This is a genomic window from Cuneatibacter caecimuris, from assembly GCF_004216775.1.
Lineage (GTDB): Bacteria > Bacillota > Clostridia > Lachnospirales > Lachnospiraceae > Cuneatibacter > Cuneatibacter caecimuris.
Map to the genome: position 1 here is coordinate 1 of NZ_SGXF01000009.1, position 56,558 is coordinate 56,558.

Consider the following 56,558-nt stretch of genomic DNA (forward strand, 5'->3'; position numbering starts at 1 on the left):
GTCTGTGCACGTCAACTATTGAAACCGCCGTGTACCGAACGGTATGCACGGTGGTGTGAGAGGACGGGAGTTAATCACTCCCTCCTACTCGATTGCCGCTGAAGCGACCGCGCTCCGGTGCGGGAGTCCGGCGGGCCGGACTCTTTATTATTGCATAGGAAACTGCGTTCCCTATGCAATAAAACCCTCCGGGGGATCGCACTGCGGCGTAAGAAATTTCATCGCTAAAGCGATACTTTTTCATTCTGATGGAGGTGAGACAATGAAGGGATACCCTATTTTCAAAGCAGAACCTGTGCCGCGCTGCAAAAACCTGAGGTCTGGTGGTCAGTGAACACGGACGGCGCTGTTATTCATTGGTATCGGGACGGCCTTGCAGTGGCGGAATTGGCCTGCGGTGAAATTATGAAAATGACTCTTGGCGAGTCGTATTAAGGAGGATTTGAGATGAAAAGACTTACGAGTATGCTTCTTGTGCTGTGCATGGTATTTGCATGGATGCCCATGGCAGCGTTTGCGGCAGGATCAGGGACGAATCCAACAGAAATCTGGGTAAACGGAGTGGATATCCTGCGGGATAGTGACAAAACGCTGGAATGCGGCGGCGGTACGGCGGATTATGAGGAGAGCAGCAATACGCTCATACTTAATAGTGCGGCAATCACTGCCCGCGAAGGACGCGAGGGCGCGGGGATTTATGCCAATGGCGATTTAAAGATTGTGCTCCATGGAAGCAGCTTCATTGACAGCAGTGTTGTCAGCGAGAGCGGCGAGGCTGTCTCTGTGGGCGTCAAGGCGGACGGGGCTTTGAACATTTCGGGAAGCGGCAGTCTGCATGTTGATACAGAATTTGCGGCGTTTGTTTCCGAAAGAGATATGACGTTCGCAGGCGGCGTCATTACAGCAAGTTCTGCGTTGTCTAACGCATTTTATGCAAGGGCATCGCTGGGAATTTCCGGCGGGGATATCACAGCAGTTTCAAACAACTATCCGGCGCTTTGGGCGGATACAAATCTGACTATTACTGGCGGTAAGGTGAATGCTGCTTCTTCCGGCAGCAACGGAATGGGAGCCGGAGGAAGTCTATCCATCGGCGGCGCCGCCGATGTAACGGCGGAAGGGTTTTATCCCGGCCTGTTCGCAAACGACGGTATTTCCATCAGCGGCGGAAAAGTGGATGCAACGGGTACAGACGATTCCGGAATATTCACAAATGAAACGCTTTCAATCAGTGGAACGTCGAACGTAACCGCGATGGGAGGCCGATATTGCGGGCTGCAGGCCGGCGGTGCTATCACAATTTCGGGGGGAAAAGTAAATGCGGCTTCGCCCAATGACAGCGCAATCTACACACCGGACAGCATCACGGTCACAGGCTCACCGGAAATCACGGCAGAAGGATATTTGCGGGCGCTGCAAACGGCCGATTTGGATATTTCCGGCGGTACCATCAACGCCACCTCCATGGGTGAATCTGCAATTACGGCTACTGAAAAACTTTCAATCACCGGCAACGCGAATGTGATTGCCAACGGTAAGGTATGCGCGCTTCTTGCAGCGAATGTGATGATCCTTTCTGCAAAAAATATCGAAGCCTATTCCGAAACCAATTATGCCGTATCCAATGTGACGAAAGATAAGGATATCATAATAGGCGGAAAGCTGATGGCGGAGAGCCAAAATGTATATGCCATTCGTTCCTTTGGCGGTATTATAACCGACAGCAACGCGGATATTTCCGCCAAAGGCGGTTGGGGCGGTATTCAGGCGGACGGTGACATTACGTTTAACGGCAGTAAAATTGAAGCGGCCGGCAAAGATGACGATGGTGTTTATTCCACAGGAGTAATCTCAATAAACGGCGGCTCCGTTCACGCAAAGGGAGGGGCGGGATATGCGGCGATTCGTGCAAAGTCCGTCCAAACGGCGGGAGAAGCGGCAGCGTCAAAGATCGAACTGAGCAATTTGGTTGAGAAAAATGGCGGCAAAGTTGCGTTTATGGACTGGTTTGTCTCTGACACGAAAGCCAAAAGTTTTACTACCTTTATCGGCAAAGATGATACCACGCTCAATACAAGCATGTCAAACGCGCTGCGTGAGATCTGGCTTGCCGCGCCCTATACCGTCACCTTTGATGTAAACGGCGGGGATGGAGATCATTTCACCGAAAAGGTTTATCCGAATAACAAGGTGACGAAACCGGCCGATCCGACGAAAAGCGGCGGTTACATTTTCAGCGGCTGGTTTAACGGAGATACTGCCTTTGATTTCACCGCCACAACCATTTCAGAGGATATGACCCTTACAGCGAACTGGCATGCTCATACCTACGGAGAAGGCTGGAAATCAGACGCCACAAACCATTGGCACGAATGTACTGCGGACGACGGGGCAAAAAATGACGTGGCAGCCCATGAAGCGGGCGGCTGGATGATTGACAAAGAGGCCACCGAGACTGAAAAAGGACGCCAGCACAGAGAATGCACTGTTTGCCAGTATGTTATGGAAACTGAAGAAATCCCGGTTATTCCACCGCAGCATACGCATACCCCTTCTGCTGAATGGACAGCGGATGCCAATCATCACTGGCAGGAGTGTTCTTGCGGCGAACACATAAATGCCGCGGCACACAACTACGGTGAGTGGACGGAAATTAAATCGGCTACTGAAACAGAAAAAGGCAGCAAGGAAAGAATCTGCTCCGCCTGCGGTTACAAAGAAATTGCCGATATTCCAGCAGCCGAAAAGCCGGATTCGCCGCAAACTGGCGGCAGCAGTAATATGTCCCTTTGGGCTGCTCTTTTGCTTGTATCTGGCGGTGCATTTACCGGAACTGTTGCAATAGGAAAAAAGAAACGCCGCTTTGAAGAGGAAAAGTAAATGCAGCATAGTATAAATAGTATAAAAAGAAAGCAATATATCGCACTGGCGCTCATCTCGATATTGCTTAGTTTCACCTTAACGGCGTGCGGTTCTGAGGATACAGATCATAACGATTCCACGAAACCCGCACTGTACACAGGGACTGAGTATTATCTTCATGGCAACGAGGAAGCCGGATTTTTGAAATTCAACGAAGACGAAACCGTGGATATTGAGATCATGCACGGCACGATGTATCTGTACGCAGGTACGGCAAGCGGTGAATACGCGGAAGAAGACGGAGTTGTTGAAATTAAGTGCAATTTTGAATGGTTCGGCGACATGAAACTGGAAATCATAGACGACTATGCGTTGGTCATGCACTTTGAAGAGGATGTTCTGATTGCAGCTGATTTCTACTTTATCCGTTCAGGACGAACAGGTGCGGATTACGGAATAGACGGTGACGGAGAACCTATTGACTCTCGGACAGACGATAACAGTCAATCCTCATTTTTAGACCAGCCGATGACCGCGCAGCGTGCCGGGGAGATTTACGCCGCTTTTGCGGAGGTTTATGCTTCCTATGGAGAGTATTTGGATTTTTACGATGAAGAGGCTACGGTAAAATGGGAATCTTATGATGCAGGTGCGCGCGCCTTGATGTATCAGCAATTTTCGGAGATCGCACAGAAACTTGGATTAAGTACGAAGCGCAATGAATCTGAGTGGATTGAGGATATGGATTATTACACCAGCGGCAATCTGTTTTACCGCGGGCTTTTATCCCTGGATGCCGATAATGATAACCATTTTCCCTATCTGCAAAGTGTATATAATTATCAAAAAGGTTTAGAAAGCGGAAAATATGAACCCCTTGACGAAAGAATACTTGCCGCGGCGGATAATTTGACAATTGAATATTATACCGGCTCCTATCTTTTGTGCACCGGCGGTGACCACAACATACAGCAAATGACCTACGATTGGACGGTGGAGGAAGATTCTTTCAATGCAAGCGGTTCTATTACGGCGGTTAAAACAGATGATATATTTAAGGATGAATCGGTATCGTATTACATAAGCGGCGAGAACGGTGTGTTTAACAATGCTGAATTTGGTTCTGCCGATTTCCTCCCCATTTTTAAGGGTATCGGAGCAATAGACGAAAACGGCGCGTTCCTTACGCAACAGATTAACATCTGCGCCGTAAACGTGTTTGATGCCGGAACTCTCTTCGTTTTATCTGAGGAAGATCTTGGAATCATCACCATCGCTGTAGTGGAATATGATAAATCGAAAGGCCAATATGTCTGGGATGGACAGACCTACACATCCCGCAGCAGATGCTGTTTTAACAAAGAGAACGAGTTTTATTATGCAGATATAGAGGGCGACGGCATTTGGCGCTTGGGCGAAGCTAATGCGGGAGGTAAATGAATATGGCAACAATGAATGGAAATGTAGAGGAACTGAAGGCGCAGGGTTATAAACCCTGCCCAGGCTGCGGCGCGTATTATAACCCGGCAGACCCAAAAGTGAAGGACTGGCATTGCAGCAACTGCGGCACGGACTTAAATCTGTCTCCGGAGGAAGCGGCGGTTCGCCTGAACGATGCGGAGCTTGCGGGTCAGCTTTCGGCATTAAACCAAAAGGCAAACACCATGAAAATCCTCGCCATTGTCTGTGTTATCGGCATTTTTGTGCTTTGGCTCGTCCATCCTCTGCTTGGTGCTGCGATGTTTATTCCCGCCGCCGTGTTTGCCGTTCTGTCCGGCAAAGCAGGCAGCAAGGCCAAATCCCTTTTAGCGAACAACATCACGCGGGATATTCTGGCAGAGGTGTTTGACCAGTGCATTTATGCCGCCGGTTACCGCCTGCCGGACGAGGTGCTGCGAGAGGCTGCTTTGATTCCGAATTGGGACATAGCCACCGGTTCAGACTTGATTTCCGCGAAGTACAGGGGGCACGCCATCAATTTCAGCGACATAGAACTGTCAGAGGAAGTGGAACGCGAAGACTCCAACGGGAATACCTCCACCTCTTACAAAACCAAGTTCAAAGGCCAATGGATGATCCTCGAACTGGGGCGCGAAGTTCCCGCCAAACTTCGGCTCAGGGAAAACATCGAGCGCACCGGCAAAGTTTCAAGAAAGCTCTTTGGCGAACGCATAGAGAATAAAGACGATGTGAAAACCGAAAACGAAGCGTTTAACAAGCGCTTTCAGATTCTCACGGAGGATGAGCACAGCGCCTTCTACATTCTGACGCCGCATTTTATGGAGTTTATCATGAGTGCGGATGATGCCGCAGACACCCGCACCTATTTGAGCTTCATTGAAAACCGCGTACACATCGCCTGCTATACGGGCAGGGACTCCTTTGAGCTGCAAAAAAACGACGGCGCTAATCTCAACGCGGTTCGGGCACGCATGAAAAGTGAGCTCAGGTACATTACGAGCATTGCGGACGAACTGCTAAAAAACGAGTATTTGTTCGGGCGTACCGGCGAAAGAGGATTATCATGAGTTATGAAACTTATTACGGTTATTAAAAACAGGAGGGTACTGGTATGATTTTGGTAATTCTTATCATTATCGCGGTGGTCATTCTTATTTCGATATTTTGGTGGATCGGCACAAGCAACAATTTCAAACGGACGGACATTAAAATTTCTGAATCTCTGTCCGGTATAGAGGTTGCGCTAACCAAGCGTTACGATATGCTGACAAAGCTGTTGGACGTGGCAAAAGGTTACAAGCAGCACGAAACAGAACTGTTCTCCCAGGTTATCAAACTGCGCAAGGGTATGAGCGTGGGCGAGTTGAATCAGGCGGCCGCCAGGATGGACGATCTGTCTTCAAGCCTGAATGTGGTGGCGGAGGCTTATCCGGAACTGCGCTCCTCTGATGTATTCAGAGAGCTTCAGGAGGGTATTCGCGACGCGGAAGAGCATTTGCAGGCGGCAAGACGGTTATACAACTCCAATGTGGCGGCTTTTAACACGGCCACAAGGGTATTTCCGTCCAGCATTGTGGCAAAATCGCAAAACGCCGCGGAGCGTGAATTCTTTGTTACAGAGAAAACCAAGGGCGGCGATGTTGCTATGAAGTTTTAAACGGGAGGATGGAGGATTCCCGCGTATTTGGAGAATGGCTGCCGGAAGTGTCATTGGGCTGGATAGATATCGAACACTATCTGACTACTGAACGTGGCGTTTAATGGCTTCAAAACTTTCCGGGCTGATCACATGCTCGATCCGGCAGGCGTCTTCAGCCGCAATTTTTTCATCTACGCCCAGTTTCATGAGCCAGGAGGAAAGAAGCGTATGGCGTTCATAGATAGTTTCTGCAATTTTTCTGCCTTCCTCCGTAAGGGTGATATGCCCGTCTTCATCCACCTGGATATGTCCGCTCTGGCGCAGATTTTTCATGGCAACGCTTACGCTGGGCTTGGAGAAATTCAGTTCGGTGGCGATATCAATGGAGCGGACCTGAGACTTTCGCTGGCCCAGAATCAGAATTGTTTCCAGATAATTTTCAGCAGATTCCTGTATTTTCAAGGATGCGCCTCCTTCATAATCACAAATATTTACTATACACAATATGACATCATTATAGCATAAAAAAAATTTAAGGACAAGGGAATATCTGGCAATGTGACGGAATTAGGATTTTCCGTCTTCAGTGATTGACAATGAAGTTAGAATGTGCTAACCTTAAATAAAAGTTAGAATAAGCTAACTAAAAGCGAAGGAGTGATGATGATGCCGTTAGCAATGGCAGAAACAGGAAGAGAAAACACGATTCTGCGCGTGGGCGGAAAAGAAGAGACCAGGAGGTTTCTGGAAAATCTGGGATTTGTGACGGGTTCCCGGGTGACGGTAGTATCCGAAATTAACGGGAATGTAATTGTGAGTGTAAAGAATTCCAGAGTGGCGATCAGCAGGGAAATGGCAAATAAAATAATGGTCTGAAAAGATTGGACCGGGAGGAGAGAACACCATGCAGACATTGAAGAATGTGGCCTGCGGCCGCATTGCAAGAGTTGTGAAATTACACGGGGAAGGGGCGGTGAAACGTCGGATCATGGACATGGGAATCACCAAAGGTGTGGAAGTTTATGTGCGCAAGGTAGCGCCATTTGGAGATCCGGTGGAGGTCACTGTGAGGGGGTATGAATTGTCCCTGCGCAAGGCAGATGCAGAAATGATTGAAGTGGAATGAGAGAAAAAACATTGAAAGAAAATAAGCGGAGCGCTGCTCTGCATATTTTAAAAGAATATGTTAGCTGTGGCTAACTTCCTGGTGGCTGCATCAGAAGAGGAGGGAAAATATGTCAATCAAAATTGCACTTGCCGGAAATCCCAACAGCGGCAAGACTACTTTATTTAATGCACTGACCGGCTCTAATCAATTTGTCGGCAACTGGCCCGGCGTTACTGTAGAAAAAAAGGAAGGGAAGCTGAAAAACCACAAAGATGTGGTGCTGATGGACCTCCCGGGAATCTACTCGCTGTCACCCTACACGCTGGAGGAAGTGGTGGCGCGTAATTATCTTATAACAGAACGGCCTGACGCCATCCTCAATATAGTGGATGGGACGAACATTGAAAGAAACCTGTATCTATCCACCCAGCTGATGGAGCTGGGCATCCCTGTGGTCATGGCAGTGAACATGATGGATGTGGTGAAGAAAAACGGGGACCAGATCAATATTCAGAAATTATCCCAGAGCCTTGGCTGTGAAGTGGTGGAAATTTCAGCCCTGAAAGGCACGGGAATTCAGGAAGCAGCAAAAAAAGCAGTGGAAACGGCTCAAAAGAAAAAGAGGCAGGATTCCGTACATACCTTCCGGAAAGAAGTAGAAGAAGTCCTGGGGCAGATCATGGACCTGCTGGACAGCAGTATCCCAGAGGAACAGAAAAGGTTTTTTGCTGTGAAGCTGTTTGAGCGGGATGATAAGATTATATCCCAGATGAAGCACATTCCCGATGTGGAATCCCTGATCAAAAAATGTGAGGAAACCTTGGATGATGATGCTGAGAGCATCATAACCAATGAACGGTATAACTACATTTCTTCAATTATCAAATCCTGCTATCAGAAGAAATCCAGAGGCAGGCTGAGCGCATCTGACAAAATAGACCAGGTTGTGACAAACCGTTTCCTGGCGCTGCCGATTTTTGCAGTAGTGATGTTTATCGTATATTATATCTCAGTAAGCACCATAGGCACCTGGGCAACAGACTGGGCCAATGACGGAGTGTTCGGTGACGGATGGCATCTGTTTGGGATCGGTTCCTCCTCTTATGAAGAAAAGGCTGAAGAATATGATGAGATGGCGGCGCAGGTGGATGCATTCCTGGACGCTGCGGATGAAAATGGAATCAGTACGGAAGCAGTAAGAGCAGCGCTGGAATTTGATCCCAAGAGTAATGAGGGCGCAGACATGGCAGAAGCTGCGTCAGTACTTGCTGCTTTTCAGGCAGATGCAAAAAATTTGACTGCGGCAGCGGAGATCAAAGATGAGGATGGGAATGTGGCAAAGACAATTCCTGTGACTGCAGATTCTTTTTTGACTGCGGCAGAAGCTGCAGAGCCAGATCCGGCTGAATTCGGGATATGGGTGCCCGGCATTCCGGTTCTGGCGGAAAAGGGTCTGGATGCGATACACTGTGCAGAATGGCTGAAGAGCCTGATCCTGGACGGCATGATCGCCGGCGTTGGCGCGGTACTCGGCTTTGTGCCTCAGATGCTGGTGCTGTTTATCTTCCTGGCCATTCTGGAAAGCTGCGGATATATGGCGCGTATCGCGTTTATCATGGACCGGATTTTCAGAAAATTCGGGCTGTCCGGGAAATCATTTATCCCCATGCTGATTGGCAGCGGATGCGGTGTGCCGGCAATCATGGCGTCCAGGACGATTGAGAATGACAGAGACAGAAAAATGACCATCATGACCACCACTTTTGTCCCCTGCGGGGCGAAGCTGCCGATTATTGCACTGATTGCAGGAGCGCTGTTCGGAGGCGCTTGGTGGGTGGCTCCCAGCGCCTATTTTGTGGGAATAGCGGCAATTATTATTTCAGGGATCATTCTGAAAAAAACGAAACTGTTTTCCGGAGATCCGGCCCCCTTCGTGATGGAACTGCCGGCATATCATCTGCCTACAGTGAGCAATGTGCTTCGAAGCATGTGGGAGCGCGGCTGGTCCTTCATAAAAAAAGCAGGAACTGTAATTTTGCTGTCCACCATTTTTGTGTGGTTCACTTCTAAATTTGGATTCACCGAATCTGGTTTCGGCATGGTGGAGGAATACAGCGAAACCAGCATCCTGGCCTACATCGGCAACGGAATCAGCTGGCTGTTCGCACCTCTGGGCTGGGGAGACTGGAAATCGGCCGTTGCTGCAGTGACAGGCCTGGTTGCCAAGGAAAATGTAGTGGGTACCTTTGGTATTTTATATGGCTTTGGCGAAGTGGCCGAGGACGGCGCGGAGATCTGGGGCGCCCTGGCCGGCAGCATGACCGGAATTGCTGCATACTCCTTCCTGGTATTCAACCTGCTGTGCGCCCCCTGCTTTGCGGCAATGGGCGCGATTAAACGGGAAATGAACAGCGCGAAGTGGTTTTGGACAGCGATTGGTTATCAGACCATATTCGCATATGTGATTTCCCTGATCGTCTATCAGCTGGGGACCCTGCTGACAGCCGGTACCTTTGGGATCGGTACAGCAGCGGCCATTATCCTGGTACTGATCCTGCTGTTTCTGCTGTTCCGTCCTTACAGGGAAGCAGACAGAAAGAAAGTCAGCGTAAAACATAAAAACAAAGTAAAAGCTTAAAACGGAAGGAGGCAGTTGAAATGGGCTGGATTGCAGCTAATATTGGAACAATTATAGTAGGCTTGATGCTGCTGGCAGTGGTAGGTCTGGTGATCAGGAAAATGCGCCGGGATAAGAAAAACGGGAACTGTTCCGGAGGCTGCTCCGGGTGCAGCGGCTGTTCTGGCAGCTGTAATTATACAGGCAATTCTCTGAATTAAGGCGGGATTATATGATGAAACAGATTTGTATGAATTCCAACGCAGGCGGTATTTGGACGGCGGTTCTGGTTGTGGTACTGGTCGCTGTAGTTGTGATTGGAATCAAAAGCTATTTTAAAAGGCTGTCCTCAGGCTGCTGTGGTTCAGGCAGCGCCCGGATTAAGAAAAAGCGGGCCGCAGACAGGAATCCAGCCCATTATCCCTACCACAAGAAAGTGATGATTGACGGAATGGTCTGCGCGAACTGCGCAACCCGCGTGGAAAATGCCCTGAACAGCCTGGAAGGCGTATGGGCAAACGTAAACTTGAGCGGAGGCTTTGCAGATATACGGATGAAACAGAAAATACAGCCGGAAGAACTGCGCAGGGCTGTGAAAGAGTCCGGATATATTGCTTACAGTATATCGGATGAATAAAGAATGAAAAAGGAACTGCCGCTCCGCGATTGAACTGCGTTCCCATGCAGCAAACCCCTCCGGAAGATGAAACATCACAGGCAGAAAAACCCCAGGTAGGGAATCCTTCGGCAAAGAGGCGGCAGATAAAACGGAGGTGGCTATAGCCGTAAGGCATGGAGCCACCGGAGTTTTATCTGCCGCCTCTTCGCGACTCCCCCGCATTGAGCATATGCTGTGCTTATTCGTAAATAGGATAGCGGTCCGTAAGCCCCTTTACCAGTTCTCTCGCTTCAGCAGCATCATGCTCCGGATTTTTAACCACCAGAGAAATCGCTTCCGCAATGGTTTCCATATCGGCCTCTGTCATGCCGCGGGCGGTGACTGCGGGAGTGCCCAGCCGGATGCCGCTGGTGACAAAAGGAGAGGCCGGATCATTAGGGATTGTGTTCTTATTGCAGGTGATATTGGCGGCGTCCAGAATGTGTTCCGCTTCTTTGCCTGTGATATTCATGTTCAGCAGGTTCACCAGCATCAGATGATTGTCCGTGCCTCCGGAAACCAGCTGGAAGCCGCGATCGGTCAATGCCTGGGCCAATGCCTTGGCATTATTCACCACCTGCTGCTGATACGCTTTAAATTCCGAAGTGAGCGCCTCTTTGAAGCAGACTGCTTTGCCGGCGATGACGTGCATCAGAGGGCCTCCCTGAATGCCCGGAAATATGGCTTTATTAAAATTGTATTTTTTGTTCACAGCTTCGCTGGACAGGATCATGCCGCCCCTGGGGCCCCGAAGAGTTTTATGAGTGGTGGTGGTGGTGACATCGGCGTATGGGATCGGGCTTTCGTGGAGGCCTGCGGCCACCAGGCCGGCGATATGGGCCATATCCACCATCAGCACCGCGCCCACTTCATCAGCGATTTCCCGGAATTTTTTAAAATCAATGGCACGGGCATAAGCGGAAGCGCCGGCGACAATTAATTTGGGCCTGCATTCCAGCGCGATCCTGCGGACCTCGTCATAGTCGATGAATCCGTCGTCATTGACGCCGTAAGGCACGGGACGGAAATATTTGCCTGACATATTCACCGGGCTGCCATGGGTCAGGTGTCCTCCCTGATCCAGATTCATGCCCATAAAGGTATCTCCGGGCTGGAGAACCGCAAAAAACACAGCCATATTGGCCTGGGCCCCGGAGTGGGGCTGAACATTGGCATATTCGCAGCCGAACAGCTCTTTGGCCCGGTCTCTGGCCAGGTTTTCCACGATATCCACATATTCGCAGCCGCCGTAATATCGTTTCCCGGGATAGCCTTCCGCATATTTGTTCGTCAGGATGCTGCCCATGGCGGCCATCACAGCTTTGCTCACAAGATTTTCAGAGGCGATCAGCTCGATGTGGTCCCGCTGCCTTCCCAGCTCCAGCTCAACTGCCTCCGCCACTTCCGGGTCAGCGGCCTTCACTTCTTCAAAAGAGTACATTTTAATCCCTCGCTTCCTGTTTTATTATCAGAATTATAGCACCTGGAAATTATTTCGTCTACGGGAAATTTGCCGAAGCGCAGTGAAAAAGTACAGTGAGGCTTGACAAAAACCTTCAGTAACGGCAAAATAGACAGAGATGTGAGAGAGGTGAAGTTGTGCGGAAGAAAAAAAGAAGGAATATGGGAAAGGACCGCTGGAAAAACAGGCGGGGGCCTGTATGGGGGCTTTTGGGCCTGCTGATATTTTTGACGGCAGGAGGATATACCGCCGGACATTACGGACAAAGCGGGGCCTGGCCCTGGCAAAAAGAGCAGGCGGCAGCGCCGCTTGCCGGCAATGCCGTGACAGCAGTAGAGGTACTGGATGTGGGTCAGGCCAGCAGTATGCTGATCGTCTGCGACGGGAAAGCGGTGCTGATTGATACAGGCGATACGGACAGCGGCAGCACAGTTCTGTCCGCATTAAAAAAATACGGGATCAGCCGGCTGGATCTGCTGATCCTGACCCATGCGCATGCAGATCATATCGGCGGGGCATCCGCAGTGCTGGCACAGGTGCCGGCAGAACAGATCTGGATGCCGGATGTGGAGGCGTCTACCGGAGTCTACAACTATCTTTTGCAGCAGGCGGAGCGCCAGGATATTCCTGTCATACAGCCGGAGCCGGGAACAGTTTGGGGCACGGAGCACGGCCGCCTGGAAGTGCTGGCGCCGGAAAAAGAATGGCTCGGCAGGGAGATCAGGGATGCGGATGAGGCCGGAGATGCATTTGATTATAACGATTCCAGCCTGGGGGTGAGGTTTGACTGCGGGGATTTTTCTTTGCTCTGCTATGGGGACGGAGAGCTGCCCACAGAAAAACAACTGCTGAAGACAGGAAAGGTGACTGCTGATATTGATGTGCTGATTGTAGCCCATCATGGATCGTCCAATGCTTCAGGGAAAGAATTGCTGGAGGCAGTGTCCGGCGGCAGGCCGGGGGATATTGCAGTGATTTCCGCGGGAAAAGGGAATTCCTACGGCCATCCCACAGAAAAGGTGCTGGACAGGCTGGAAGACGCGGGGTTCCGTATTTTGAGAACAGACGAAAACGGCGCGGTGAGCTTTCAGGTGGATGCCGAGGGGGGCTTTGATGTGTGCACAGATTACAAGTAGGGACAGGAGGACGAAGATGAAATTATATTTGATACGGCATGGAGAGACGGACTGGAATAAAATGGGCAGGCTGCAGGGAAGATCTGATGTGCCATTGAATGAGTCGGGCCGGACTGACGCTGTCAGAATCGGAAAAGCTCTGGCAGAGGTGCCATTTGACAGAATTTACAGCAGCCCCCTGAAACGGGCGGTGGAAACTGCGCATTTGATCCGCGGGGAGCGGGACATTCCGCTGGTTACGGATGACAGGCTGATGGAAATGGCCTTCGGATCCTATGAAGGAAATACATTCAGAGACAGCAAAGACCCAGTGATGATCGAAATGATGACTCGCTTTTTTAAGGCCCCCGAGACATATTGCGCGCCGGAGGGGGGAGAAGAATTCGCGCAGGTATGCGAAAGAACAGATGAATTTCTGGATTTTCTGGGACGGACAGAGAAAGAAGACGCCTGTGTGCTGATTGTAGGACACGGCGCTCTGCTCAAGGCTCTTCAGCTGCATCCGCTGGGGCGCAGCATTGCGGAGTTCTGGGGAGGCGGCGTCCAGAAAAACTGTGCTGTAAGCGTGCTGGAAGAAAAAGGCGGACAGTTCACACTGCTGCAGGATGCAGAACAGATGGGAGCAGTCAGATGAGGGGAAAACAGAAAAAAATCGCAGTGCTCAACGATCTTGCCGGATTTGGAAGGTGTTCTCTGACAGTTCAGCTGCCGGTGATCAGCGCGCTGAAGGTGCAGTGCTGTCCGGTACCCACTGCGATACTTTCCAACCATACGGGCTATGAGGATTATTTTTTTGATGATTACACCAGGCATATCTCAGAATATACAGGAAAATGGAAACGTCTCGGGCTGAGTTTTGACGGGATTCTCACCGGCTTTCTTGGTTCGGCCGCGCAGTTTGAAGCAGTGGAGCAGTTCCTTTTGGATTTTGGCGGGAACAGCCTTTTGATCGTGGACCCCGTGATGGGAGATAACGGAAAATGCTATGCCACCTATAATGAAGAAATGTGCAGCCGGATGCGTTCTCTGACAGCCAGAGCTGATTTGATCACGCCCAATCTGACAGAATGCTGCATCCTGACTGACACTCCATATGAATTGGCTGGCATGCCGGGGCAGGTGGAAAAGATGGCGGAAAAACTGCTGGACCGGGGAACCGGCCATGTGACCGTGACAGGGGTGGTCCGGGGCGGAGAGATCTGCAACTATGTGGCAGGCAGGAATACAGAGCCGGTCTGGATCAGAGAAAAACAGCTGGGCGCGGTGCGCTGCGGCACAGGGGATATTTTTTCAGCGGTGCTGTCCGCGGAACTGGTGGCGGGAAAACCGCTGGCGGATTCCGTAAAAAGAGCGGCGCAGTTTGTGCGCCGCTGTCTGGAAGTTTCAGAAGAACTGGAGATCCCTCTTCAGGATGGGTTGGCCTTTGAGGAAGTGCTGGATGAACTGTGAGATTTCAGGCTGCGCCAGATGCCAAGCGCTATGAGGATCAGGCCGGCCCCTGCGATCACCATGCCTATAATCAGATTGTAAATCCAGTCCTGCGCCAACAGATATGTCTGGACAGATTCCCCCAGAATCCAATAAATAAAAAAATTGATTCCGGCAGTAAAGCACCCGGTGAATACTGCGATCATGCCTGCTCTGATCAGCGGATGCACCCGGATATAGCGGAGGCAGATAAAAATCAGCCATGCGGCCGCCGTGCAGACCAGCGTAATGGGGACAGCAACAGACCAGTAATCCGTGCCGTTCGTATAAAAACCGCAGGCAGCGATCAGCGCGAACAGCCATAGGGTATCCCAGATCATCACCAACAGGCTTTTCTGGTTCCTGAGACCCGCGGGCAGCGGGATCTGCCTTGCTGCGAAAGGCAGGCCAGCTACGGATAAGCCTAAAATCACGGATACAGCAGTTAAATAAAACCAGGTTCCATGAGTGTAAACATTGATGGTAAACAACAGCAGGAGCAGACTTGCGGTGAAACCGCACAGAGTCCAGAGTATCTTTTTCCGGGGGACCAGCATGGGAAGCACCGTTATGGATGCGAAAACCATCAGGGATGTCAGCACGATATAAAACCAGTCCAGCCCGTCTCCTGATACGAGATTGCAGATCAGGCAGATGATCAGCGGTATCATCAGGACTCCTGCTGTAATCATTCCTACTGTAGCCGTCCTCCTCTTCTCCATTTTTGCATGATTTCCCAGGACCTCTTTTGTTTCATCCGTCAGCCTGTCTTCGAAACAGGTGTTTTTCAGCCGGGCCAGTTCAGACCGGCAGTCCGGGCAGCTTTTTAAATGGTCTTCCACAAAAACCCTGCTGCCCTCTGAACATACATTGTCCTGATATAGAGGCAGGAGGTCCCGGATCATATCACATCTGTTTTGAGATTCATTATTTTTCATAATCTTCCATCCTTTCCTGAATTTTCAGTCTGGCACGGTGGTATGTCACCCGGGCCCAGCTTTCTGTTTTTTCAAATATCCGTCCTATCTTCGCGAATGACAATTCTCCGAATACCCGCAGTTGGAACACCTCTTTGTAGGGCTCTGGCATATCATGGAGGATCATATGAATCATGAGCGTAGATACTTCATCTGCCAGTCTGTCTTCAAATTGATTTTCGTCGGGGACGTCCTTTAGTTCCTCTGTCCGTGACGCACGTTTCAGGATAGAAAAAGCAGCGTTTTTTGCGATGGCGCACAGCCAGGTGATTTCGCTGGCCTCACCCCGGTATGCGGATCTTGACTGCATCGCCCGTACAAAGGTGTCCTGGGTTACTTCCTCTGCCTGCGCCGCGTCTTTTACGATTGTCATTACGTAAGAATAGACCTGCATATAATAGGCCCGATACAGCCTTTCAAAATCCAACGACATATTCACCTCCTCCCGGCTTTCACAGATTAGACGCCGTGGAACAAATTTCGTTACAAAAAAATTTAAGAATTTTTATTTGACAGCATAAAAAGAAAAGCCCAGCCAAGAACCTGCGGTACCGTTAATTTGGTATTCTTGGCTGGGCTTTTCCCATGGTAATATCCTGGGAACAGGTCTTTTGGACCTGTGGAATTATTTAAATCCTTTTAGATTCTGCATCAGCAGGGGCATGCCGGATATTTCATTCTTCACTGTGGACAGCACCACCAGCGTATGGGTATGGGAAACCCCGTCAATAGATTTCACTGAGTTCAGCACCAGCTCCAGCTGCGCTGTGGAACCGGCTTCCAGCTTCAGCAGGTAATCAAATTCCCCGGTGATGTGGTAACATTCTCTGATATTAGGCATTCCTGTAACCTTGTCCATAAAATTCTGATGGTATTTGGGATGCTCGATGCTTACAGAAATAAAAGCAGACATATCATTGCCTGTTTGTGCGGAATTCAGCACGACGGTGTATTGCTTGATGATGCCGTTGCTCTCCATCTTCCGGATACGCTCTATCACAGCGGAAACGGAAAGATTGATTTGTTCGCTGATAGCCGACGCGTTCTGGCGCGAGTTTGTCTTCAGGCAGTTTAAAATTTTGATGTCAATTGCATCCATAGGGTACCTCCCAGGTTCATCTTCAGCATTTGCTGCTTTCATATAAGATAGTATACTATATACCGGAATTTATGGCAAATGTTTTTTCGAGCGGGTCTGAGGGCTGGCCTGGAATTTGCATTACTGGAATTGAATGGGAGAGGCCAGGTTTTTCAGCAGAGCGACAAGGCTGTATCCTGCTATTCTGCTGGTTCTGGAGAAAATTTTCAGCTCGGCGCGGATTTCTTCGCCTTTCACTTCAATGGTATATTCGTCTCCAATGAAACCGGGAGAGCTGGTGATGGTTACTTCTGTATCTTCGGGGCCGGCGCTTGCCAGTGAAGCAGCCACGGCTACATTCACCCGGTGGGGCAGCAGCTCGATCGCTTTTCTGGCATTCCCGGAGAAAACCTGTTCAGGTTCCCTGGATTCCATCAGCTCCTCACGGAAAACAGGAGTGCCGCGCAGGTATTGAGGCCCGGTGACAGAATGGAAGGAGGCGGAAATATCGCTCATCAGGCGCGCGGTATTCATCACATCAAATCCGCCTATGGCGCCGGAAGCAATATGTACCTTACGGCCGGTTTTCCGCCCTACGTCACAGATGCGCTGAAAGAAGTCCTGATCGGCAAATGCGCCTATGGAAATCACAGCCAGATCTGCCCCTCTTTCAAGAATTGTTTCAGCATATTCCTTCACGGCAGCAACGCCTGCCGCTTCGGATACAATATCCGGTTCTTTTGCCATCAGTTCTTCCAGGGTATCACAGACAGGCGCGCCGGTTTTGTCGGCCAGGGCTTCGGCCGACTTCCGGGTACGGCTGTATACTCCTATGATTTCGTATTCTTCCAGAATTCCGTTTACTGTTGCTTCCGCAACAATGGTGTTCAGTTTACCGCATCCCAGAATGCCTAATTTTTTCTTACTCATAGCAATTCTCCTTTTTTGGTTGGTCAGTTACAGTATACCGGGAGAAAGGCTTTTCCGCAAGAGATTCAGACAGAAAGAAAGGAGACTGCCGCCTCCGCGATATTTCTATCGCTTCAGCGGCAGTCCCCCTTGCCTGTGCAGCTATACGCAGATCAGCAGAAGCCGTTGCCGCCGCAGCAGCACAGCAGCAGGATGATCCAGATCCAGCTGCCGCAGCCATTGTTGTCGCCGCAGCCGCAGCCGTCATTTCCGCCGAAAATGCCATTGTTGCCGCCGCAGCAGCACAGCAGGATCAACACCAGAAACAGGCAGTTATTGCCCCCGTTGCCGCATCCTTCACATCCACATCCGCCACAATTTGTTGCTGCTAAATCGCTCATAAGTTATTCCTCCAGGTTCATTATACAGTTATATCTTATGGGGAAGCGAAGAATGTGTGCATGAATTTGAAATTTTTTTCTTGTGGATTTTTGGGGATGATGCTATAGTATTCATATTAAGAAAGGGGGCAATGCCAATGTTAAAGGAATTAAAAGAACAGGTTTACGAAGCTAATATGGAACTGCCTAAACGGGGACTGGTTACCTATACCTGGGGAAACGTCAGCGGCCTGGATGCAGAAAGAGGGCTGTTTGTCATCAAACCCAGCGGCGTAGATTATGAGGTGCTCAAACCAGAGGATCTGGTGGTGCTGGATCTGGAAGGCAATGTGGTAGAGGGGAAATACAGGCCTTCATCAGATACTCCCACCCATCTGGAACTGTATAAAGCGTTTCCGGAGATCGGCGGAATTGTGCATACACATTCTCCCTGGGCGACTTCCTGGGCCCAGGCCGGAAGGGCAATCCCCTGCTATGGCACCACTCACGCGGATTATTATTATGGAGAAATTCCCTGCGCCAGAAGCCTGACAGCAGCGGAGATCAGCCGGGATTATGAGATGAACACAGGTCTGGTGATTATTGAGACCTTCCGGAAGAAGAACCCGGTATATGTGCCCGGCGTGCTCTGCAAGAACCACGGGCCTTTTACCTGGGGCAAGGATGCGGCAGAAGCAGTGCACAATGCGGTTGTTCTGGAGGAAGTGGCGAAGATGGCCTACCAGGCTGAAATGCTGAACCACCAGATCATGCCGGCGCCCCAGGTCCTGATGGACAAGCATTTTATGCGCAAACATGGAGAAAACGCATACTATGGCCAAAAATAGTTAAAAAAGGTATTGACAACACTTAGTAGCAAATGTATACTATGTAACAACATACATAGTATGAAAATGCTACTAAGTGTTTTTTCATATAAGGAAAAGGCAAAGAGACCAATGGCAGGAAAGGAGAGCCATGGAAGAACTGCGAAACCGGGACGGCCTGACTGAAAAAGAATTTCTGGCCAAGTACCGCCCGGGCAATTATGAACGCCCGTCGGTAACAGTGGATATGCTGGTATTCACAGTAGAAGACGTGAGGCCGCCGGGCAGGTCGGTGCCGGATAAAGTACTGAAGCTTCTTCTCATCAGAAGAAAAAATCATCCGTTCATGAACCAGTGGGCGATCCCGGGAGGATTTGTGAATATTGATGAATCTGTGGACGCGGCTGCGGCGCGGGAACTGAAGGAAGAGACGTCGGTGGAAGACGTATACCTGGAACAGCTGTATACCTGGGGGGAAGTAAACCGAGACCCGAGGATGCGCGTGATTTCCACCTCATATCTGGCGCTGGTTCCCGGAGAGGGCCTGAAGCCCAGAGCGGGGGACGATGCGGCGGAAGCTGTCTGGTTCACGGTTCGCCGGGAACAGCAGGAGGAAACAGAAGGCCTGAAAACCTGGAATCTATTTCTGGAAAGCAGGGATCGTTCTGCAGAAATCCGCTATAGAGTGACGGAACATTTTACGAAAAACGGCGTTTTGATGGCGGAAGAGACCCAGCTGCTGCCGGAAACCCGGGACCGCCTTGCCTTTGACCATGCCAAAATCGTCAATCTGGCGCTGGAACGGCTGAGAAACAAGGTGGAGTATACGCCGATTGCATTTAATCTCCTGCCGGAAGAATTTACGCTGACAGAAGCGCAGAAGGTTTATGAAACTCTTCTGGGGAGGCCGCTGTTTAAAGCGAACTTCAGAAAAAAAATATTGCCCATGGTTGTGGAAACAGAAAAAAAGACGGAGAATGTCCGGCACCGGCCCAGCCAATACTACCGGTTTGATCCGGATTGGAGGAAGAAAAATGAAGGTTTTTGATGAGAATAAAAGAAATCTGACTATGCTGATGGATTTTTATGAGCTGACAATGGCTAACGGCTATTTTGTAAAGGGCTGCGGAAATACTCAGGTGGTTTTTGATATGTTTTACCGGGAGAACCCGGAAAACGGGGGCTTTGTTGTGTGCGCGGGCCTGGAGCAGCTGGTGGAATATATTCAGGAGATGCATTTTACCCAGGCGGATATCGACTATCTGCGGGGGCGCGCAATGTTTGATGAAGGCTTTTTGGAGTATCTGAAAAATTTCGCATTTAAAGGCACCATTGAGGCTGTGGCAGAAGGTACGATTGTCTATCCGGGCACTCCTCTGGTAACAGTTACAGCCCCTCTGATCGACGCCCAGCTGGTAGAAACCATGCTGCTGCTCACGATCAATCACCAGTCCCTGATCGCTACCAAAGCCAATCGGATCTGCCGTGCGGCTGGAAAAGCTGCCATCATGGAATTTGGAGCCCGCAGAGCCCAGGGAGCGGATGCGGCGGTCTACGGAGCGAGGGCGGCTTATATCGGTGGAGCAGGCGCTACAGCGACTACTCTGGCGGATGAGATGTTCGGCGTAAAGGCGGTGGGCACTATGGCTCACTCCTGGGTGCAGTTTTTTGACAGCGAATACGAGGCTTTTAAGGCATATGCAGAGGTCTATCCGGATTCCTGTACGCTGCTGATTGATACTTACGATATTCTGGACAGCGGCGTGGTCAACGCTATCCGTGTGGCGAAAGAGGTTCTGGAGCCTATGGGCAAACGGCTGAAAGGCGTCCGCATTGACAGCGGAGACCTGGCATATTTTTCCAAGCGGCTGCGCCGTATCCTGGACAGCGCGGGCCTTACGGACTGTTCCATTGTGGTGTCCAACAGTGTGGATGAGTATCTGATCAATTCCCTGAACCGTCAGGGCGCGGAGATCGATTCCTACGGCGTGGGGGAGCGTTTGATTACTTCTAAATCAGATCCTGTCTTTGGCGGCGTCTATAAGCTGGCGGCGGTGCAGCAGCCGGACGGGAGCTTTTCGCCCCGTATTAAGATTTCCGAAAACCCTGAGAAAATTACAAATCCCGGAAGAAAGGAACTGTGGAGGATCTATGATCCTCACACCGGGTATGGGACAGCGGATCTGATTACGCTGGCAGGGGAAGCGGTGGAGGATAACGTGCCCTTTGAATTTGTAGACCCTCAAAAACCCTGGAAACAGATGAAGTTTGAGAAGTTCCATGCAGAGAAGCTTCATAAAACGATCTTCAAAGACGGGGAGCTGGTTTATCAGCTGCCAAAACTGGAGGAGATCAGAGAATATGTGCAGTATCAGCTGGCCAATACTGTATGGGAAGAAGAGCAGCGGTTTGAAAATCCCCATCTCCACTATGTGGACCTGTCCAGAAAACTGTATGCGCTGAAGGAAGATCTTTTGAAAAAGGCTCACTAGGAAAAATGACAGAAAGCAGCTGCCTTTTTTCATTGCATAGGAAACTGCGTTCCCTATGCAACAAAACCCTCCGGGGGATCGCACTGCGGCGTAAGGAATTACGTCGCTAAAGCGACACTCCGCAGGCGGAGAATCCCGCCAGCGGGATTCTTTTTCATAAATCTGCGCTGGATAATTTAAGAAATATTTCAAGTCTCCCCGGGAGATCCGTGATATACTTTATACAACAAAACCAACAGGAGGAAGTTGTATGAAAATCAGATGGAAACGGATCAACTGGGGAGTTTTATTTGCCCTTGTTCTGATCGCCGGCCTGGTGATTTATCTCATTGTGGACAATGCCAAATTTAAACAGTCGAAATCAGAGATAATGGAGACTGCGGAGCGTTACCTGCAGGAACAGCCGCTGGCTGAAAAAGAAGGATTAGGAGGCAGCGATGCTTTGGAAGAATTGCTTAATCAGTATTGGGCGGAAATAAAGCTGCCCGGAGGGATCAATGGGCAGGGAAAAGGCGCAGTGCTGGATAAACTGAAGGTACTGAAAGAGCAGGAAGCCACTGCGGGAAGAATTGTGGAAGCGCAGAGCCTGACACAGCGGCCTACTGTGCTGAGAAACAGCCCCTGGACCGCTCAGGTCACAGTAGATGTTATAGAAACTTATGAGGTGGACGGACCTTGCGTGCTGTTCATGTCAGGAGGGTTTACAGCAGTGCCCGGCGGAGAACTAAAAAGCTACGGCTGGGAAGAAGGAAAAACCGTAAAGCTGAAATATCAGAATGAATACACATTAGAGTTTGCCAAAACCGGAGACGGGTGGAAAATCGCATCCCTGGTGGACTGCAGGAGCATAAATATGACTGAGGGGATAAACCCCTACGGCGTTCCCGCTGAGGAAGCGCCGGGAGAGGAGGGGTGAAGGAATGGAAACTGCGATCAGACTGGAGCACGTAAATAAGCATCTGGGGAAAAAACAGGTGCTGAAGGATCTGTCTTTTGAAACATATATCGGAGAGGTTTTCGGATTCCTGGGCCCTAACGGCGCGGGAAAGACGACCACCATTAAATTACTGGTAGGGCTGCTTTCCATGGAGGAAGGAAATATCTCAATCTGCGGGAAAGACATTACAGGAGAATTCGAGACCGCGATGGCATATGTGGGCGGAATTGTGGAGAATCCGGAAATGTACGGTTATATGACCGGCCGTCAGAATCTCTGCCAGTATGCCAGAATGCGGAAAGGAGTGACACAGGAAAGAATTGACGAGGTGGTAAGCCTGGTAGGTCTGTCCAACCGGATTAATGAAAAGGTGTCAAAATATTCCCTGGGCATGCGTCAGAGGCTGGGGCTGGCCCAGTGCATGCTGCATCATCCCAAGGTGCTGATTCTGGACGAACCCACCAATGGGCTGGATCCGGCGGGAATCCGGCAGCTCAGGGATATCCTGAAGCATTTGGCCCATCAGGAAGGAACCTGCGTTTTTGTATCCAGCCATATGATGAGCGAAATGGAGCTGATGTGCGACCGGGTGGGAATCATCGTGGACGGGCGCCTGGCAGAGGTAAAAACCCTGCAGGAAATGATGACAGAACGGCGCGGGGATTCCGTTGTCTACCGTTATCATGCAGAAAATCCCCGGTTATTGATGAACGCTGCAAGACAGATGGAGCTGCAGGCGGAACCTGGGGGAGAAGAGATGGTGGAAGTACAGATCCCTTCCGGGCAGGAGAAGCAGGTCCTTTGGGAGCTGAACAGGACGCTGGCAGAAAATAATATTGTTTTTTACAGCGCCGCGCCGGTGGAATCCAAAAAACTGGAGGATGCCTTTATGGAATTAACTGGAAAGGAGGGGGAACAGATTGTTTAATTTAATAAGAAATGAATCAGAAAAGGTATTTAGAAAGTACAGCACTTATGTGCTGATCGGCCTGATGGCGCTGTTCCTTTTCGGCGTGCAGTGGCTGATTAAGGCGTCTTCCGGCGGGGGGGATTACAGGTGGTACCCTGACGAAGCTTCACTCTCAGAGGAGATTATGTTTTATGAGAGCCAGGGAATGGAGGAGGAAGCCAGGGTCTGGAAGTTTTATAGAGATAACCTGTTAGATTCCCAGGTTCCTGCTGATTCCTGGCGCTTAGAGGCTTTGAGGATCAGCTATGCCGGGGGTGATGAATCGGAAATCCGGGAAACGGAAGCCATGGCCCGCACCGGAAACTGGCAGGGTTACTATCAGAGAATGGTCCGTCAGATCCAGGAAAACAGCGAATACACAGAGCAGGATAAGGAAATGATGTCTTATCCATACCGGTATCTGCTGGAGCATCAGCTGGACCCGGACGACAGACCCTGGCAGTGGGATGTGGCGATGCAGTATCAGTCAAACGTGGGAACAGTGATGGCGCTGCAGAAGCTGGAAGCGTCGGGGAACCTGACAGATTCGGCAGAACTGGAGAAAGCCCGTGCTGATGCAGAAGTTGCGCGCTACAGGCTGGAAAACGATGTGGAATATGTAGCTGTGAAAGGAGAATATGGCTACCGGTATCCCCGAGGCGTTTGGGATGCTGTGGATTCTACTTCATCAATTATCCTGATCCTGTCCAGCGTGTTTCTTCTGATCATTGCCGGAGGCTGCGTTTCCAGAGAATTTTCCTCCGGAACCATTAAGTTCCTTCTGATCAATCCGGTGAAGCGCCAGAAAATATTCTGGAGCAAATATCTGATGATGCTGGCGCTTTCCGCGGTTACACTCATCGCCGGATTCCTGCTGAACCTGGGGGCGGCGGTGCTGATTCAGGGAGGTCAGGGGCTTCAGGCCACTTATCTGTTCTTTGACGGCAGCGCGGTCCGGGAAGGCAGCGTGCTCCTGATCTGTGCGGGGCAATATTTTGCCGGAGCGGTGAGCGCGATTGTGATGATGAGTCTTTCCTTTATGATATCTTCGGTGCTGCGCAGCTCTGCTGTGGCGATTGGCATCAGCATCACCTGTCTTCTTGTGGGGAGCATGGTGGTGGAATTCATGGCAGAGCTTCAGATTGACTGGGGAAGATACCTGATCTTTGCTAATACAGGCCTGGCTGAGATCATGCAGGGGAACTCGAAATTTGCCCACCAGTCGCTGGGCTTCGCTCTGATCGTACTGGCCCTCCATATGGCAGCGTTTTTATGGATCGCCAGGGATGGGTTTGTAAAAAAAGAAGTCTGAGACAGTAAAATAGAACAGTCCGGAGAGGGCGCGGCAGTGCTGCATTTATACGCCTTCTCCGGACTGTTTTTGTCCATGTTTTTAATCCGCGGTATTTGGACTCCGCTTTTCTCGGATGGCTTTATTTTAGGAGGAAACTTCGTTCCCTATAAAACAAACCCCTCCGGGGGGAGGCGCACTACGCGCTAAGGAAATAAGGCCGCTGAAGCGACCGCGCTTCGGCGCGAGAGTCCGGCGAGCCGGACTCTCTGTTATAGGGATAGAGCCGATATGGTGAAATGGGAGTCAGATCATCCTGATATTTTTCCGGAACACGGTAAGGCATGAAATTCAGCTTCATCTGATCTCCTCCCAGCTCAAAATTCCATATGCTTCCATATTTTCCCCTCAGAAGAATTGAGCCGGGAGTGCCGTCCCGGATTTCCGGGATAGAGGGATACACGGTGATCTTCTTCAGGGCCTGGATGACAGCCTGGACTTCTTCCTCCGTCAATTCCCGCTCTTCACCCATGAGAGATATCGTTCCGCTCACCACGCTGTCAGCGCCATACCACTGGAAACGGTAAAATACCAGCATTTTCCATACCAGAGCCAGCAATAAAATGGAGAGGAGGATGCGGATGACCGGAATATTTCGTTTTTTCTTTTCTGGGGGTTGTGTCTGATTCATTGGCGCCTCCTGGTTGCCGGATTTTGCATTACATAAGAATAATTAGTACAGTTTATATATAGTATAAACTTTGTCTGAAATTATTGCAATGCTAAGATAAAATGACTTATTGTGGGATTGATATATGGGAGAGAAACTCTGCATTTCAGGTTGGGTATTGCATTTCCAGCGAGATGTGATATAATTTGATGGTAAAAATCGACTCTAAATATAATAATTCGTGAGGAAAGATTTCAAAACGACCACAAAGCTCTGAGGAGGGCGAATGTATTTTACGGACATTCACTGTCATATGCTGCCGGGAGCAGACGATGGCTCCAAAAGTCGGGAAGAATCCCTTGAGATGCTGAAAATCGCATATCAGGAAGGGATCAGGCGGGTCTGTGTGACTCCACACTATCAGCCTGACCGCTTTGCTGTGGACGAAAATATGCTGCAGGAGCAGTATACCTGGCTGGAGACCATGGCGGGGCGTCTGGACAGTCGGATGGAGATTGTTCTGGGAAATGAAATGTTTTTCGGACAGGACGCCATGGACGAGCTGGAGGAGGGCAGGTGCCGTACTTTAAATAACAGCGGCTATGTGTTGGTGGAATTTCACCCCGGAGTGGAATACCCTTATATCGTCAGCGGGCTGAGCCAGCTGATGAGCAGGGGATATGAGCCTGTGCTAGCCCATGTGGAGCGCTACGAGGCGCTGACAGAAAACAGGAGACGGGTTCGGGAACTCCGGGAACGGGGCGTTGTCATACAGGTGAACGCGGGAACCATAACAGGAATGTTTGGCAGAAGCGCAGAAAAGTTTGCCAGAAAGATATTGAAGGAAAGACTGGCGGATGTGGTGAGCACCGACAGCCACAGCAGCCGGAGACGCGCGCCCAGATTGACGGAATGTTTTGAACTGGTGGCCAGGAAATATGGGGCTGAATATGCGGAATTGCTGTTTGCCGTGAATCCGCAGCGCATACTCGAGAACAAGAAGGTAGGAGATATTTGAAAATGGAAACAACTAACCGCGATGTAGTGGAAATCGACCTGAAAGATTTATTTTTTGCCCTGCTGGATAAGATCTGGATCATTATTCTGGCAGGCATTGTCTGTGCGCTTGCGGCATTTTTATACACCAAGTTTATGGTCACGCCGATGTACCAGTCCACCTCCAGCGTGTATATTCTGAACCGGCAGAATCAGCAGATCACCAGCAGCAGCGACCTGAGCAGCGCCTCCCAGCTGGTAAAGGACTGTAAGGAGCTGATCGTGCGCCGCACTGTGCTGGAACAAGTGATTGAGAAACTGGGACTGAACATGACATATGAACAGCTGGCGGGCAGCGTCAGCGTGGGCAATCCTACAGATACCCGCGTGATTGAGATCACAGTGAAAAATTCCGACCCTGTCAGGGCGCGGGATATTGTTAACCTGATCCGGGAGATTTCTGCAGGTGAAATGGAAAAGATCATGAATCTGGAAAAGGTAGAGCTGGTGGAACCGGGTCATCTTCCTTCCGGACCTTACAGCCCTTCCCTGAAGAAAAATATGATGATTGCAGGACTCCTGGGTGTATTGATCGCCTGCATCATAATTATTATGCTGCATTTGCTGGACGATACCATTAAAAATTCCGATGATGTGGAACGGTATTTGGGGCTGAGTGTTTTGGGCAGTATTCCGGATGCGGAGATTATGGCAGGCGGCAAGAAGAACAAAAATAAAAAGGCAGCGAAATAGGAGGCGCAGGATGCAGACAGTTGAAGTGAACTTATTGAGCGAAGGGAACCACACTCTGAGCGAAGCTTATAAAGCGCTGCGCACGAATGTACAGTTTTGCGGCAGTGATATTAAAACCATTGTGGTGACCAGCTGCGTGCCCAATGAGGGTAAGAGCAACACAGCGCTGGAGCTGTCGGCGGCTTTGGCGGAAACAGGCAAGAAGGTGCTGTTTATTGACGCCGACCTGAGGAAATCCGTGATGGCCCGCAGGCTGCGGGTGGGCAAAGGGGGCAAAGGCCTCAGCCAGCTTCTGTCAGGAATGTGTACCATGGATGAAGCGCTCTGCGCCACATCTGTCAGGAACCTTCATATGATATTTTCCGGCCCTGTGCCCCCGAATCCGGCGGAATTGTTGGGGGGCAAGCTGTTCAGCATGATCCTCAACAAGTGCAGGGACGTTTATGATTATATTATTCTTGATACAGCTCCGCTGGGCAGCGTAATCGATGCCGCGGTGGCCGCCAATTTCTGCGACGGGGCGGTACTGGTTATGGCTTCCAATGAGGTCAGCTACCGCTTTGCCCAGAATGTAAAGGGACAGCTGGAAAAGAGCGACTGCAAAATTCTCGGCGTTGTGATGAATAAAATGAATATGAAGTCAAATAAGTACTATGGCAGGTATTACGGCAGATATTCCGGGAAATACTACGGGCAGTACGGCGACTATGGCAATACGCCTTCTAAATAGAAAGGGAGGCTCAAATGAAACAGAAAGCGATCACAATTATTTTGGCTGCAGCTGCAGCTATCCTGGGCTGTATCGCGGTGATTTATTATTTCAGTTCAGACAGGACAGCTCCCAAAATCAGCTTTTCCGGCGAGATTTCCTATGCGGAAGGGCAGGACTGGAGCGTTCTACTGCAGGGAGTGACCGCGATGGATGATACGGACGGAGATCTGACCGGCAAAATCCAGGTGGAGTCGGTGATTCCTCTTGCCGGAGAGTCCAGAGCTAAAGTCTTTTATATGGTTATGGATTCCTCGGGAAATATCGCAAAATCCGGCAGGACAGTAGCTTACACCGGAGGGATGACTCCCACCGGTGAGGATGAAACGCAGCCGGAAAACACAGAGCCGGAAGGCGGGGAAAGCGAACCAGACGGTGAGAATGAAACAAAGCCTGAGGAAAGCAGACAGCCTTCTGAGACGGCTGAACCTACTGCGGACACTTTACCTACGGAAGCAGGCACCCCTGCGGCGGCTGTTCCCGGGGATCCCGGCGGCCCTGTCCTCAAATTAAAGGGGCACGAGCTTACCATCCCTGCCGGAGGCAAATTCAGTTACCAAAACCTGATCGTATCAATCACAGATGATAAGGATACCGAGGAATATCTATATTCTCAAATCATACTGGACGGAAAATATGATACGGATCAGGCCGGTACATATTCTGTCCGGATCTATGTGGTGGATTCTGACCATAACAGATCCAATACGGAAACCATACAGCTGCATGTGCAGTAGGCTGAATCAGGAGGACGTATCATGTGGTATGCAATGCAGGTCCTCAGCGGAAGAGAGTATATTGTGGAGAAATACTGCAGGGAGCGTTTTGAAGGCAGATCCCTGGGCGAATGTTTTATAGCAAGACGGCGGTGCAAACGGAAATTCCGGGGAGAGTGGAAGGTCCGGGAAGAAAATATGTTTCCCGGATATCTGTTTTTAATTACCGGGCAGATCAGGGAAGTATACCATCAGCTGAAGGCTGTGCCTGAGCTGACCAGGCTGCTGGGTGATTCTGACGGCCCGGTGCCGCTGGATGAGAGAGAGATTGCATTTCTGAAAGAATTCGGCGGTTCAGAACACGTGATTGATATGAATGAAGGCTATATTGCCGGAGAGCGCATAATTGTGACTTCCGGTCCTCTAAAGGGAAAGGAAGGCATGATAGTAAAGCTGGACCGGCACAAGCGGACAGCCAGAATACGTGTGGAATTCTTTGGGGGGAGGCAGGCCGAGGTGGGTATCGGCCTGGAGATTGTGAGAAAAGAGCCGGGATGACCGGCAGAATGAGGGAGGAGCGAATGCTCCGCCCGGAAATGTTCAGAGGGAGAAAATGGAAGAAGAAAAGAATACAAAAGGTACAGAAAACAGAGAATCAGGAAAGAAGAAAGGGCATAAGGCGCTGTGGATCACAATGGCTGTGATTCTGGGCCTGATATTGGTTACGGTTGGCATCGCTTATGCCCTGCTGCACCATTATCACGGGAAGAGCAACTACCAGAAGGATGAAGAGGTCTCTATTGTCGCCACTATTCCCCAGGAAACGCAGGAGGGCGGAAGCAGCGCGGAGAATCAGGAAACACTTCCGGAAGAGGTGGAGTCGAGTATCCAGACAGAAATTAATAAGTTTGATTTTCCGAATGGGGATTATGTGTACAATATTCTTTTGATTGGTTCCGACAGAAGGGATACCAGTTGGTATGGCAATTCAGACGCCATGATTTTAGCGTCTATCAATAAAAAGACCAACAAGGTTTATCTGACCTCCTTTATGCGTGACAGCTATGCCAATATCCCCGGTTTCAAGCCAAATAAATTGAATAATGCATATGCTCACGGGGCCGGTCCGCTGCTGGTTCAGACGATAGAAGAGAATTATAAGATCAATATTGATAATTACGCCAGCGTGGACTTTAACTCTATGGTGGATATTGTGGATCTGGTGGGAGGCGTTACGCTTACCATCAGCGATAAAGAGGCGGAAGCGGCCAACGGCATGGTTGGGCAGATGTGTAATCTCCGGGGCTGGAACGCCAGCGAATATCTTTTCCAGGGCGGCGGCACAGTTCATATGAACGGTATGCAGGCGGTGGCCTATGCCCGGATCCGCTATGTGGGAAATTCCGATTTTGAACGTACAGAACGCCAGAGAAAAGTATTGGAACAGATTTTTATCAGTGCGAAAAAAATGAACCTGGGAGAACTGAACGACCTGGCAAATGAGGTTCTGCCGCTGATCACGCATAATATAACAGAAACGCAGCTGATTTCGCTGCTCACCAGTCTGCCCTCTGTGATAACCTATTCCACTGATATGGACAGGATCCCTTACGATGGGATGTACAGCGTATCCGGCGAGATGCTGGTGCCTGATTTCCCTGCTACAATACAGAGGCTGCAGAACAGGATTTATGCTGCGGAGTAAACCGGGCGGAGTGCATGGCAAAATATCCCATTTTTCGTCATTATTCTCTTGCTTTTCTCTATTAAACAATATATAATAATCAGGAAGTAATTTCTGATAAAGGATCATTAAGGGAGAGGCTGACGGTATGTGGCACAGAAGTACAAAAAAAGATCTGCTGGCTGCCCGGATGCAGCGTTATGAGAATTTTTATGATCATTTTTTTAAAAGCGTTTATCTGCGGTTTTTGAATGAAACAAATGACGCCGCGAGAGCTGAGAAAATGGCTGCAGATATTTTTGTGAAGTTTTACCGGGTGCTGGATGATTTGCCGTCGGAAGCAATTGCAGAAAAGTGGATACAGATGACGGCTGCTGAGCATATGAAAAAAATCAAATAAATGTGCAGACAAGCGGGAGCCGTCGGCTTCTGCTTTTGTCGTTATTGGGCAGATCAGTTTTCAGCCTGCCGCCTTCTGAAACTTGACAGCAGCCACTTTTTGGTAAAAATTGGTTGCAGAAGTTTGTCGGATAAAGTATAATGTTGATGCTTTAGAACGTCAGGGCGGAAAGGCAATTCGTGCATAAAAGGGAGACTGCCATGGGCCGGGAAGATGAGGACCGATATACAGATTACTACAGCCGTTTTTTCAGAAAAATTTATTTCTATTGTTATAAACGCCTGAAGGACTCTGTAGCGGCCGAAGATATGGCTCAGGAAATTTTCGTGAAATTATGGCAGGAAATTGACAAAATTCATGATGCCGGTCATGCGGAAAAATGGCTGAGCAGGGTAACGCGCAACCGGATGGTAAATTATTTCAGAGATAATGGACGTGCCTGTGAGGTTTCGGAGGATCCTAACTATGTTCAGGAAGATCTTCGCAGCGCTTCCGGGAACGATTTGGACGAGTTAATGTCTGATCGGGAAAGTCTGTTGGAAATTGCAGAATATATACAGGGGTTAGATGAGTTGAGCCAGAAAGTTTTCCAATGCTGGGTAGAGAAATCCGGCTGGCGGGAGCTTTCTCTACAAAGCGGCAGGAGCGTACATGCGCTTCATTGCCGTGCAAGCCGTTTGGTGAAAAAGCTGCGTAGGAAGTTTCGGGGGTAACTGTCAGAAAAGGAGAGGGCCGGAATGAAGGACGGGACCGACCGGTTTGAGCAGTACTACGTCAGATTTTTTCGTGAAGTTTATTGCTATTTCCTGACCAGTATACAAAATGAGTTTCAGGCGGAGGAGATGGCTCAGGAAGTATTTGTAAAGCTTTGGGAGAATATCGGGAAAATACAGTCTCCGGAACATGCGGAGAGATGGATATGGCGCGTGACAAAAAATGTATTGATCGATTATTACAGATACAGGGCGAAATATCCCAGGATGGACGATCAGGAGATCGCTGAATGGGGCATTGATCTGCGGGTGCCCGAAGGGGAGATGACGGAAAACCGATGCTTTAATATTCTGTGCCTGGAAAGGATCTGTATCTATCTGCGGAACCTGAACGATCTGGATTTTAAGATATTCTGGTGCTGGCAGCACAAGGAAGGCTGGGAAGATCTTTCAAGAAGCACAGGAAAAAGTGTTCATGCACTGCAGTGCCGCGCCAGCAGGCTGACCAAAAAATTGAGAAAGAAATTTGGCGGCGACAGGGCCTGACCGGCGTCAGGCAAAACAGGAGCTTGGACCTTGACGGATACAGGGAAAATTGATATGATGAAGGGTATAAATTGTACTGCCCGTGCGCAGATGGGAGGAAATCATGACAACAAACGAGAAAGCGCTCATGCTTCATGAACAGTGGAACGGTAAGCTGGAAACCACAGCTAAGGCCCAGGTAAAGACGAGAGAAGACCTGGCCCTGGCATATACGCCCGGAGTGGCAGAACCGTGCAAGGTGATTGCAGCGGATCCGGAGGCTGCATACCGATATACCATTAAAGCCAATACAGTGGCGGTGGTTTCAGACGGCAGCGCGGTGCTGGGCCTGGGTAATATCGGACCGCTGGCGGCTATGCCGGTGATGGAAGGGAAGGCAGTCCTGTTCAGGGAATTCGGCGGAGTGAACGCGTTTCCGATTTGTCTGGATACCCAGGATACTGAGGAGATTATAGAAACAGTGGTGCGGATTGCTCCGGCGTTTGGAGGCATCAACCTGGAGGATATCTCGGCGCCCAGATGTTTTGAAATAGAAGAGAAGCTGAAGGCGCGTCTGGATATTCCGGTGTTCCATGATGACCAGCATGGAACAGCCATTGTAGTGCTGGCGGGAATCATCAATGCGGTGAAGGTGACCGGCAGACGGAAAGAGACAGTGAAGATTGTGGTCAACGGCGCCGGCAGCGCGGGGGTGGCGATTACAAAGCTTCTGCTGACTTACGGGTTTCGTCATGTAACCATGTGCGATAAACCGGGAATTCTGGCAAAAGGCATGGAAGGCCTGAACTGGATGCAGGAAAAAATGATGGAGGTCACTAACCTGGAAGGAAAGCGGGGAACCCTGTCTGACGCGATGAAGGGCGCGGATGTCTTTGTGGGAGTGTCTGCTCCGAATATTGTGACAGGAGAAATGGTTGCCTCCATGAATAAAGACGCAATTTTGTTTGCCATGGCCAATCCGGTGCCGGAGATCATGCCTGACCTGGCAAAGGAAGCCGGGGCGAAGGTAGTTGGTACAGGCCGTTCTGATTTCCCCAATCAGGTGAATAATGTGCTGATTTTCCCCGGGATTTTTAAAGGCGCGCTGGAAGGGCGGGCCCGGGCTATTACCGAAGAAATGAAGCTGGCAGCTGCCTGCGCCATTGCCGGGCTGGTGCCGGAAAGCGAATTGAATGAAGATAATATCTTGCCCGCAGCTTTTGACCCCCGGGTTGCAGAGGCAGTGAGCCGCGCCGTTAAGGAGCATATCTGATTGGAACGGCGCCGGTGGGGGGAGGAACCGTGGCACAGTCTGGATTATGAGCTGAAAATGAGATTTGGCAAAAAGCTGTATAAGCTGTCTTTGAACGGCGGGATGACCTGCCCCAACAGAGACGGGACACTGGACAGCCGCGGCTGTATTTTTTGCAGCGCGGGCGGATCCGGAGAATTTGCAGCAGATGCCGGAAGGGCGGTTTCCGAACAGCTGGCCCAGGGGCGCAGGATGTTGTCGGAGAAAACAGCAAATGGTCCATATATTGCGTACTTTCAGGCATTTACTAATACTTATGGTCCGGCAGGAAATCTGGAAGCGCTGTTTGAAGCTGCGATGGAACCTGAGGATGTATCCGTTCTGTCCATCGCTACCAGGCCTGACTGCCTTCCGGAAGATGTTCTGAATCTGCTGGCAGGGCTGAACCGGGTGAAGCCGGTATGGGTGGAACTGGGACTGCAGACCATTCATGAAAAGACAGCGGAATATATCCGCAGAGGTTATGAGCTGGATTGTTTCGACAGGGCTGTGAAACAGTTGAAGGAGATCGGAATAGAAGTTATCGTCCATGTGATATTGGGACTGCCGGGTGAAGGAAAAAAGGAGATGCTGCAGACCATCGGACATCTGAATGAACTGGGAGTGTCCGGCGTGAAGCTGCAGCTTCTGCATGTTCTGGAGGGGACGGACCTGGCGGAGGAATACAGGAACGGCAGATTGAGGGTTCTTTCAGAAAAAGAATATATTTCGCTGGCGGCAGACTGCCTGGAAGCGCTGTCGCCTGAAATTGTGGTGCACAGGCTGACAGGAGACGGCAGCAGAAAGCTTTTGCTGGCTCCGGAATGGAGCCTGCGGAAAAAATCAGTGCTCAACGGGATCAGACATGAAATGAAGGCACGGGGGAGCTGGCAGGGGTGCAGAAAGGAAGTTTTTTATGGCATCTGAATCGATTACATTATATAAATTGATGGTATTATATATGCTGAAGCGGGTGAATTTTCCGCTGACCAATGCGCAGATGTCCGAGTTTTTCCTGGACAAGGACTATACGGACTATTTTACGTTTCAGGAAGTTCTCAACGATCTTTTGGAAGCCAATCTGATCAGCATGGAGACTGTCCGAAATGCTTCAAGATATGAGATCACCAGAGAGGGAGTGGAGACTCTGGGTTTTTTTGGCAGCAAGCTTTCAGCAGCGGTTACGGCGGACATGGAATCTTTTCTCAAAGAAAATAAGTTTAAGCTGCGCAGTGAGGTGGGAGTGACGGCTGACTACTATAAATCCACCACCCAGGAATATGTGGTGCATTGTGAGGTACGGGAAGGGCGTTCCATGCTGGTAGAGCTGAATCTGGCGGTCCCGGATGAAGAACAGGCCCGGTCCATGTGCGGCAGATGGCAGGGAGCCAGCCAGGAAATCTATGCTTATGTGATGAAAAAGCTGATGGCCTGAAAGGAGCGGAAATGAGCAGGGAATCTTCAGAGGTCCAGGGAAGTATCTACGAACGCCTGAGGGATGAAATTATGTATCTGGAGCTGGAACCAGGACAGGGAATCAGTGAAATTGAAACCGGAAAACGTTTCGATGTTTCCAGAACGCCAATCCGGGACGCGTTTAAGCGCCTGGAGAGTGAGGGGCTGTTGGAGATTAAACCTCATGTGGGAACCTTTGTTTCCCTGATCGATTTGGATGGAATTGCCGACGTGCTTTACATGCGTGAAAAAGTGGAGCTGGCTGTGCTGGAAGAGCTGGCCGGGGCGATTTCCAGAGCCCAGCTGATCCGCCTGGAGCTGATTATGGGAAGGCAGAAAAAGCTGCTGGAACAGCCTGACGCCAGAGTGGCGGCAGAGGAATTTATCCGCAGCGATAACGAATTTCACTGTGAAATATTTAAACTGGCGGGAAAACAGAAAATCTGGAATATCCTGACAGGGACTTCCTACCATTATGAACGTTTCAGGATGTTTGTGAACATCATGGATTCGGAGATTCTGACTAAGCTGTATGAAGAGCATTTGCTGATATTTGATGCGCTGGAACAAGGGAGGGTGGATCTGTTAAAACAGGTTTTTCCGGACCATCTTTATACCGGTATCCGCCGGGGCGCGCAGAAGGTCTATGAGATGCCGCAGTATTTTTATGAAACCCCTGCCGAGCTGTAAAAAACGCTTGCAAAACCGAAAACGCTGTGCTATACTGAAAAAGCTGTTTTAATCGATGGTCGGAAACCATCCAAATATATTGTGCGAGGTGAATAACATGAAAGAAGATATCCAGCCGAAGTACTACCAGGCAAAGGTGGTCTGCAACTGCGGAAATGAATTCGTAACCGGTTCCACCAAACCTGAAATCCACGTGGAAATCTGCTCCAAGTGCCATCCTTTCTATACTGGTCAGCAGAAGGCAGCGGCAGCGCGTGGCCGCATTGAGAAGTTCAATCGTAAGTACGGCAATATTACGAAATAAGCTCACTAAGATAGGGTTGAGGATGTCAAAGTTCTCAACCTGTTTTTAGATTTATGGGATCTTTTCCCGGACGGAGGTGATGGGATGCGCTCATCAGGAATCGGCGGACAGGCTGTGATTGAAGGCATCATGATGAAGAATAAGGAAGATTACGCAGTGGCAGTGAGGAAGCCGGATGGGGAAATCCAGGTGGAAAAGTCCAGCTATGCCGGGATTTCAGGGAAAAGCAAATTTTTCCGCCTTCCTTTTGTGAGAGGGATTTTCAATCTGGCGGATTCCCTGGCGCTGGGAACAAAAACACTGACCTTTTCCGCCGGGTTTTATGAAGAGGAAGAAGGAGAGCCGGGTAAGTTTGAGAAGTTTCTGACCAGAGTGTTTGGGGAAAAGCTGGAAAAGGTGCTGACCGGCGTTACAGTCTTGCTCTCTGTGGTATTTGCTGTAGGGCTGTTTATGCTCCTGCCCGCATGGGCGGCGGACTGGATGAAAACCTGGATGCCGGAATGGGCTGTGGCAGTGCTGGAAGGCCTGCTGCGCATCGGGATTTTTATTGGATACGTGCTGTTGATTTCCAGAATGGAGGATATCCGCCGCACATTCATGTATCATGGGGCGGAACATAAATGTATTAACTGTATTGAACACGGGCTCCCCCTGACTGTGGAGAACGTGATGAAAAGCTCCAAACAGCACAAACGCTGCGGAACCAGTTTTCTGTTGTTTGTGATGGTGATCAGCATCTTCTGCTTTATGATTATCAGAGTAGATACCATGTGGCTGAAGCTGGTGAGCAGGGTTTTGCTGATTCCTGTAATTGCGGGAATTTCTTATGAGTTCCTGCGGCTGGCAGGGAATTCTGAAAATCCGGTGGTGAATGCGCTGAGCAGGCCGGGGCTGTGGCTGCAGAACCTGACCACAAAGGAGCCAGAAGAAAATATGGTTCCGGTGGCCATCGCGGCGGTGGAGGCGGTTTTTGACTGGCGCAGCTGGGAAGAGGAGAATTGCGGACTGAAGCCAGCCGTGATGGAAGCGGCTGTTTCGGGAGAAGAGGCGGCTGAAAAATGAAAAAAAGGCCGGATGATATTCTGAAGGAAACGGCAGCGCGTTTTGCGGCCGCAGGAGTGCCGGAGCCGGAATTAGACGCCTGGTATCTAATGGAAGCCTGCTTTCGTATGGACCGCACTCATTTTCTTTTGGATAAAAGGGTGGAAACCGAGCTGCCTGACCACCAGTGGCAGCGCTTCTGCCGTCTTTCGGACCAACGGGCCAAGCGGGTTCCGCTGCAGCAGCTTTTGGGCAGCCAGCAGTTCATGGGGCTGGATTTTCGGGTCACCGATCAGGTGCTGATTCCCAGGCAGGATACTGAAATCCTGGTGGAACAGGTACTGCAGGATTTCCGGGACAGGCCGAAAGCCCGGCTTCTGGATATGTGCACCGGGAGCGGCTGCATTTTGCTGAGCCTTTTGAAGCTGGGGGATTTTTCCTCCGGGACGGGTGCTGACCTTTCAGAAGAAGCGCTGGCTGTGGCCAGAGAGAACGGGCGCAGGCTGTGTGTGGAAGCAGAGTGGATCAGGAGCGACTTGTTTTCCTGCCTGCCTGAGAAAAAATATGATGTGATTGTTTCAAACCCTCCCTATATATCGGGAGAAGAGCTGGAAACGCTGGAACCGGAAGTCAGGGATTATGAGCCCAGGATGGCGCTTTACGCGCCGGAAAACGGGCTTGCATTTTACCGCAGGCTGGCGGAAGAAAGCAGTGTCTATCTGGCCCCGGGCGGAAACATTTATTTAGAAATCGGAAGCAGCCAGGCTGCAGAGGTGAGCGGCTTTTTGGCGGAATACGGATATAAAGAAATCAGAGTGATACGGGATTTGGCGGGGCTGGACCGTGTAGTCGCGGCCTGCCTGCCCGGAAAGGGAGAAACAGGCCATGTTTGACAGACTGGACGGCATTCTGGAACGGTTCGAAGAGCTGCTCCAGGAATTGAATGAGCCGAATGTGACAGAGAATCAGGCGCGGTTTCGCCGGCTGATGAAAGAGCAGGCAGATCTGTGCCCGGTTGTGGACGCATATAAAAAATATAAAGAAGCCAGGCAGACAGCGGAAGACAGCCTGGCGATGCTGGAAGAAGAGAAGGATGAGGAAATGCGCGACATGCTCAAGGAGGAACTGGGTCAGGCGCGCAGGGAGATCGGAGAGCTGGAGCAGGAACTGAAAATCCTGCTGCTTCCCAAAGATCCCAATGATGATAAGAACGTAATTGTAGAGATACGTGCAGGCGCAGGGGGAGATGAGGCCGCCCTGTTTGCTGCGGAACTGTACCGGATGTACGTGCACTATGCGGAAGGCCGCCGCTGGAAAGTGGAGACCATGAATGTGAATGAGAGCGGGATCGGCGGAATGAAAGAAGTCGTGTTCATGATCACCGGCCAGGGCGCTTTTTCCAGACTGAAGTATGAGAGCGGCGTGCATCGGGTTCAGCGGGTGCCGGAAACAGAGAGCGGGGGCAGGATTCATACTTCCACGGCCACGGTGGCTATCATGCCGGAGGCGGAAGAGGTGGATGTACAGATTGATATGAATGACTGCAAATTCGATGTGTTCCGGGCATCCGGTAACGGCGGCCAGTGTGTAAATACCACGGATTCAGCGGTGAGGCTGACCCACATTCCCACGGGAATCGTCATTTCCTGCCAGGATGAGAAGAGTCAGCTGAAAAATAAGGATAAAGCGCTGAAAGTGCTGCGGGCCAAATTGTATGAGCTGGAGTGCTCCAAAAAACAGAGCGAGGAATCAGAAGCCAGACGCAGCCAGATCGGAACGGGGGACAGGTCTGAAAAGATCCGAACTTATAATTTCCCCCAGGGCCGTGTGACAGAGCACAGGATCAAGCTTACACTGTACAAGATTGACGCAGTGATGGACGGAGATCTGGATGAGATTTTGGACAGCCTGATTGCGGCAGATCAGGCAGCTAAGCTGATGAAGATGCAGGAGGAAGGCGCATGAACCATAAATTGATAAAAAAAATGGCCATACTGGCTTGTATGGCTGCAGCTATGCTTATGATGTTCACAGCCTGCGGCAAGAGCGGAGATGCGAAGGGATTTTCAAATACCGACGGGACATTTTCCATACAGGCGCCGGCTGATTTTATCAGTCAGGATTCAGGCAGCGCGGATGTGATTTCGCTGAAAGCTCCTGAAGGCGCGGATCTGGGGGTGATGGTGCAGCGGATGGCTAAAAATTCAGAGGCTGCCGAAGGAGTGGAGAATCTGGAGGGCCTGACGGAGCTGTATCATCAGAGGATCAGCGGAATGCTGCAGCAGAGTCAGAAGGGGATACAGAAGGAGCCGGTTCCTGATGGAAAAAGCGGGGCGGCGCTGTCCTCTGCTGCTGAAAGTTTTGAAGTGAGCAACGGGATGGGAGAGACAGGAAAGGTTTTCCTGATTTACCTGGAGACACAGGATAATTACTATGTGATATCTGTCAGCGGTATGGACAAGGATTTTGACAGCAGAATTGAAGAAGTGAAACAGGGCGCGGCACAGCTGCGGGAGCAGTGAAGACTGCCGGAAATTGGAAAGGCTTGTCAAAATATATTGAATATGCTATACTAACCTATATTGTGTACCAGAAAATCAGGAGGCAAGTATGAAGGGAATTATTTTGGCCGGCGGGAGCGGCACACGCCTGTATCCGCTGACAAGGGTGACATCCAAACAGCTGCTGCCCATTTATGACAAACCGATGATTTACTATCCGTTATCTGTATTGATGAATGCGGGGATCAGAGAAATCCTGATCATTTCCACACCTGATGACACACCACGTTTCCGGGAACTGCTGGGAGACGGACACCAGTTCGGCATCGAGCTGTCCTATGCTGTTCAGCCCAGCCCCGACGGACTGGCGCAGGCGTTTATTATTGGAGAAGAGTTCATCGGCGGAGACGGCGTCGCGATGATTCTGGGAGACAACATCTTCCACGGCCATGGCCTGAAGAAACGTCTGGAGACCGCGGCAAACCAGCCCCATGGAGCCACAGTGTTCGGCTACTATGTGGACGATCCGGAACGCTTCGGCATTGTGGAGTTCGACCGGCACGGCAAGGCGGTTTCCATTGAGGAGAAGCCTGCTCATCCCAAGTCCAATTACTGCGTGACCGGCCTGTATTTTTACGATAATAAAGTGGTGGAGTATGCCAGGAATCTGAAGCCTTCCGCCAGAGGAGAGCTGGAAATCACAGACCTGAACAGGATTTATCTGGAGGCGGGAGAGCTGAATGTGGAGCTTCTGGGCCAGGGCTTTACCTGGCTGGATACCGGAACCCATGAATCTCTGGTGGACGCCACGAACTTTGTGAAAACTGTGGAAACGCATCAGCACCGCAAGATCGCCTGCCTGGAGGAAATCGCCTATCTGCAGGGATGGATCGGCAGGGAACAGATGGCGGCTACGTATGAAATCTATAAGAAGAACCAGTATGGAGCCTACCTGAAAGATGTGATGGACGGAAAGTATATTGATAAGCTGTTTTGAACCTGAGGTTTCTGTAACAGCGCATAAAGGAGATTCAGAGATGAAAATTTTAGTGACTGGCGGAGCCGGTTTTATCGGCGGCAATTTTGTACACCATATGGTGAATCAATATCCGGAGGATCAGATTGTGAACTTGGACCTGCTGACTTATGCGGGCAATCTGGAGACGCTGAAGCCGGTGGAGAATAAGCCGAATTATAAATTTGTAAAAGGCGATATCGCCGACAGGCCCTTTATTATGGACCTGTTTGAGAAAGAGAAATTTGACATTGTTGTGAACTTCGCCGCGGAGAGCCATGTGGACCGTTCCATCACAGACCCGGGTATTTTTGTGCAGACTAACGTGCTGGGAACCACCACGCTGCTGGACGCATCCAAAGAATACGGGGTAAAGCGGTACCATCAGGTTTCCACTGATGAAGTGTACGGAGACCTGCCTCTGGACAGGCCCGACCTGTTTTTCACAGAAGATACTCCGCTGCACACCTCCAGCCCTTATTCTTCCTCCAAGGCCAGCGCCGACCTGTTTGTGCTGGCGTATTACAGGACGTTCGGGCTGCCGGTGACAATTTCCAGATGTTCCAATAACTATGGCCCGTACCATTTTCCCGAAAAGCTGATCCCCCTGATGATCAGCCGAGCCCTGGCAGATGAAGAGCTGCCTGTATATGGAAACGGCGCCAATGTCAGGGACTGGCTGCATGTTTCTGATCACTGCGAGGCCATTGACCTGATCATCCGTAATGGAAGGGTTGGAGAGGTTTATAATGTGGGCGGACATAATGAACGCACCAATCTGGAAGTGGTGAAGACGATTCTGAAGGCTTTGAACAAGCCGGAAAGCCTGATCAAGTTTGTCAGCGACCGCCCGGGCCACGACAGGCGTTACGCCATTGATCCTACCAAGCTGGAAACAGAGCTGGGCTGGAAGCCGAAGTATACGTTTGATACCGGCATACAGCAGACGATTCAGTGGTATCTGGATAATGAAGACTGGTGGAAGCATATTATCAGCGGCGAGTACGCAAACTATTTTGAGAACATGTACGGAAACCGTTTATAAGACCGGGGTGGGGCTGCTGCAGGAATGCGGCCGCCCCTTTTGATAATTCCGGGGGAAGCCGGAGGGCAGAAGGAGAATAGAATGAGAGTATTGGTGACCGGCGTCAAGGGCCAGCTGGGCTTTGACGTGATGAATGAATGCGCGAAGCGGGGAATAGAAGCAGTGGGTGTGGACGTGGAGGAAATGGACATCACTGATGCATCTGCGGTTGAACGGGTGATCACAGAGTCCCGGGTGGAAGCGGTAATCCACTGTGCTGCATATACTGCAGTAGATGCTGCTGAAGATAATCCGGACGTGTGTATGAAGGTGAACGCGCAGGGGACGGAGAATATTGCCCGGGTATGCGGGGATTTGGATTTGAAGATGATCTATATCAGCACGGACTATGTGTTTGACGGTGAGGGAGAGCGTCCCTGGCAGCCGGATGACCAGCGCCATCCCCTGAATGTATACGGACAGTCCAAATATGAGGGGGAACTGGCGGTCCAAAAATATCTGGAAAAATATTTTATTGTCAGAATTGCCTGGGTGTTCGGCGTAAACGGAAAAAATTTCATCAAGACCATGCTCCGTCTGGGCGAGGAGAGGGGCTGTGTCAGCGTAGTGGATGATCAGATCGGTTCCCCTACTTATACTTACGATCTGGCAGTGCTGCTGGTGGATATGGCGGAGAGCGACAAATACGGTATCTACCATGCGACCAATGAAGGGCTGTGCAGCTGGTATGAGTTCGCCTGCGAGATTTTCCGGCAGGCAGGGATGAGCCAGGTAAAAGTGACGCCGGTTAAAGCCGAAGAGTTCCCGGCAAAAGCCAAACGCCCGTCCAACAGCCGTATGAGTAAAGATAAGCTGGAGGAAAATGGTTTTTCACGCTTGCCTTCCTGGCAGAACGCGTTGGGCCGGTATTTAAAAGAAATCCGCCCGGGTAAATAACCGGGTTGTGCAACTAAAATTATGAAAAAGAGGGAGAGTTGAAAGATGGGTAAGTATTTCGGAACAGACGGCTTCCGCGGGGAAGCAAATGTAACGCTGACAGTAGAGCATGCATATAAGGTAGGGCGCTTTTTGGGCTACTATTTCAGCAAAGACCGGAAAGACCGGGCTCGCATTGTGATCGGAAAAGACACCAGAAGAAGCAGCTATATGTTTGAGTATTCTCTTGTGGCGGGGCTGACCGCATCCGGCGCGGATGTGTACCTTCTGCATGTTACCACCACACCCAGCGTCAGCTATGTGGTGCGCAGTGAAGACTTTGACTGCGGGATCATGATCACTGCCAGCCATAACCCGTTCTATGACAATGGGATCAAGATAATCAGCGGCACGGGCGAAAAGATGAACGGAGAGGTTGAGAATCAGATCGAGAGCTATATCGACGGAGATTTTGGTGAGATTCCCATGGCGACCAGAGATAAGATCGGGCGCACCACGGATTACTCCGCCGGCCGGAACCGTTATATCGGCTATCTGATTTCCCTGGCTACCCGTTCCTTTAAGGGCAAGAAGGTAGGGCTGGATTGTGCTAACGGGAGCGCGTTTGCGATTGCCAAGAGCGTGTTTGACGCCCTGGGCGCGGATACTCATGTGATCAATTGTGATCCGGACGGGCTGAATATCAACACTGACTGCGGTTCCACACATATCGAGCATCTTCAGAAATATGTGGTGGAGAACGGGCTGGATATCGGCTTCGCTTATGACGGGGACGCGGACCGCTGCCAGGCGGTGGATGACAAGGGCCGGATTATTACAGGCGATCTGATCCTCTATGTGTGCGGCGCTTACATGAAAGAACAGGGCCAACTGACAAATAATACAGTGGTGACCACAGTTATGTCCAATCTGGGACTTTATAAAGCGTTTGACGCCATCGGCGTCAATTATGAAAAGACTGCCGTAGGCGATAAATATGTATATGAAAATATGGTTCAGAACGGCCACCGTATCGGCGGCGAGGAATCCGGCCATATCATTTTCAGCAAGTACGCTACCACAGGGGACGGCATTCTGACCTCTCTGAAGCTGATGGAAGTGATGCTGGAGAAGAAGCAGCCTATGAGCAAGCTGGCGGAGCCGGTTCATATTTACCCGCAGCTGCTGAAAAATGTGACTGTGCCGGATAAAAAGGCGGCGCTGGAGGATGCGCGGGTGCAGGCGGCCGTACAGAAAGTAACGGAGGAGCTGGGCGATGAGGGCAGAATTCTGGTACGTCCCAGCGGCACAGAGCCTTATGTGCGCGTCATGGTGGAAGCTGCCACGGATGAGATTTGCAGAGAAAAGGTGGAGCAGGTATCAGAGGTGCTCGCAGCTCTATAACAACAAAATACAGCCGGGAGGAAACAAAAAATGATTGCTGACAGAATGAAACCGCTGGTGGAGAACAATTCCGCCATCCGGATGATGTTTGAAGAAGGAAAAAAGATGGCTGCCGAGTTTGGCAGTGAAAACGTATATGATTTCAGCCTGGGAAATCCCAATGTGCCAGCACCGGAGTGCGTGAAACAGGCCCTGGTGGATATTCTTAACGAAGAAGACCCTGTATTTGTTCATGGTTATATGAGCAACGCCGGGTACGAGGATGTCCGTCAAACCATCGCAGAGTCCCTGAACAGGAGATTCGGCACTTCCTTTGCGGGTAAAAATCTGGTGATGGTATGCGGCGCGGCCAGCGGGCTGAATATCATTCTGAAAACGATCCTGAATCCCGGGGAAGAAGTGGTGGTTTTTGCACCGTATTTCCTGGAATACGGCAATTATGTGCGCAATTTCGACGGAAGGCTTACGGTTATCTCTCCAGACACCGCTACTTTCCAGCCCAACCTGGCTGAATTTGAAGCAAAGATCAGTGAAAAGACAAGAGCAGTTATTGTAAATTCTCCTCATAATCCCACCGGCGTGGTGTATTCTGAGGATACAGTAAAAGAATTGGCTGCTATTATGGACAGAAAGCAGAAAGAATACGGCCATCCCATATTCCTGGTATCCGATGAACCCTACAGGGAACTTGCGTATGACGGGGTGGAAGTGCCTTATCTGACGAAATACTATGCCAATACCTTTGTGGGGTATTCCTACAGCAAATCCCTGTCCCTGCCGGGAGAAAGGATCGGTTATGTGGTGGTGCCTGATGAGATGGAGGACAGCGGGAAGGTGCTGGCCGCACTGGGCATTGCAAACCGGGTGATCGGCTCTGTGAACGCGCCTTCCCTGATGCAGCGTGTGATCGCCCGCTGCGTGGACGCCAGAACAGATGTGGAAGCTTATGACAGAAACAGAAACCTGCTGTACCAGAGCCTCCGCTCCTACGGATTTGAATGTATCAAACCCCAGGGCGCGTTCTATCTGTTTGTAAAGTCTCCTGAAGAGGATGAAAAAGCGTTTTGTGCAAAAGCTAAGGAAAAACATATTCTGATTGTGCCCGGAAGCTCTTTTGCCTGCCCGGGATATGTCAGAATCGCATATTGTGTTTCCTACGAGACAATTCAAAATTCTCTGCCGGCCTTCAGCGCTCTGGCAGAGGACTATGGCCTGAAGCCGGAGGCATGACATGAGAGCATGGGAAAAAAATATCCGGCGGGTGGAGCCATATGTTCCGGGGGAACAGCCGGACAGCCCGAAAATGATAAAGCTGAATACAAATGAAAACCCTTATCCGCCTGCGCCTGGGGTGCAGGCGGCCTGCAGGGATTTTGACGCGGAAAGCCTGCGCCTGTATCCGGACCCGTCCTGCCGGGAACTGGCCCATGAGCTGGCTGCCTGTTATGGGCTTGAGGATGGGCAGATATTTGTGGGAGTCGGTTCTGACGATGTGCTGGCCATGGCGTTTCTGACCTTTTTCAATTCAGACAGGCCGGTGCTGTTTCCTGATATTACGTATTCATTTTATGACGTGTGGGCGGATCTGTTCAGGATACCTTTTGAACGGCCTGCGCTGGATGAGGAGTTCCGGATCAGAAAAGAGGACTATTACAGAGAAAACGGAGGAATCATATTTCCGAATCCCAATGCGCCCACCTCTTTGTTTCTGCCACTGAAAGATGTGGAGGATATCGTGGCGCACAATCAGGATTCTGTGGTTATTATAGATGAAGCCTATGTGGATTTTGCGGAAGAATCAGCGCTTCCATTGCTGAAGAAATATGAAAATCTTCTGGTGGTCCAGACTTTTTCAAAATCCCGTTCCATGGCCGGCATGCGTATTGGCTTTGCCTGCGGTTCCCCCAGGCTGATCCAGGCCATGAAGGACGTGAAGGAATCCTACAATTCCTATACGATGAACCGCACCTCTCTGCGCCTGGGGGTACAGGCAGTCCGGGACAAAGCCTACTTCCGGGAGACTGTTGAGCGTATTATCCGCACCAGAGAAAAAGCAAAAGAGCGGATGGCTTCTTTGGGATTTATTTTTCCGGATTCCCAGGCCAACTTCCTGTTTGTCCACCACCCTGAAAAAGACGCCGGTGAGATTTTCAGCAAACTGAAGGAGCGGGAAATTTATGTGCGCCACTGGGACAGGCCCAGGATCTCAGGCTGGCTGAGAATTACCATTGGAACAGAAGACCAGATGGAGCGGCTTTACGAAGCTCTGGAAGAAATTCTGAAAGAAAAATAATCAGAATACGGCGGCGGAAAGGAAACACGATGAATGTATTGATTCTTTCCTGCAATACAGGGCAGGGGCATAACGCTGCGGGCAGGGCGGTCAAGGAAGAGCTGGAGCGGAGGGGGATTGCCTGCGAAATGCGGGATATGCTGGCGATGAAGCGGGAACGCAGTTCCAGAACCGCTTCGCGGATTTACGTGAGTGTTACCACGAAGGCGCCGAAGGCGTTCGGGTGTATTTATCATGTGGGCGCCTTCATCAGCAATGCCAAAATCCACTCTCCGGTTTACTGGGCCAATGCCCTGTGCGCCAAAAATCTGAAAGAGTATATTGAGAGAAAAGGGTTTGACTGTGTGGTTGCGCCCCATCTGTTTCCGGCTGAAACCATGACCTATCTGCGCAGCCATTATGGACTTCGTATTCCCTGCTTTGCAGTGGCTACCGATTATGCCAGCATTCCTTTCTGGGAAGAAACGCGGATGGACGTATACTTTATTCCTCATTCTGATCTGACAGAGGAATTTTCCGGAAAGGGAATTCCTGTGGAACGGCTGGTGGCTTCCGGCATTCCGGTGTCCCGGCAGTTTCAGGGAGAACGGAAAACAGGAGAGGCCAGAAAGAGGCTGGGGTGTGCGGATGCGGATTATGTGTTCACTCTGATGTCGGGAAGCATGGGATTCGGGCATCTGGCGGATACTGTCCGGGAATTGTTGAAAAAAGGGAGTTCCAAAACCAGAATATACGTGCTGGGCGGGAACAATGAAACGCTGAAAAACCGACTGAGAGGAGATTTTGCAGGGGACGGCCGGGTAGAAATAGTAGATTATACAGAGCAGGCGGCAAGCTATATGGATGCTTGTGATGTGCTGATCACGAAACCCGGCGGCCTGACTACGACAGAGGCTGCGGTGCGGGAAGTGCCGCTGGTGCATTCTGCGCCGATACCAGGGTGTGAGACGGCAAATGTACAGTTTTTTTCCGCAAGAGGAATGTCTGTGGAAGCGAAAGATGAAAAGCAGGCTGCCGCGCTTGCCTGGCAGCTGGCTGAATGTTCAGAGCTGCGCGTGAATATGATGGAAGCGCAGAGAAGGGAAATCCCAAAGAATGGAGCGGCCCGCATCTGCGATTATATTCAGCAGGCGCTGGACGGATGAGAAGACAAAAGGAGGAAAGCCATGAGGGAATGGGTCAGAGAAATGCTGCAGAATAATTATCTGATATTTATAGCGCTGGGCTATCTGGCAGGCGGCGTTCTGTTCAGCTATTATATTCCGAAATGCCTGAAGCATGTGGATGTGACCGACAGCAGTCCGGACCGTAATCCCGGGGCTTTTAACGCGATTAAAGAAACCGGTCCTGTGGTGGGCGGTATCTGTCTGCTATGTGATATTGCAAAGGGCTATCTGGTGATTTCTTATGCAGTGCCCTTTCTGGATATCAGGAATCCCTGGTTCGGCCTGGTGCTGCTGGCGCCAGTGGCAGGGCATGCCTACTCCATCATGCGGCATTTTTCAGGCGGAAAGGCGATTGCAGTCAGCTTTGGCGTCCTGCTGGGATTACTGCCCCTGCAGTGGCATGTGCTGATTCTGGCGGCTTCGTACATAATTTTTTCTTCGATGCGGTCCATAAAACCAAATGAACGCAGGAGCGTGTATGCATTCGGTGTTTTGAATCTCTATGCAGTATGTACCTGGCTGCTGGGGAGAACGCCGGGAGTCTGCCTGGGAATTATCGGAATGACTGTGATCGTGATGCAGAAGAACTGGAAAGACGCCAGGCTGGGAGAATTGCTCCAGCATTATCTGGGAAGAAAATAACTGCAAAACCGGCGGCCGGAAGCATCAATTTGCCTGATGATTCCCGGCCGCTTTTTTCAGCCATTTGCCGCTGTAAATCCGATGCAGGAAGATTATGGCACGGAAGGTCCAGTCCACCATCATAGCCAGCCATACGCCCACTGCTTCAAAATCGAACGCAATGGCGAAAACATAGGCCATACCGATCCGGCAGACCCACATCAGGACGACGGAAACCACCATCGGAAATTTGGCGTCGCCTGCGGCCCGCATGGCGTTTGGAAGGACAAAGGATGCGGGCCAGATCAGGATACAGCCAGCGCCGTGGATGAACATCATGGTTTTCGCTAGCTCCTGGGCTTCGGGCGACAGAGAAAACAGACCAACGATTCCCGGGATAAATAGGATTACCGACAGATTGATCAGTCCCATACTGATATACACCAGTTTCAGGAATTTTTTCACATATCTCGTAGCCTCTTCCAGACATCCTGCTCCGACACATTGCCCGACCACGGTGATGAGAGCCAGGCCCATAGCGGAACCGGTGATGCACTGGAGGCCTGCCACAGAACCGGTGACGGCATTGGCAGCGATGGCAGCGGTTCCAAAAGTGGATACTAGGCTGGAGAGAAGCAGTTTTCCGATTTGGAAAATACTGTTTTCCAGGCCGGCGGGGATACCGATTGCCAGTATCTCCCGGATCATTTTAAAATCCGGTTTCCAGACCAGGCGGCGGCTCAGATGAATCAGAGAATCCTGATTATGTATCACAAGATACATCAGTACGGCGGCTGCCAGACGGGAGGTCAGCGTTGAGACGCCAGCGCCTGCGGAACCCATATGCAGCCCGTAAATCAGCAGCATATTGCCGCAGATATTCAAAAGATTCATGACAAAGGAGATTTTCATGGAAACCTTGGAATTCCCCATGGATCTGCACAGTGCGGCCCCGGCATTGTAAATTCCCAGAAAAGGGAAGGACAGTGCGGTGAGATAGAAATATGTAACAGCGTTGTCCATAACATCCGTTCCGATATTCCCATAGATACCCTGAAGAATATATCGGTTGCCGGCCAATGCCGCCGCAGAGATGATAATTGCCAGGACCGTAACAGAAAGCATGAGCTGGTCCGCGCTCCGGGATGCCCCGGCCTGGTCCCGGCGGCCGATATACTGAGCCGAAATGACCGCCCCGCCGGTAGCCATAGCGGAAAAAACCTGAATCAATAGAATATTGATCGTGTCCACCAGAGAAATTCCTGATACTGCAGCTTCACCTGCGGCCGAAACCATGACGATGTCCGCCATGCCTACTGTAACGCCCAGCAGCTGTTCGATGATCAGCGGAATAATCAGTTTTTTTAAATCTTTGGTAGTGAACATGGATTGCATGATGCTGCCTTTCTTTTTCTTTCACAGAAGAATCTTGCCCTGAGTTTATTTTCTATATATTATATCATTGTGCCGGAGGATGGGTAAAAGAAAAACCAGTCTGATATTGACTATTTCATCTCATTTTTAGAACAATTTTGCATTTTATAATGTTTATGATTTCTTTAGAAAAAAAATCGCGAAAAGTGTTGACAAAGAAGAGCGGCAGTGCTATCTTATCATATAGATATTAGCACTCAATAAGTTCGAGTGCTAATAAAAAAGGAGGCGACGGAGAATGAATCTGGATGACCGCAAGATGAAGATCCTGAAAGCGATTATCCGCACATATCTGGACACAGGGGAGCCGGTGGGTTCCAGGACCATTTCCAAATATGCAGACCTGAATCTCAGCTCCGCCACCATCCGCAACGAAATGGCAGATTTGGAAGAGCTGGGCCTGATTCTTCAGCCTCACACTTCCGCAGGGCGGATCCCTTCAGATAAGGGGTATCGCCTTTATGTGGATCAGATGATGGAGGAGAAGGACAGAGAAATTTCTGATATGAAGGAGCTGATGATCCAGCGGGTGGACCGGGTGGAGGTGCTGCTGAGTCAGATGGCCAGGCTGCTGGCAGCCAACACCAATTATGCCACTATGATTTCAGCCCCCAGATACCGGGGGAGCAAGCTGAAGTTCATTCAGCTTTCCAGGATGGAAGGCGGTAAGCTGCTGACAGTCATCGTGATCGATGGCAATGTGGTGAAAAACACAATCCTGGATATCTGTGAGGAAATCTCCCAGGAAGAGCTGCTGTCCCTGAATGTGCTGCTGAACAGCGCGTTGAACGGGCTTTCCATTGAGCAGATTAATCTGGAAGTGATTACCAGACTAAAAGAGGCCGCAGGTGACCACAGTGGAATAGTAGGGGCCGTGCTGGAAGCAGTGGCCAATGCGATCAGGCTGGATGAGGAACATCCTCAGATTTATACCAGCGGAGCCACGAATATCTTCAAATATCCGGAATTGAGCGACGGCCAGAAAGCCAGTGAACTGTTGGGCGCTTTTGAAGAAAAACAGCAGCTGGCAGAGCTGCTGAACGAAACCCTGCAGCAGGATTCAGAAAATACAGGGATTCAGATCTATATCGGGGAAGAAACTCCGGCGGAAGCCATGAAGGACTGCAGCGTGGTGACTGCAAACTATGATCTGGGCGAGGGTATGCGCGGAACCATCGGTATTGTAGGCCCGAAGCGGATGGACTATGAAAAAGTGGTGGGAACGCTGAAGACAGTTAAAGAACAATTGGATTCCATCTATAAAAAGAACCAATAGAAAGGCAGGTATACCGTGGCAGAAGAAAAGGATATTATAGACGAGATTCTGGAGGATGCGGACGCAAAGCAGGCGGAAGAAGCTGCGGACGCCGCAGGAAAGGATTCTGCGGCAGAGGATGCAGAGGAAGAGGAGACCGTCCAGGCAGAAGAGGATGCAGAAGACGTGCCTGAGAAAAAAGGGATTTTCGGCAGGAAGAAGGATAAGAAAGATAAAAAGGATGAGCAGATCGAAGATCTGACAGACCGTCTGAAGCGGAGTATGGCGGAATTCGACAATTACCGCAAGCGCACGGAGAAGGAAAAGACGGCGATGTATGAAGTGGGAGCCCGCAGCATCATCGAGAAGATCCTTCCGGTTGTGGATAACTTTGAACGCGGGCTGGCAACTGTGCCTGAGGATGAGAAGGCGAATCCCTTTGCCGAAGGCATGGATAAGATATATAAACAGCTGATGAAGACGCTGGAAGACCTGGAAGTGGCGCCCATAGAAGCTGTGGGAAAGGAATTCGACCCCAATCTGCACAATGCGGTGATGCATGTGGAGGATGAAGAGCTGGGCGACAATATCATTGCCGAGGAATTCCAGAAAGGCTATACCTACCGGGGATCTGTGGTGCGCCACAGCATGGTAAAGGTAGCGAATTGAAAAAGAATCCCGCTCGCGGGATTCCCCGCCGGCGGCGTGTCGCTTTAGCGGCGTGATTCCTTACGCCGCAGTGCGCATCCCCCGGAGGGATTGGCTTCATAGGGAACGAAGTTTCCTATGAAACAAGAAATCACCGGCGATGAGCGCCGTGATGATAAATGATACCGTACACAAACACATTCAATATAGTTCAGGAGGACAAAATCATGGGAAAGATCATTGGTATTGACTTGGGTACAACAAATTCCTGCGTAGCGGTTATGGAAGGCGGCAAGCCGGTGGTAATCGCAAATACAGAAGGCGCAAGGACAACACCGTCTGTTGTGGCATTTTCCAAGACTGGTGAACGTCTGGTCGGCGAACCCGCAAAGCGTCAGGCAGTGACCAATGCAGATAAAACAGTTTCATCCATTAAGCGCCATATCGGCAGCGATTATAAGGTGGAAATCGACAGTAAGAAGTATTCTCCCCAGGAGATTTCCGCGATGATCCTTCAGAAGCTGAAGGCGGACGCAGAGGCTTATTTAGGGGAGAAGGTGACAGAGGCTGTGATTACAGTTCCGGCATACTTCAACGACGCACAGCGCCAGGCGACCAAGGACGCGGGCAAGATCGCGGGCCTGGATGTAAAGCGTATTATTAACGAACCTACAGCGGCAGCTCTGGCTTATGGACTGGATAATGAGAAAGAGCAGAAGATCATGGTATATGATCTGGGCGGCGGCACATTTGATGTGTCCATCATTGAAATCGGCGACGGCGTAATCGAAGTGCTTTCCACCAACGGAGATACCCACCTGGGCGGCGATGATTTTGACAGCCGCGTTACCCAGTGGATGGTAGATGAATTCAAGAAAACAGAAGGCGTTGATCTGTCCGGAGACAAGATGGCCATGCAGAGGCTGAAAGAGGCGGCTGAGAAGGCAAAGAAAGAGCTGTCCAGCGCTACGACAACAAATATCAACCTGCCCTTTATCACAGCTACGGCAGAAGGCCCCAAGCATCTGGATATGAATCTGACCAGGGCGAAGTTTGACGAACTGACCAGAGATCTGATCGAGCGTACCGCTATCCCGGTACAGAATGCACTGAGAGATGCAGGAATTACAGCATCTGAACTGGGCAAGGTGCTGCTGGTGGGCGGTTCCACCCGTATGCTTTCCGCGCAGGATAAAGTAAAACAGCTGACAGGCCAGGAGCCTTCCAAGAGCCTGAACCCTGACGAGTGTGTGGCGATCGGCGCGGCTGTCCAGGGCGGCAAGCTGGCAGGCGACGCAGGCGCAGGCGATATCCTGCTGCTGGATGTAACCCCGCTGTCTCTGTCCATTGAGACCATGGGCGGCATCGCTACCAGACTGATTGAAAGAAATACAACCATTCCTACCAAGAAGAGCCAGATCTTCTCCACTGCTGCCGATAACCAGACTGCTGTGGATATCAATGTGGTGCAGGGTGAGAGACAGTTTGCGAGAGATAACAAGAGCCTGGGCCAGTTCCGTCTGGACGGTATTCCGCCTGCAAGGCGCGGTGTTCCTCAGATCGAGGTGACATTTGATATCGACGCAAATGGTATTGTGAATGTTTCCGCAAAAGATCTGGGAACCGGCAAGGAACAGCATATTACCATCACATCCGGCTCAAATATGTCTGATTCAGACATCGAGCGGGCGGTGAAGGAAGCAGCGGAATATGAAGCGCAGGACAAGAAGCGCAAAGAAGCGATTGACGCCCGCAACGAAGCGGATTCCATGGTATTCCAGACCGAAAAGGCAATGGAAGAAGCCGGCGATAAGCTGGATGCTGCGGATAAAGCAGCGGTGGAAGCGGACCTGAACGCGCTGAAAGAACTGATTGGAAAGACCAATCCTGAAAATATGAGCGATGCAGAAGTCGCTGAGATAAAGGAAAAGAAGGAAACCCTGATGAACAGCGCCCAGAAACTGTTCGCTAAGATGTATGAACAGACACAGGGTCAGGCAGGCCCGGGCCCCGACGCAAATGCGGGCGCAGGCGGCAGCTATCAGTCTGATGATGTTGTGGACGGCGATTACAAAGAGGTTTAATATTCAAAGCATAGTTTCTGAATCCGCATACTCCAGGGGCGTGAAAACGCTCCGGGAGTATTGCCATGCTGTTGTAAAAAGAGGCGTCGCGGGAACTTGCTTGAAAGAACAGACAGGAAGGGGTATCCATGGCAGATAAAAGAGATTATTATGAGGTGCTGGGTGTGCCGAAAAATGCCACCGACGCCGATCTGAAAAAAGCATACAGACAGCTGGCGAAGAAGTACCATCCCGATGCAAACCCGGGGGATGCAGTGGCTGCGGAAAAATTTAAAGAGGCCTCAGAAGCCTATAGCGTGCTCAGCGACCCGCAGAAGCGCCAGCAGTATGACCAGTTCGGACATGCGGCCTTTGACGGCGCGGCCGGCGGAGCCGGAGGGTTTGGCGGCTTTGATTTCAGCGGCGCAGATATGGGGGACATATTCGGCGATATATTCGGCGATTTCTTTGGCGGAGGCGGCCGCGGCCGCAGGAACAATGGTCCTATGAAGGGCGCAAACCTGCGGGCCAGTGTGCGGATTACATTTGAAGAAGCTGTTTTTGGCACAGAAAAAGAGCTGGAGCTGAACCTGAAGGACACTTGCGAGCAATGCCACGGCACCGGCGCAAAACCGGGGACTTCTCCGGTGACCTGTACCAAGTGCGGCGGAAAAGGCCAGGTTACTTATACGCAGCAGTCTATTTTTGGTATGGTTCGAAATGTACAGACCTGCCCGGACTGCAATGGTACAGGAACCATCATTAAAGAGAAATGTTCTCATTGTTATGGAACAGGCTATACCCAGGCAAAAAAGAAGATTCAGGTTTCTGTTCCGGCGGGCATCGACAATGGGCAGAGCATCCGCATCCGCGGCAAGGGCGAACCTGGAGTGAACGGAGGAGAAAGGGGAGACCTTTTGGTTGAAGTGATGGTGTCCCAGCATCCGATTTTCAAACGTCAGGAATACAATATCTTCTCCACAGTGCCGATTTCTTTTGCACAGGCGGCTTTGGGCGGTCCTCTGAGAATTCAGACAGTGGACGGAGAAGTGGAATACGATATCAAGCCTGGAACGCAGACAGACACCAAGGTCCGGCTGAAGGGGAAAGGCGTGCCTTCTCTCAGAAACAGGCAGGTCCGGGGTGACCACTATGTGACGCTGGTGGTACAGGTACCGACCAGGATGAACGAAGAGCAGAAGGAGGCGCTCCGCTGCTATGCGGAAGCCATGGGCGAAAAGAGCGCAGAAGAGCCTAAGAAAAAAAGAGGTTTTTTCAAATAAGTAATATGCAGGAAATGTAAGCGGCAGCGTAGCCAGTGTGGCGGCTGCCGCTTTTTATTGCATAGGAAACTGTGTTCCCCATGCAACAAAACCCTCCGGGGTATCGCACTGCGATGTGAGGAATCACGTCGCTAAAGCAACACGCCATAGGCGGGGAATCCCACGAGCGAGATTTTTTCACATAGGAAACAGCATTCCCCCTGCAGCAAAACCCTCCAGAGGAAGAACAGCTTGACAGCCCGAATGTTTTTATTTATAGTAGAGATATTGAAATTTTGGAAAAAGAGGCAGACAGAATAATGACAGATAAAACAAATCAGCATACATTTGTGATCTGCGCTTATCAGGAGAGCGAGTACCTGGAGGAATGTATCAGGTCTTTGAAAAATCAGACAGTGCGCAGCAAAATACTGCTCGCAACTTCCACGCCGAATCCAATGATTGAAGGTCTGGCGGAAAAATATCATATTCCGGTGGCAGTAAATAAAGGGGAGCATGGGATTGTGCAGGACTGGAATTTCGCATACAGCCAGGTCAGTACACCATATGTGACGATCGCGCATCAGGATGATATTTATATGAAAAAGTATGCGGAAACTGTACTGGCCGCAATGGAAAGGTCAAAGCTCCCGCTGATCGCGTTTTGTGATTACTGCGAACTGCGGGATGGGAAATTTGTATTAAAAAATACACTGCTCCGGGTGAAGCGATTAATGCTGTCGCCGCTGCGGCTGAAAGCCTTTCAGAACCGCATCTGGGTCAGGCGCAGAGTCCTCTCTATGGGATCATGCATCTGTTGTCCATCTGTCACATTTGCCAGAGAAAACCTGCCGGAGGTCATATTCACCACAGGTTTCCGCAGCAATGAGGATTGGGAGGCATGGGAAAGAATATCCAGGCGGAAGGGACAATTTGTATACATTCCCCAGGCGCTGATGGCCCATAGAATTCATTCCGGTTCTGAAACTTCCAATATCATTCAGGATAACCAGCGTTCAGAGGAGGACTATCAGATGTTCCGGAAATTCTGGCCCGGTCCTGTAGCGAAACTGATTACAAAAATTTATTCAACCAGTGAAAAGAGCAATGAACTATGAGTAAAAAATCGAATGTACTGATAATTATTCCGGCCTATAATGAAGAAGAAAATATTGTGCGGGTGGTGCGGGGGCTGGAAGAGACCTGCCCGGATTATGATTATGTGGTGGTAAACGACGGGTCCTCAGACCATACTGCCCAGCTCTGCCGGGAAAACGGTTTTAGCCTTCTGGATCTTCCGGTGAACCTGGGGTTGACAGGAGCGATCCAGGCAGGGTTTTTGTATGCCTATCAGCAGGGATATGATGCTGCGCTTCAGTTTGACGCGGATGGGCAGCACCTGGCCCAGTATGTGGACAGCCTGGTGCAGGAACTGGACAAGGGGCTGGATGTGGTGATCGGTTCCCGGTTTGTGACGCAGAAGAAGAACAAGAGCCTGCGGATGCTGGGAAGCAGCATTATTTCAGCCTGCATTTTTCTGGTGTCCCGGGTCAGGATAAAAGACCCCACTTCGGGCATGAGAGTGTTCAGCCGGGCTACTATCGAGAAATTTGTCCATAACTTCAATTTTGGACCGGAACCGGATACGATTTCTTATCTGATCAAGACAGGGGCCAGGGTTTCCGAGGTGCAGGTGGAGATGGCGGAGCGGATTGCGGGAGAGAGCTATCTGAATCCCTGGAAGTCCATGGGATATATGCTGCGAATGGCAATCTCCATTATTTTCATACAGGCATTCCGGAAGTGAAAAAAGAGAGGAAAAACAAATGAGTGTAGTGCTGAGAATCATCTTAATTTTAGGTTCTGTTGCTTTCGCAGGGTATGTGTTGGGTAAGATCAGACATTCCAAGATGCGTATTGAAGATTCCATTTTCTGGATTCTGTTTTCTCTGATTATCTTCTGCTTCGGACTTTTCCCAGGGCTGCCCACGCTCTGCGCCGAGCTCATCGGCATTCAGTCGCCGGTAAACTTCGTATACCTGTTTATTCTGCTGCTGATTATTGTGAAATGCCTGGGACTGAGCCTGAAACTGTCCAAAACAGAAGCGACTTTGTTCCGGCTGGTACAGAAAGAAGCGATAGACGAGGCGGTAAAAGAACAGGAGAAGATGGGGAAAGAACACAAAGAGGATGATATTTAAATTTTTTACAATTTAAAAATAGAGGCGAATACAGTCAAATCATTTTACCGTGGTATTTTTGACTACCTTACTGAAAACGATATTGGATTTGAACAACTGATTCCATTTAAAACTGGAAGTAAACGATATTTACAAAATAAAGACGGTAAACATATCAATGGAAAAGCATTTTTTGCTCCTATAATTTTTGATGGATATTACATTGAAACTCATAAAAGCAAAAATGGAGCTAAGTCTGATATGATTAAATTTCTTAAAGAATTAAATTTAGAAGTAGAATCTTGTTGAATGAGAAAACCTATATTTAAGCCACTTTACGGCGATATCTGTTAACCTTTATCAGGACATATAAGACGTTTGCTCCGACTCCCAGAATAAAAATGATACAAAAAAGCTGCCGCGGGAACGATTGAAAAATCTTCACAAAGCAGCTTTCTTTTTCACCCAATTACGATTTTGCACTTCTGCTTTTGCGCTG

The 56,558-nt window shown here is 50.3% G+C and carries 60 protein-coding genes; 51 read left to right on the top strand and 9 right to left on the bottom strand.

Going from position 1 to position 56,558, the window contains the following annotated elements; genetic code table 11:
- Positions 1-447 precede the first annotated feature (447 nt).
- The 4 genes from EV209_RS14925 to EV209_RS14940 are packed head-to-tail and all read left to right on the top strand — an operon-like array spanning position 448 to position 5,980.
- On the top strand, positions 448-2,880 hold the full coding sequence (locus tag EV209_RS14925; protein ID WP_130436272.1) for an InlB B-repeat-containing protein: 2,433 nt from the start codon (positions 448-450) through the stop codon (positions 2,878-2,880).
- The gene (locus EV209_RS14930) at positions 2,881-4,302 is read left to right on the top strand and encodes a hypothetical protein (protein ID WP_130436273.1); all 1,422 of its coding nucleotides are present in this window, start codon (positions 2,881-2,883) and stop codon (positions 4,300-4,302) included.
- A 2-nt stretch (positions 4,303-4,304) separates the two neighbouring features.
- Positions 4,305-5,390, top strand: a complete 1,086-nt coding sequence (locus EV209_RS14935; RefSeq protein ID WP_165388949.1) for a DUF3137 domain-containing protein — start codon at positions 4,305-4,307, stop codon at positions 5,388-5,390.
- 44 nt (positions 5,391-5,434) lie between these two features.
- Positions 5,435-5,980, top strand: a complete 546-nt coding sequence (locus EV209_RS14940; RefSeq protein WP_130436275.1) for a LemA family protein — start codon at positions 5,435-5,437, stop codon at positions 5,978-5,980.
- Between the two features lie 84 nt (positions 5,981-6,064).
- Here EV209_RS14940 and EV209_RS14945 read toward each other — a convergent pair whose 3' ends face one another.
- Positions 6,065-6,424: a metal-dependent transcriptional regulator gene (locus EV209_RS14945; protein ID WP_130436276.1), complete on the bottom strand. Its 360-nt coding sequence runs from the start codon at positions 6,422-6,424 to the stop codon at positions 6,065-6,067.
- A gap of 201 nt (positions 6,425-6,625) precedes the next feature.
- On the opposite strand from EV209_RS14945, the gene EV209_RS14950 reads away from it, so the two are divergent.
- From EV209_RS14950 to EV209_RS14970, 5 genes are all read left to right on the top strand, one after another.
- Positions 6,626-6,838: a FeoA family protein gene (locus EV209_RS14950; protein ID WP_130436366.1), complete on the top strand. Its 213-nt coding sequence runs from the start codon at positions 6,626-6,628 to the stop codon at positions 6,836-6,838.
- Between the two features lie 28 nt (positions 6,839-6,866).
- Complete coding sequence (locus EV209_RS14955) at positions 6,867-7,088, top strand: FeoA family protein (protein ID WP_130436277.1); 222 nt, start codon at positions 6,867-6,869, stop codon at positions 7,086-7,088.
- A gap of 109 nt (positions 7,089-7,197) precedes the next feature.
- Positions 7,198-9,708, top strand: a complete 2,511-nt coding sequence (gene feoB / locus EV209_RS14960) for a ferrous iron transport protein B (protein WP_130436278.1) — start codon at positions 7,198-7,200, stop codon at positions 9,706-9,708.
- 20 nt (positions 9,709-9,728) lie between these two features.
- Positions 9,729-9,908, top strand: coding sequence for a FeoB-associated Cys-rich membrane protein (locus EV209_RS14965; RefSeq protein WP_130436279.1), 180 nt, complete (start codon positions 9,729-9,731; stop codon positions 9,906-9,908).
- A gap of 11 nt (positions 9,909-9,919) precedes the next feature.
- Positions 9,920-10,324, top strand: a complete 405-nt coding sequence (locus EV209_RS14970; RefSeq protein ID WP_330521425.1) for a heavy-metal-associated domain-containing protein — start codon at positions 9,920-9,922, stop codon at positions 10,322-10,324.
- 220 nt (positions 10,325-10,544) lie between these two features.
- On the opposite strand, the gene glyA is transcribed toward EV209_RS14970, so the two are convergent.
- Complete coding sequence (gene glyA, locus EV209_RS14975; protein WP_130436280.1) at positions 10,545-11,786, bottom strand: serine hydroxymethyltransferase; 1,242 nt, start codon at positions 11,784-11,786, stop codon at positions 10,545-10,547.
- A 182-nt stretch (positions 11,787-11,968) separates the two neighbouring features.
- Between glyA and EV209_RS14980 the strand changes: the two genes are divergently transcribed.
- From EV209_RS14980 to EV209_RS14990, 3 genes are read left to right on the top strand one after another with little or no spacing between them, the layout of a single operon-like run.
- Positions 11,969-12,943 carry a ComEC/Rec2 family competence protein gene (locus tag EV209_RS14980; RefSeq protein ID WP_165388950.1) on the top strand — a complete coding sequence of 325 codons (975 nt, stop codon included), beginning with the start codon at positions 11,969-11,971 and terminating at the stop codon, positions 12,941-12,943.
- A 16-nt stretch (positions 12,944-12,959) separates the two neighbouring features.
- Positions 12,960-13,577, top strand: a complete 618-nt coding sequence (locus tag EV209_RS14985; protein WP_165388951.1) for a histidine phosphatase family protein — start codon at positions 12,960-12,962, stop codon at positions 13,575-13,577.
- Positions 13,574-14,392, top strand: a complete 819-nt coding sequence (locus tag EV209_RS14990) for a pyridoxamine kinase (RefSeq protein WP_130436283.1) — start codon at positions 13,574-13,576, stop codon at positions 14,390-14,392. Before EV209_RS14985 ends, EV209_RS14990 begins: the two co-directional genes overlap by 4 nt.
- Here EV209_RS14990 and EV209_RS14995 read toward each other — a convergent pair.
- The 5 genes from EV209_RS14995 to EV209_RS15015 all read right to left on the bottom strand — a co-directional run bounded on the left by EV209_RS14995 (position 14,350) and on the right by EV209_RS15015 (position 17,775).
- Complete coding sequence (locus EV209_RS14995) at positions 14,350-15,348, bottom strand: zf-HC2 domain-containing protein (protein ID WP_130436284.1); 999 nt, start codon at positions 15,346-15,348, stop codon at positions 14,350-14,352. The genes EV209_RS14990 and EV209_RS14995 overlap by 43 nt on opposite strands.
- Positions 15,338-15,820, bottom strand: coding sequence for an RNA polymerase sigma factor (locus EV209_RS15000; RefSeq protein ID WP_130436285.1), 483 nt, complete (start codon positions 15,818-15,820; stop codon positions 15,338-15,340). The genes EV209_RS14995 and EV209_RS15000 overlap by 11 nt, the downstream gene beginning before the upstream one ends.
- 192 nt (positions 15,821-16,012) lie before the next feature.
- Positions 16,013-16,486, bottom strand: a complete 474-nt coding sequence (locus EV209_RS15005; protein WP_130436286.1) for an Lrp/AsnC family transcriptional regulator — start codon at positions 16,484-16,486, stop codon at positions 16,013-16,015.
- Between the two features lie 120 nt (positions 16,487-16,606).
- A complete protein-coding gene (locus tag EV209_RS15010; RefSeq protein WP_130436287.1) occupies positions 16,607-17,395 on the bottom strand; it encodes an aspartate dehydrogenase domain-containing protein in 789 nt (262 codons plus the stop codon).
- Positions 17,396-17,547: 152 nt separating this feature from the next.
- Positions 17,548-17,775, bottom strand: coding sequence for a chorion class high-cysteine HCB protein 13 (locus EV209_RS15015; protein WP_130436288.1), 228 nt, complete (start codon positions 17,773-17,775; stop codon positions 17,548-17,550).
- Positions 17,776-17,912: 137 nt separating this feature from the next.
- Here EV209_RS15015 and araD point away from each other — a divergent pair, with 137 nt between their 5' ends.
- The 6 genes from araD (at position 17,913) to EV209_RS15045 (ending at position 24,271) form a co-directional block, all read left to right on the top strand.
- Positions 17,913-18,602 (top strand): L-ribulose-5-phosphate 4-epimerase, encoded by a 690-nt coding sequence (gene araD / locus EV209_RS15020; protein ID WP_130436289.1) that lies wholly within the window; start codon positions 17,913-17,915, stop codon positions 18,600-18,602.
- A gap of 130 nt (positions 18,603-18,732) precedes the next feature.
- On the top strand, positions 18,733-19,629 hold the full coding sequence (locus EV209_RS15025) for an NUDIX hydrolase (protein ID WP_130436290.1): 897 nt from the start codon (positions 18,733-18,735) through the stop codon (positions 19,627-19,629).
- On the top strand, positions 19,616-21,073 hold the full coding sequence (locus EV209_RS15030) for a nicotinate phosphoribosyltransferase (RefSeq protein ID WP_130436291.1): 1,458 nt from the start codon (positions 19,616-19,618) through the stop codon (positions 21,071-21,073). Before EV209_RS15025 ends, EV209_RS15030 begins: the two co-directional genes overlap by 14 nt.
- Before the next feature lie 250 nt (positions 21,074-21,323).
- A complete protein-coding gene (locus EV209_RS15035) occupies positions 21,324-21,989 on the top strand; it encodes a hypothetical protein (RefSeq protein ID WP_130436292.1) in 666 nt (221 codons plus the stop codon).
- A 4-nt stretch (positions 21,990-21,993) separates the two neighbouring features.
- Positions 21,994-22,938: an ABC transporter ATP-binding protein gene (locus EV209_RS15040; RefSeq protein WP_130436293.1), complete on the top strand. Its 945-nt coding sequence runs from the start codon at positions 21,994-21,996 to the stop codon at positions 22,936-22,938.
- On the top strand, positions 22,931-24,271 hold the full coding sequence (locus EV209_RS15045) for an ABC transporter permease (protein ID WP_165388952.1): 1,341 nt from the start codon (positions 22,931-22,933) through the stop codon (positions 24,269-24,271). The genes EV209_RS15040 and EV209_RS15045 overlap by 8 nt, the downstream gene beginning before the upstream one ends.
- Positions 24,272-24,449: 178 nt before the next feature.
- Here EV209_RS15045 and EV209_RS15050 read toward each other — a convergent pair whose 3' ends face one another.
- Positions 24,450-24,941: a hypothetical protein gene (locus EV209_RS15050; protein WP_130436295.1), complete on the bottom strand. Its 492-nt coding sequence runs from the start codon at positions 24,939-24,941 to the stop codon at positions 24,450-24,452.
- 265 nt (positions 24,942-25,206) lie between these two features.
- Here EV209_RS15050 and EV209_RS15055 point away from each other — a divergent pair, with 265 nt between their 5' ends.
- From EV209_RS15055 to EV209_RS15180, 26 genes are all read left to right on the top strand, one after another.
- Entirely contained in the window at positions 25,207-25,938 is a 732-nt protein-coding gene (locus tag EV209_RS15055) for a CpsB/CapC family capsule biosynthesis tyrosine phosphatase (protein ID WP_130436296.1), read from the top strand.
- Between the two features lie 2 nt (positions 25,939-25,940).
- Positions 25,941-26,669: a YveK family protein gene (locus tag EV209_RS15060; RefSeq protein WP_130436297.1), complete on the top strand. Its 729-nt coding sequence runs from the start codon at positions 25,941-25,943 to the stop codon at positions 26,667-26,669.
- 10 nt (positions 26,670-26,679) lie between these two features.
- Positions 26,680-27,399: a polysaccharide biosynthesis tyrosine autokinase gene (locus tag EV209_RS15065; RefSeq protein WP_130436298.1), complete on the top strand. Its 720-nt coding sequence runs from the start codon at positions 26,680-26,682 to the stop codon at positions 27,397-27,399.
- Positions 27,400-27,413: 14 nt separating this feature from the next.
- Positions 27,414-28,175: a bacterial Ig-like domain-containing protein gene (locus tag EV209_RS15070; protein ID WP_130436299.1), complete on the top strand. Its 762-nt coding sequence runs from the start codon at positions 27,414-27,416 to the stop codon at positions 28,173-28,175.
- Between the two features lie 21 nt (positions 28,176-28,196).
- Positions 28,197-28,712 (top strand): antiterminator LoaP, encoded by a 516-nt coding sequence (gene loaP / locus EV209_RS15075; RefSeq protein WP_130436300.1) that lies wholly within the window; start codon positions 28,197-28,199, stop codon positions 28,710-28,712.
- A 55-nt stretch (positions 28,713-28,767) separates the two neighbouring features.
- Positions 28,768-29,859: an LCP family protein gene (locus EV209_RS15080; protein ID WP_130436301.1), complete on the top strand. Its 1,092-nt coding sequence runs from the start codon at positions 28,768-28,770 to the stop codon at positions 29,857-29,859.
- 127 nt (positions 29,860-29,986) lie between these two features.
- On the top strand, positions 29,987-30,238 hold the full coding sequence (locus tag EV209_RS15085; RefSeq protein WP_130436302.1) for a hypothetical protein: 252 nt from the start codon (positions 29,987-29,989) through the stop codon (positions 30,236-30,238).
- A 200-nt stretch (positions 30,239-30,438) separates the two neighbouring features.
- Positions 30,439-30,951, top strand: a complete 513-nt coding sequence (locus EV209_RS15090; protein ID WP_130436303.1) for an RNA polymerase sigma factor — start codon at positions 30,439-30,441, stop codon at positions 30,949-30,951.
- Positions 30,952-30,975: 24 nt separating this feature from the next.
- The gene (locus EV209_RS15095; RefSeq protein ID WP_130436304.1) at positions 30,976-31,497 is read left to right on the top strand and encodes an RNA polymerase sigma factor; all 522 of its coding nucleotides are present in this window, start codon (positions 30,976-30,978) and stop codon (positions 31,495-31,497) included.
- 103 nt (positions 31,498-31,600) lie between these two features.
- The gene (locus tag EV209_RS15100) at positions 31,601-32,749 is read left to right on the top strand and encodes an NAD(P)-dependent malic enzyme (RefSeq protein ID WP_130436305.1); all 1,149 of its coding nucleotides are present in this window, start codon (positions 31,601-31,603) and stop codon (positions 32,747-32,749) included.
- The gene (locus EV209_RS15105; protein WP_279387343.1) at positions 32,750-33,694 is read left to right on the top strand and encodes a tRNA modification radical SAM protein MnmL/YtqA; all 945 of its coding nucleotides are present in this window, start codon (positions 32,750-32,752) and stop codon (positions 33,692-33,694) included.
- Positions 33,684-34,202 carry a DUF4364 family protein gene (locus EV209_RS15110; RefSeq protein WP_130436306.1) on the top strand — a complete coding sequence of 173 codons (519 nt, stop codon included), beginning with the start codon at positions 33,684-33,686 and terminating at the stop codon, positions 34,200-34,202. Before EV209_RS15105 ends, EV209_RS15110 begins: the two co-directional genes overlap by 11 nt.
- Positions 34,203-34,213: 11 nt before the next feature.
- Positions 34,214-34,912, top strand: coding sequence for a GntR family transcriptional regulator (locus EV209_RS15115; RefSeq protein ID WP_165388953.1), 699 nt, complete (start codon positions 34,214-34,216; stop codon positions 34,910-34,912).
- A 97-nt stretch (positions 34,913-35,009) separates the two neighbouring features.
- Positions 35,010-35,216 (top strand): 50S ribosomal protein L31, encoded by a 207-nt coding sequence (gene rpmE / locus EV209_RS15120; RefSeq protein WP_130436308.1) that lies wholly within the window; start codon positions 35,010-35,012, stop codon positions 35,214-35,216.
- An 84-nt stretch (positions 35,217-35,300) separates the two neighbouring features.
- Positions 35,301-36,278, top strand: coding sequence for a DUF1385 domain-containing protein (locus tag EV209_RS15125; RefSeq protein ID WP_130436309.1), 978 nt, complete (start codon positions 35,301-35,303; stop codon positions 36,276-36,278).
- Entirely contained in the window at positions 36,275-37,150 is an 876-nt protein-coding gene (prmC, locus tag EV209_RS15130) for a peptide chain release factor N(5)-glutamine methyltransferase (protein WP_130436310.1), read from the top strand. Before EV209_RS15125 ends, prmC begins: the two co-directional genes overlap by 4 nt.
- A complete protein-coding gene (gene prfA, locus EV209_RS15135) occupies positions 37,143-38,222 on the top strand; it encodes a peptide chain release factor 1 (RefSeq protein ID WP_130436311.1) in 1,080 nt (359 codons plus the stop codon). The genes prmC and prfA overlap by 8 nt, the downstream gene beginning before the upstream one ends.
- Positions 38,219-38,779, top strand: a complete 561-nt coding sequence (locus tag EV209_RS15140) for a hypothetical protein (RefSeq protein ID WP_130436312.1) — start codon at positions 38,219-38,221, stop codon at positions 38,777-38,779. Before prfA ends, EV209_RS15140 begins: the two co-directional genes overlap by 4 nt.
- Before the next feature lie 88 nt (positions 38,780-38,867).
- A complete protein-coding gene (gene rfbA / locus EV209_RS15145) occupies positions 38,868-39,755 on the top strand; it encodes a glucose-1-phosphate thymidylyltransferase RfbA (protein ID WP_130436313.1) in 888 nt (295 codons plus the stop codon).
- A 40-nt stretch (positions 39,756-39,795) separates the two neighbouring features.
- On the top strand, positions 39,796-40,818 hold the full coding sequence (rfbB, locus tag EV209_RS15150) for a dTDP-glucose 4,6-dehydratase (protein WP_130436314.1): 1,023 nt from the start codon (positions 39,796-39,798) through the stop codon (positions 40,816-40,818).
- An 81-nt stretch (positions 40,819-40,899) separates the two neighbouring features.
- Positions 40,900-41,754 (top strand): dTDP-4-dehydrorhamnose reductase, encoded by an 855-nt coding sequence (gene rfbD / locus EV209_RS15155; RefSeq protein ID WP_130436315.1) that lies wholly within the window; start codon positions 40,900-40,902, stop codon positions 41,752-41,754.
- Between the two features lie 45 nt (positions 41,755-41,799).
- A complete protein-coding gene (gene glmM, locus EV209_RS15160; protein ID WP_130436316.1) occupies positions 41,800-43,137 on the top strand; it encodes a phosphoglucosamine mutase in 1,338 nt (445 codons plus the stop codon).
- Positions 43,138-43,167: 30 nt separating this feature from the next.
- The gene (locus tag EV209_RS15165; RefSeq protein WP_130436317.1) at positions 43,168-44,367 is read left to right on the top strand and encodes a pyridoxal phosphate-dependent aminotransferase; all 1,200 of its coding nucleotides are present in this window, start codon (positions 43,168-43,170) and stop codon (positions 44,365-44,367) included.
- A 1-nt stretch (position 44,368) separates the two neighbouring features.
- Positions 44,369-45,430 carry a histidinol-phosphate transaminase gene (gene hisC, locus EV209_RS15170; protein WP_130436318.1) on the top strand — a complete coding sequence of 354 codons (1,062 nt, stop codon included), beginning with the start codon at positions 44,369-44,371 and terminating at the stop codon, positions 45,428-45,430.
- A gap of 29 nt (positions 45,431-45,459) precedes the next feature.
- Complete coding sequence (locus EV209_RS15175; protein WP_130436319.1) at positions 45,460-46,575, top strand: MGDG synthase family glycosyltransferase; 1,116 nt, start codon at positions 45,460-45,462, stop codon at positions 46,573-46,575.
- Positions 46,576-46,596: 21 nt separating this feature from the next.
- Positions 46,597-47,238, top strand: coding sequence for a glycerol-3-phosphate acyltransferase (locus EV209_RS15180; RefSeq protein WP_130436320.1), 642 nt, complete (start codon positions 46,597-46,599; stop codon positions 47,236-47,238).
- 24 nt (positions 47,239-47,262) lie between these two features.
- Here the strand turns inward: EV209_RS15180 and EV209_RS15185 are convergent, their stop codons facing one another.
- Positions 47,263-48,603, bottom strand: coding sequence for an MATE family efflux transporter (locus EV209_RS15185; RefSeq protein WP_130436369.1), 1,341 nt, complete (start codon positions 48,601-48,603; stop codon positions 47,263-47,265).
- 286 nt (positions 48,604-48,889) lie between these two features.
- Here EV209_RS15185 and hrcA point away from each other — a divergent pair, with 286 nt between their 5' ends.
- The 7 genes from hrcA to EV209_RS15220 all read left to right on the top strand — a co-directional run bounded on the left by hrcA (position 48,890) and on the right by EV209_RS15220 (position 56,080).
- On the top strand, positions 48,890-49,927 hold the full coding sequence (hrcA, locus tag EV209_RS15190; protein WP_130436321.1) for a heat-inducible transcriptional repressor HrcA: 1,038 nt from the start codon (positions 48,890-48,892) through the stop codon (positions 49,925-49,927).
- Positions 49,928-49,942: 15 nt separating this feature from the next.
- Positions 49,943-50,575 carry a nucleotide exchange factor GrpE gene (gene grpE / locus EV209_RS15195; RefSeq protein ID WP_130436322.1) on the top strand — a complete coding sequence of 211 codons (633 nt, stop codon included), beginning with the start codon at positions 49,943-49,945 and terminating at the stop codon, positions 50,573-50,575.
- A 206-nt stretch (positions 50,576-50,781) separates the two neighbouring features.
- Positions 50,782-52,638 (top strand): molecular chaperone DnaK, encoded by a 1,857-nt coding sequence (gene dnaK, locus EV209_RS15200; protein ID WP_130436323.1) that lies wholly within the window; start codon positions 50,782-50,784, stop codon positions 52,636-52,638.
- Positions 52,639-52,766: 128 nt separating this feature from the next.
- A complete protein-coding gene (gene dnaJ / locus EV209_RS15205; protein WP_130436324.1) occupies positions 52,767-53,900 on the top strand; it encodes a molecular chaperone DnaJ in 1,134 nt (377 codons plus the stop codon).
- Positions 53,901-54,199: 299 nt separating this feature from the next.
- On the top strand, positions 54,200-54,997 hold the full coding sequence (locus EV209_RS15210; RefSeq protein ID WP_130436325.1) for a glycosyltransferase family 2 protein: 798 nt from the start codon (positions 54,200-54,202) through the stop codon (positions 54,995-54,997).
- Complete coding sequence (locus tag EV209_RS15215) at positions 54,994-55,686, top strand: glycosyltransferase family 2 protein (protein WP_130436326.1); 693 nt, start codon at positions 54,994-54,996, stop codon at positions 55,684-55,686. Before EV209_RS15210 ends, EV209_RS15215 begins: the two co-directional genes overlap by 4 nt.
- A 19-nt stretch (positions 55,687-55,705) precedes the next feature.
- The gene (locus EV209_RS15220) at positions 55,706-56,080 is read left to right on the top strand and encodes a DUF2304 domain-containing protein (RefSeq protein WP_130436327.1); all 375 of its coding nucleotides are present in this window, start codon (positions 55,706-55,708) and stop codon (positions 56,078-56,080) included.
- Positions 56,081-56,558 lie beyond the last annotated feature (478 nt).

Excerpts from the sequence above, each read along its gene's own strand:
- EV209_RS14925 (WP_130436272.1), top strand. The coding sequence starts at position 448 with ATGAAAAGACTTACGAGTATGCTTCTTGTGCTGTGCATGGTATTTGCA.
- EV209_RS14930 (WP_130436273.1), top strand. The coding sequence starts at position 2,881 with ATGCAGCATAGTATAAATAGTATAAAAAGAAAGCAATATATCGCACTG.
- EV209_RS14935 (WP_165388949.1), top strand. The coding sequence starts at position 4,305 with ATGGCAACAATGAATGGAAATGTAGAGGAACTGAAGGCGCAGGGTTAT.
- EV209_RS14940 (WP_130436275.1), top strand. The coding sequence starts at position 5,435 with ATGATTTTGGTAATTCTTATCATTATCGCGGTGGTCATTCTTATTTCG.
- EV209_RS14950 (WP_130436366.1), top strand. The coding sequence starts at position 6,626 with ATGATGCCGTTAGCAATGGCAGAAACAGGAAGAGAAAACACGATTCTG.
- EV209_RS14955 (WP_130436277.1), top strand. The coding sequence starts at position 6,867 with ATGCAGACATTGAAGAATGTGGCCTGCGGCCGCATTGCAAGAGTTGTG.
- feoB (WP_130436278.1), top strand. The coding sequence starts at position 7,198 with ATGTCAATCAAAATTGCACTTGCCGGAAATCCCAACAGCGGCAAGACT.
- EV209_RS14965 (WP_130436279.1), top strand. The coding sequence starts at position 9,729 with ATGGGCTGGATTGCAGCTAATATTGGAACAATTATAGTAGGCTTGATG.
- EV209_RS14970 (WP_330521425.1), top strand. The coding sequence starts at position 9,920 with ATGATGAAACAGATTTGTATGAATTCCAACGCAGGCGGTATTTGGACG.
- glyA (WP_130436280.1), bottom strand. The coding sequence starts at position 11,786 with ATGTACTCTTTTGAAGAAGTGAAGGCCGCTGACCCGGAAGTGGCGGAG.
- EV209_RS14980 (WP_165388950.1), top strand. The coding sequence starts at position 11,969 with ATGGGAAAGGACCGCTGGAAAAACAGGCGGGGGCCTGTATGGGGGCTT.
- EV209_RS14985 (WP_165388951.1), top strand. The coding sequence starts at position 12,960 with ATGAAATTATATTTGATACGGCATGGAGAGACGGACTGGAATAAAATG.
- EV209_RS14990 (WP_130436283.1), top strand. The coding sequence starts at position 13,574 with ATGAGGGGAAAACAGAAAAAAATCGCAGTGCTCAACGATCTTGCCGGA.
- EV209_RS14995 (WP_130436284.1), bottom strand. The coding sequence starts at position 15,348 with ATGAAAAATAATGAATCTCAAAACAGATGTGATATGATCCGGGACCTC.
- EV209_RS15000 (WP_130436285.1), bottom strand. The coding sequence starts at position 15,820 with ATGTCGTTGGATTTTGAAAGGCTGTATCGGGCCTATTATATGCAGGTC.
- EV209_RS15005 (WP_130436286.1), bottom strand. The coding sequence starts at position 16,486 with ATGGATGCAATTGACATCAAAATTTTAAACTGCCTGAAGACAAACTCG.
- EV209_RS15010 (WP_130436287.1), bottom strand. The coding sequence starts at position 17,395 with ATGAGTAAGAAAAAATTAGGCATTCTGGGATGCGGTAAACTGAACACC.
- EV209_RS15015 (WP_130436288.1), bottom strand. The coding sequence starts at position 17,775 with ATGAGCGATTTAGCAGCAACAAATTGTGGCGGATGTGGATGTGAAGGA.
- araD (WP_130436289.1), top strand. The coding sequence starts at position 17,913 with ATGTTAAAGGAATTAAAAGAACAGGTTTACGAAGCTAATATGGAACTG.
- EV209_RS15025 (WP_130436290.1), top strand. The coding sequence starts at position 18,733 with ATGGAAGAACTGCGAAACCGGGACGGCCTGACTGAAAAAGAATTTCTG.
- EV209_RS15030 (WP_130436291.1), top strand. The coding sequence starts at position 19,616 with ATGAAGGTTTTTGATGAGAATAAAAGAAATCTGACTATGCTGATGGAT.
- EV209_RS15035 (WP_130436292.1), top strand. The coding sequence starts at position 21,324 with ATGAAAATCAGATGGAAACGGATCAACTGGGGAGTTTTATTTGCCCTT.
- EV209_RS15040 (WP_130436293.1), top strand. The coding sequence starts at position 21,994 with ATGGAAACTGCGATCAGACTGGAGCACGTAAATAAGCATCTGGGGAAA.
- EV209_RS15050 (WP_130436295.1), bottom strand. The coding sequence starts at position 24,941 with ATGAATCAGACACAACCCCCAGAAAAGAAAAAACGAAATATTCCGGTC.
- EV209_RS15055 (WP_130436296.1), top strand. The coding sequence starts at position 25,207 with ATGTATTTTACGGACATTCACTGTCATATGCTGCCGGGAGCAGACGAT.
- EV209_RS15060 (WP_130436297.1), top strand. The coding sequence starts at position 25,941 with ATGGAAACAACTAACCGCGATGTAGTGGAAATCGACCTGAAAGATTTA.
- EV209_RS15065 (WP_130436298.1), top strand. The coding sequence starts at position 26,680 with ATGCAGACAGTTGAAGTGAACTTATTGAGCGAAGGGAACCACACTCTG.
- EV209_RS15070 (WP_130436299.1), top strand. The coding sequence starts at position 27,414 with ATGAAACAGAAAGCGATCACAATTATTTTGGCTGCAGCTGCAGCTATC.
- loaP (WP_130436300.1), top strand. The coding sequence starts at position 28,197 with ATGTGGTATGCAATGCAGGTCCTCAGCGGAAGAGAGTATATTGTGGAG.
- EV209_RS15080 (WP_130436301.1), top strand. The coding sequence starts at position 28,768 with ATGGAAGAAGAAAAGAATACAAAAGGTACAGAAAACAGAGAATCAGGA.
- EV209_RS15085 (WP_130436302.1), top strand. The coding sequence starts at position 29,987 with ATGTGGCACAGAAGTACAAAAAAAGATCTGCTGGCTGCCCGGATGCAG.
- EV209_RS15090 (WP_130436303.1), top strand. The coding sequence starts at position 30,439 with ATGGGCCGGGAAGATGAGGACCGATATACAGATTACTACAGCCGTTTT.
- EV209_RS15095 (WP_130436304.1), top strand. The coding sequence starts at position 30,976 with ATGAAGGACGGGACCGACCGGTTTGAGCAGTACTACGTCAGATTTTTT.
- EV209_RS15100 (WP_130436305.1), top strand. The coding sequence starts at position 31,601 with ATGACAACAAACGAGAAAGCGCTCATGCTTCATGAACAGTGGAACGGT.
- EV209_RS15110 (WP_130436306.1), top strand. The coding sequence starts at position 33,684 with ATGGCATCTGAATCGATTACATTATATAAATTGATGGTATTATATATG.
- EV209_RS15115 (WP_165388953.1), top strand. The coding sequence starts at position 34,214 with ATGAGCAGGGAATCTTCAGAGGTCCAGGGAAGTATCTACGAACGCCTG.
- rpmE (WP_130436308.1), top strand. The coding sequence starts at position 35,010 with ATGAAAGAAGATATCCAGCCGAAGTACTACCAGGCAAAGGTGGTCTGC.
- EV209_RS15125 (WP_130436309.1), top strand. The coding sequence starts at position 35,301 with ATGCGCTCATCAGGAATCGGCGGACAGGCTGTGATTGAAGGCATCATG.
- prmC (WP_130436310.1), top strand. The coding sequence starts at position 36,275 with ATGAAAAAAAGGCCGGATGATATTCTGAAGGAAACGGCAGCGCGTTTT.
- prfA (WP_130436311.1), top strand. The coding sequence starts at position 37,143 with ATGTTTGACAGACTGGACGGCATTCTGGAACGGTTCGAAGAGCTGCTC.
- EV209_RS15140 (WP_130436312.1), top strand. The coding sequence starts at position 38,219 with ATGAACCATAAATTGATAAAAAAAATGGCCATACTGGCTTGTATGGCT.
- rfbA (WP_130436313.1), top strand. The coding sequence starts at position 38,868 with ATGAAGGGAATTATTTTGGCCGGCGGGAGCGGCACACGCCTGTATCCG.
- rfbB (WP_130436314.1), top strand. The coding sequence starts at position 39,796 with ATGAAAATTTTAGTGACTGGCGGAGCCGGTTTTATCGGCGGCAATTTT.
- rfbD (WP_130436315.1), top strand. The coding sequence starts at position 40,900 with ATGAGAGTATTGGTGACCGGCGTCAAGGGCCAGCTGGGCTTTGACGTG.
- glmM (WP_130436316.1), top strand. The coding sequence starts at position 41,800 with ATGGGTAAGTATTTCGGAACAGACGGCTTCCGCGGGGAAGCAAATGTA.
- EV209_RS15165 (WP_130436317.1), top strand. The coding sequence starts at position 43,168 with ATGATTGCTGACAGAATGAAACCGCTGGTGGAGAACAATTCCGCCATC.
- hisC (WP_130436318.1), top strand. The coding sequence starts at position 44,369 with ATGAGAGCATGGGAAAAAAATATCCGGCGGGTGGAGCCATATGTTCCG.
- EV209_RS15175 (WP_130436319.1), top strand. The coding sequence starts at position 45,460 with ATGAATGTATTGATTCTTTCCTGCAATACAGGGCAGGGGCATAACGCT.
- EV209_RS15180 (WP_130436320.1), top strand. The coding sequence starts at position 46,597 with ATGAGGGAATGGGTCAGAGAAATGCTGCAGAATAATTATCTGATATTT.
- EV209_RS15185 (WP_130436369.1), bottom strand. The coding sequence starts at position 48,603 with ATGTTCACTACCAAAGATTTAAAAAAACTGATTATTCCGCTGATCATC.
- hrcA (WP_130436321.1), top strand. The coding sequence starts at position 48,890 with ATGAATCTGGATGACCGCAAGATGAAGATCCTGAAAGCGATTATCCGC.
- dnaK (WP_130436323.1), top strand. The coding sequence starts at position 50,782 with ATGGGAAAGATCATTGGTATTGACTTGGGTACAACAAATTCCTGCGTA.
- dnaJ (WP_130436324.1), top strand. The coding sequence starts at position 52,767 with ATGGCAGATAAAAGAGATTATTATGAGGTGCTGGGTGTGCCGAAAAAT.
- EV209_RS15210 (WP_130436325.1), top strand. The coding sequence starts at position 54,200 with ATGACAGATAAAACAAATCAGCATACATTTGTGATCTGCGCTTATCAG.
- EV209_RS15215 (WP_130436326.1), top strand. The coding sequence starts at position 54,994 with ATGAGTAAAAAATCGAATGTACTGATAATTATTCCGGCCTATAATGAA.
- EV209_RS15220 (WP_130436327.1), top strand. The coding sequence starts at position 55,706 with ATGAGTGTAGTGCTGAGAATCATCTTAATTTTAGGTTCTGTTGCTTTC.